56 protein-coding genes, 1 tRNA gene and 2 pseudogenes (1 of these 59 cut by a window edge) are annotated in these 55,747 nt (G+C 58.3%); 30 read left to right on the forward strand and 29 right to left on the reverse strand.

Annotation, left to right across the window (positions count from 1 at the left end; genetic code table 11):
• Nucleotides 1-122 precede the first annotated feature (122 nt).
• The 4 genes from pcaG to IV01_RS15760 form a co-directional block, all read right to left on the reverse strand.
• Nucleotides 123-725, reverse strand: coding sequence for a protocatechuate 3,4-dioxygenase subunit alpha (pcaG, locus tag IV01_RS15775; RefSeq protein ID WP_032627777.1), 603 nt, complete (start codon nt 723-725; stop codon nt 123-125).
• A 43-nt stretch (nt 726-768) separates the two neighbouring features.
• Nucleotides 769-1,488, reverse strand: coding sequence for a protocatechuate 3,4-dioxygenase subunit beta (pcaH, locus tag IV01_RS15770; protein WP_032627778.1), 720 nt, complete (start codon nt 1,486-1,488; stop codon nt 769-771).
• A gap of 115 nt (nt 1,489-1,603) precedes the next feature.
• Nucleotides 1,604-2,533 (reverse strand): pca operon transcription factor PcaQ, encoded by a 930-nt coding sequence (gene pcaQ / locus IV01_RS15765; RefSeq protein ID WP_032627779.1) that lies wholly within the window; start codon nt 2,531-2,533, stop codon nt 1,604-1,606.
• Between the two features lie 178 nt (nt 2,534-2,711).
• Entirely contained in the window at nt 2,712-3,575 is an 864-nt protein-coding gene (locus tag IV01_RS15760; protein ID WP_032627780.1) for a helix-turn-helix domain-containing protein, read from the reverse strand.
• A gap of 119 nt (nt 3,576-3,694) precedes the next feature.
• Between IV01_RS15760 and pobA the strand changes: the two genes are divergently transcribed.
• Nucleotides 3,695-4,879 carry a 4-hydroxybenzoate 3-monooxygenase gene (pobA, locus tag IV01_RS15755; RefSeq protein WP_032627781.1) on the forward strand — a complete coding sequence of 395 codons (1,185 nt, stop codon included), beginning with the start codon at nt 3,695-3,697 and terminating at the stop codon, nt 4,877-4,879.
• Between the two features lie 290 nt (nt 4,880-5,169).
• On the opposite strand, the gene IV01_RS15750 is transcribed toward pobA, so the two are convergent.
• The 4 genes and pseudogenes from IV01_RS15750 to IV01_RS15740 all read right to left on the reverse strand — a co-directional run bounded on the left by IV01_RS15750 (nt 5,170) and on the right by IV01_RS15740 (nt 8,710).
• The gene (locus IV01_RS15750; RefSeq protein WP_032627782.1) at nt 5,170-5,859 is read right to left on the reverse strand and encodes a dihydrofolate reductase family protein; all 690 of its coding nucleotides are present in this window, start codon (nt 5,857-5,859) and stop codon (nt 5,170-5,172) included.
• A 205-nt stretch (nt 5,860-6,064) separates the two neighbouring features.
• Complete coding sequence (locus tag IV01_RS27415; RefSeq protein WP_418903521.1) at nt 6,065-6,937, reverse strand: methyl-accepting chemotaxis protein; 873 nt, start codon at nt 6,935-6,937, stop codon at nt 6,065-6,067.
• Nucleotides 6,920-7,963: pseudogene (locus IV01_RS27420) on the reverse strand (methyl-accepting chemotaxis protein); the annotation flags it as partial. The pseudogene IV01_RS27420 and the gene IV01_RS27415, both read right to left, overlap by 18 nt.
• 258 nt (nt 7,964-8,221) lie before the next feature.
• Nucleotides 8,222-8,710, reverse strand: a complete 489-nt coding sequence (locus IV01_RS15740) for a GAF domain-containing protein (protein ID WP_032627879.1) — start codon at nt 8,708-8,710, stop codon at nt 8,222-8,224.
• Between the two features lie 302 nt (nt 8,711-9,012).
• Between IV01_RS15740 and IV01_RS15735 the strand changes: the two genes are divergently transcribed.
• Together IV01_RS15735 and IV01_RS15730 are read left to right on the forward strand one after the other, a co-directional pair.
• Entirely contained in the window at nt 9,013-10,260 is a 1,248-nt protein-coding gene (locus IV01_RS15735; protein WP_032627785.1) for an OprD family porin, read from the forward strand.
• Between the two features lie 64 nt (nt 10,261-10,324).
• Nucleotides 10,325-11,923 carry an argininosuccinate lyase gene (locus IV01_RS15730; RefSeq protein ID WP_032627786.1) on the forward strand — a complete coding sequence of 533 codons (1,599 nt, stop codon included), beginning with the start codon at nt 10,325-10,327 and terminating at the stop codon, nt 11,921-11,923.
• Nucleotides 11,924-12,067: 144 nt separating this feature from the next.
• On the opposite strand, the gene IV01_RS15725 is transcribed toward IV01_RS15730, so the two are convergent.
• Nucleotides 12,068-13,273 (reverse strand): cation:dicarboxylate symporter family transporter, encoded by a 1,206-nt coding sequence (locus IV01_RS15725; protein ID WP_032627787.1) that lies wholly within the window; start codon nt 13,271-13,273, stop codon nt 12,068-12,070.
• Nucleotides 13,274-13,412: 139 nt separating this feature from the next.
• On the opposite strand from IV01_RS15725, the gene IV01_RS15720 reads away from it, so the two are divergent.
• Nucleotides 13,413-14,345 carry a LysR family transcriptional regulator gene (locus IV01_RS15720; protein ID WP_032627788.1) on the forward strand — a complete coding sequence of 311 codons (933 nt, stop codon included), beginning with the start codon at nt 13,413-13,415 and terminating at the stop codon, nt 14,343-14,345.
• A 142-nt stretch (nt 14,346-14,487) separates the two neighbouring features.
• Here the strand turns inward: IV01_RS15720 and IV01_RS15715 are convergent, their stop codons facing one another.
• The 7 genes from IV01_RS15715 to rutR form a co-directional block, all read right to left on the reverse strand.
• Complete coding sequence (locus IV01_RS15715; RefSeq protein WP_032627789.1) at nt 14,488-15,426, reverse strand: ABC transporter permease; 939 nt, start codon at nt 15,424-15,426, stop codon at nt 14,488-14,490.
• Nucleotides 15,426-16,547 carry an ABC transporter permease gene (locus tag IV01_RS15710; RefSeq protein ID WP_050507428.1) on the reverse strand — a complete coding sequence of 374 codons (1,122 nt, stop codon included), beginning with the start codon at nt 16,545-16,547 and terminating at the stop codon, nt 15,426-15,428. Before IV01_RS15710 ends, IV01_RS15715 begins: the two co-directional genes overlap by 1 nt.
• Nucleotides 16,540-18,054, reverse strand: coding sequence for an ABC transporter ATP-binding protein (locus tag IV01_RS15705; protein WP_032627791.1), 1,515 nt, complete (start codon nt 18,052-18,054; stop codon nt 16,540-16,542). The genes IV01_RS15710 and IV01_RS15705 overlap by 8 nt, the downstream gene beginning before the upstream one ends.
• A complete protein-coding gene (locus IV01_RS15700; RefSeq protein WP_032627792.1) occupies nt 18,051-19,142 on the reverse strand; it encodes a BMP family ABC transporter substrate-binding protein in 1,092 nt (363 codons plus the stop codon). The genes IV01_RS15705 and IV01_RS15700 overlap by 4 nt, the downstream gene beginning before the upstream one ends.
• Nucleotides 19,143-19,187: 45 nt before the next feature.
• Complete coding sequence (locus IV01_RS15695) at nt 19,188-19,574, reverse strand: VOC family protein (RefSeq protein WP_032627793.1); 387 nt, start codon at nt 19,572-19,574, stop codon at nt 19,188-19,190.
• On the reverse strand, nt 19,574-20,587 hold the full coding sequence (locus IV01_RS15690; RefSeq protein WP_032627794.1) for an isopenicillin N synthase family dioxygenase: 1,014 nt from the start codon (nt 20,585-20,587) through the stop codon (nt 19,574-19,576). Before IV01_RS15690 ends, IV01_RS15695 begins: the two co-directional genes overlap by 1 nt.
• 344 nt (nt 20,588-20,931) lie before the next feature.
• The gene (rutR, locus tag IV01_RS0124925; RefSeq protein ID WP_154232208.1) at nt 20,932-21,669 is read right to left on the reverse strand and encodes an HTH-type transcriptional regulator RutR; all 738 of its coding nucleotides are present in this window, start codon (nt 21,667-21,669) and stop codon (nt 20,932-20,934) included.
• A gap of 386 nt (nt 21,670-22,055) precedes the next feature.
• Here rutR and rutA point away from each other — a divergent pair, with 386 nt between their 5' ends.
• From rutA to rutF, 5 genes are read left to right on the forward strand one after another with little or no spacing between them, the layout of a single operon-like run.
• Entirely contained in the window at nt 22,056-23,138 is a 1,083-nt protein-coding gene (gene rutA / locus IV01_RS15685) for a pyrimidine utilization protein A (protein ID WP_032627796.1), read from the forward strand.
• Nucleotides 23,138-23,866, forward strand: coding sequence for a pyrimidine utilization protein B (rutB, locus tag IV01_RS15680; protein ID WP_032627797.1), 729 nt, complete (start codon nt 23,138-23,140; stop codon nt 23,864-23,866). The genes rutA and rutB overlap by 1 nt, the downstream gene beginning before the upstream one ends.
• Before the next feature lie 24 nt (nt 23,867-23,890).
• A complete protein-coding gene (gene rutC / locus IV01_RS15675; RefSeq protein ID WP_032627798.1) occupies nt 23,891-24,274 on the forward strand; it encodes a pyrimidine utilization protein C in 384 nt (127 codons plus the stop codon).
• A gap of 55 nt (nt 24,275-24,329) precedes the next feature.
• Nucleotides 24,330-25,109, forward strand: a complete 780-nt coding sequence (rutD, locus tag IV01_RS15670) for a pyrimidine utilization protein D (protein ID WP_032627799.1) — start codon at nt 24,330-24,332, stop codon at nt 25,107-25,109.
• A 14-nt stretch (nt 25,110-25,123) separates the two neighbouring features.
• The gene (rutF, locus tag IV01_RS15665; protein ID WP_032627800.1) at nt 25,124-25,645 is read left to right on the forward strand and encodes an NADH-dependent FMN reductase RutF; all 522 of its coding nucleotides are present in this window, start codon (nt 25,124-25,126) and stop codon (nt 25,643-25,645) included.
• Between the two features lie 127 nt (nt 25,646-25,772).
• Here the strand turns inward: rutF and IV01_RS15660 are convergent, their stop codons facing one another.
• Entirely contained in the window at nt 25,773-26,141 is a 369-nt protein-coding gene (locus IV01_RS15660; RefSeq protein ID WP_032627801.1) for a hypothetical protein, read from the reverse strand.
• 221 nt (nt 26,142-26,362) lie between these two features.
• On the opposite strand from IV01_RS15660, the gene IV01_RS15655 reads away from it, so the two are divergent.
• Complete coding sequence (locus IV01_RS15655; RefSeq protein ID WP_032627804.1) at nt 26,363-27,055, forward strand: hypothetical protein; 693 nt, start codon at nt 26,363-26,365, stop codon at nt 27,053-27,055.
• Between the two features lie 126 nt (nt 27,056-27,181).
• Here the strand turns inward: IV01_RS15655 and IV01_RS15650 are convergent, their stop codons facing one another.
• On the reverse strand, nt 27,182-27,691 hold the full coding sequence (locus tag IV01_RS15650) for a ferritin-like domain-containing protein (protein WP_032627805.1): 510 nt from the start codon (nt 27,689-27,691) through the stop codon (nt 27,182-27,184).
• 389 nt (nt 27,692-28,080) lie between these two features.
• Between IV01_RS15650 and IV01_RS15645 the strand changes: the two genes are divergently transcribed.
• A complete protein-coding gene (locus tag IV01_RS15645) occupies nt 28,081-30,195 on the forward strand; it encodes a TonB-dependent siderophore receptor (protein WP_032627806.1) in 2,115 nt (704 codons plus the stop codon).
• Nucleotides 30,196-30,211: 16 nt separating this feature from the next.
• Nucleotides 30,212-30,934: a DUF4198 domain-containing protein gene (locus tag IV01_RS15640; protein WP_032627807.1), complete on the forward strand. Its 723-nt coding sequence runs from the start codon at nt 30,212-30,214 to the stop codon at nt 30,932-30,934.
• Between the two features lie 170 nt (nt 30,935-31,104).
• On the opposite strand, the gene IV01_RS15635 is transcribed toward IV01_RS15640, so the two are convergent.
• Both IV01_RS15635 and IV01_RS15630 read right to left on the reverse strand, forming a co-directional pair.
• On the reverse strand, nt 31,105-32,265 hold the full coding sequence (locus IV01_RS15635) for a DUF1624 domain-containing protein (protein ID WP_032627808.1): 1,161 nt from the start codon (nt 32,263-32,265) through the stop codon (nt 31,105-31,107).
• A gap of 258 nt (nt 32,266-32,523) precedes the next feature.
• On the reverse strand, nt 32,524-33,279 hold the full coding sequence (locus tag IV01_RS15630; protein ID WP_032627809.1) for an IclR family transcriptional regulator: 756 nt from the start codon (nt 33,277-33,279) through the stop codon (nt 32,524-32,526).
• 85 nt (nt 33,280-33,364) lie between these two features.
• On the opposite strand from IV01_RS15630, the gene IV01_RS15625 reads away from it, so the two are divergent.
• The 7 genes from IV01_RS15625 to IV01_RS15600 all read left to right on the forward strand — a co-directional run bounded on the left by IV01_RS15625 (nt 33,365) and on the right by IV01_RS15600 (nt 42,074).
• Complete coding sequence (locus IV01_RS15625) at nt 33,365-34,894, forward strand: MFS transporter (RefSeq protein ID WP_032627810.1); 1,530 nt, start codon at nt 33,365-33,367, stop codon at nt 34,892-34,894.
• A complete protein-coding gene (locus tag IV01_RS0124930; RefSeq protein WP_032627811.1) occupies nt 34,891-35,964 on the forward strand; it encodes an HlyD family secretion protein in 1,074 nt (357 codons plus the stop codon). The genes IV01_RS15625 and IV01_RS0124930 overlap by 4 nt, the downstream gene beginning before the upstream one ends.
• A gap of 1 nt (nt 35,965) precedes the next feature.
• Nucleotides 35,966-37,375: an efflux transporter outer membrane subunit gene (locus tag IV01_RS15620; RefSeq protein ID WP_032627812.1), complete on the forward strand. Its 1,410-nt coding sequence runs from the start codon at nt 35,966-35,968 to the stop codon at nt 37,373-37,375.
• Nucleotides 37,376-37,566: 191 nt separating this feature from the next.
• Nucleotides 37,567-38,604: an L-glyceraldehyde 3-phosphate reductase gene (gene mgrA / locus IV01_RS15615; protein WP_032627813.1), complete on the forward strand. Its 1,038-nt coding sequence runs from the start codon at nt 37,567-37,569 to the stop codon at nt 38,602-38,604.
• Between the two features lie 313 nt (nt 38,605-38,917).
• Nucleotides 38,918-40,006, forward strand: a complete 1,089-nt coding sequence (locus tag IV01_RS15610; protein WP_032627815.1) for an LLM class flavin-dependent oxidoreductase — start codon at nt 38,918-38,920, stop codon at nt 40,004-40,006.
• 62 nt (nt 40,007-40,068) lie between these two features.
• Nucleotides 40,069-41,037, forward strand: coding sequence for an aliphatic sulfonate ABC transporter substrate-binding protein (locus tag IV01_RS15605; protein WP_032627817.1), 969 nt, complete (start codon nt 40,069-40,071; stop codon nt 41,035-41,037).
• Between the two features lie 137 nt (nt 41,038-41,174).
• Nucleotides 41,175-42,074: an AEC family transporter gene (locus IV01_RS15600; RefSeq protein WP_032627818.1), complete on the forward strand. Its 900-nt coding sequence runs from the start codon at nt 41,175-41,177 to the stop codon at nt 42,072-42,074.
• A gap of 89 nt (nt 42,075-42,163) precedes the next feature.
• Here IV01_RS15600 and IV01_RS15595 read toward each other — a convergent pair whose 3' ends face one another.
• The 3 genes and pseudogenes from IV01_RS15595 to IV01_RS15590 all read right to left on the reverse strand — a co-directional run bounded on the left by IV01_RS15595 (nt 42,164) and on the right by IV01_RS15590 (nt 43,580).
• The gene (locus tag IV01_RS15595) at nt 42,164-42,565 is read right to left on the reverse strand and encodes a type II toxin-antitoxin system MqsA family antitoxin (RefSeq protein ID WP_032627819.1); all 402 of its coding nucleotides are present in this window, start codon (nt 42,563-42,565) and stop codon (nt 42,164-42,166) included.
• A 2-nt stretch (nt 42,566-42,567) separates the two neighbouring features.
• Nucleotides 42,568-42,865: pseudogene (locus IV01_RS27035) on the reverse strand (type II toxin-antitoxin system MqsR family toxin).
• A gap of 130 nt (nt 42,866-42,995) precedes the next feature.
• Nucleotides 42,996-43,580 (reverse strand): TetR/AcrR family transcriptional regulator, encoded by a 585-nt coding sequence (locus IV01_RS15590; protein WP_032627820.1) that lies wholly within the window; start codon nt 43,578-43,580, stop codon nt 42,996-42,998.
• 207 nt (nt 43,581-43,787) lie between these two features.
• Between IV01_RS15590 and IV01_RS15585 the strand changes: the two genes are divergently transcribed.
• Nucleotides 43,788-44,465, forward strand: a complete 678-nt coding sequence (locus IV01_RS15585; protein ID WP_032627821.1) for a type 1 glutamine amidotransferase domain-containing protein — start codon at nt 43,788-43,790, stop codon at nt 44,463-44,465.
• A gap of 114 nt (nt 44,466-44,579) precedes the next feature.
• Nucleotides 44,580-45,704 (forward strand): alkene reductase, encoded by a 1,125-nt coding sequence (locus tag IV01_RS15580; RefSeq protein ID WP_032627822.1) that lies wholly within the window; start codon nt 44,580-44,582, stop codon nt 45,702-45,704.
• A gap of 17 nt (nt 45,705-45,721) precedes the next feature.
• Here IV01_RS15580 and IV01_RS15575 read toward each other — a convergent pair whose 3' ends face one another.
• Nucleotides 45,722-46,120 (reverse strand): carboxymuconolactone decarboxylase family protein, encoded by a 399-nt coding sequence (locus IV01_RS15575; RefSeq protein ID WP_032627823.1) that lies wholly within the window; start codon nt 46,118-46,120, stop codon nt 45,722-45,724.
• Nucleotides 46,071-46,484 carry a MerR family transcriptional regulator gene (locus tag IV01_RS26270; RefSeq protein ID WP_080290272.1) on the reverse strand — a complete coding sequence of 138 codons (414 nt, stop codon included), beginning with the start codon at nt 46,482-46,484 and terminating at the stop codon, nt 46,071-46,073. The genes IV01_RS15575 and IV01_RS26270 overlap by 50 nt, the downstream gene beginning before the upstream one ends.
• A 232-nt stretch (nt 46,485-46,716) precedes the next feature.
• Between IV01_RS26270 and ycaC the strand changes: the two genes are divergently transcribed.
• Nucleotides 46,717-47,343 (forward strand): isochorismate family cysteine hydrolase YcaC, encoded by a 627-nt coding sequence (gene ycaC / locus IV01_RS15565; RefSeq protein WP_032627825.1) that lies wholly within the window; start codon nt 46,717-46,719, stop codon nt 47,341-47,343.
• A gap of 202 nt (nt 47,344-47,545) precedes the next feature.
• Complete coding sequence (gene tspO, locus IV01_RS15560) at nt 47,546-47,986, forward strand: tryptophan-rich sensory protein TspO (RefSeq protein WP_032627826.1); 441 nt, start codon at nt 47,546-47,548, stop codon at nt 47,984-47,986.
• Nucleotides 47,987-48,198: 212 nt separating this feature from the next.
• On the opposite strand, the gene IV01_RS15555 is transcribed toward tspO, so the two are convergent.
• A tRNA-Ser gene (locus tag IV01_RS15555) sits at nt 48,199-48,286 on the reverse strand.
• A 122-nt stretch (nt 48,287-48,408) separates the two neighbouring features.
• On the opposite strand from IV01_RS15555, the gene IV01_RS15550 reads away from it, so the two are divergent.
• The 7 genes from IV01_RS15550 (at nt 48,409) to IV01_RS15520 (ending at nt 52,671) form a co-directional block, all read left to right on the forward strand.
• Entirely contained in the window at nt 48,409-49,080 is a 672-nt protein-coding gene (locus IV01_RS15550; RefSeq protein ID WP_032627827.1) for a Bax inhibitor-1/YccA family protein, read from the forward strand.
• A gap of 101 nt (nt 49,081-49,181) precedes the next feature.
• On the forward strand, nt 49,182-49,574 hold the full coding sequence (tusD, locus tag IV01_RS15545) for a sulfurtransferase complex subunit TusD (protein WP_032627828.1): 393 nt from the start codon (nt 49,182-49,184) through the stop codon (nt 49,572-49,574).
• Between the two features lies 1 nt (nt 49,575).
• Nucleotides 49,576-49,938 (forward strand): sulfurtransferase complex subunit TusC, encoded by a 363-nt coding sequence (gene tusC, locus IV01_RS15540; RefSeq protein WP_032627829.1) that lies wholly within the window; start codon nt 49,576-49,578, stop codon nt 49,936-49,938.
• Nucleotides 49,938-50,237, forward strand: a complete 300-nt coding sequence (tusB, locus tag IV01_RS15535) for a sulfurtransferase complex subunit TusB (RefSeq protein WP_032627830.1) — start codon at nt 49,938-49,940, stop codon at nt 50,235-50,237. Before tusC ends, tusB begins: the two co-directional genes overlap by 1 nt.
• Entirely contained in the window at nt 50,234-50,569 is a 336-nt protein-coding gene (locus tag IV01_RS15530) for a TusE/DsrC/DsvC family sulfur relay protein (RefSeq protein WP_032627832.1), read from the forward strand. The genes tusB and IV01_RS15530 overlap by 4 nt, the downstream gene beginning before the upstream one ends.
• Nucleotides 50,566-51,567: a glycosyl transferase family protein gene (locus IV01_RS15525; RefSeq protein ID WP_032627833.1), complete on the forward strand. Its 1,002-nt coding sequence runs from the start codon at nt 50,566-50,568 to the stop codon at nt 51,565-51,567. The genes IV01_RS15530 and IV01_RS15525 overlap by 4 nt, the downstream gene beginning before the upstream one ends.
• 96 nt (nt 51,568-51,663) lie before the next feature.
• Entirely contained in the window at nt 51,664-52,671 is a 1,008-nt protein-coding gene (locus IV01_RS15520; RefSeq protein ID WP_032627834.1) for a glutathione S-transferase family protein, read from the forward strand.
• Nucleotides 52,672-52,919: 248 nt separating this feature from the next.
• On the opposite strand, the gene cysG is transcribed toward IV01_RS15520, so the two are convergent.
• The 3 genes in view from cysG to crcB are tightly spaced (at most 16 nt apart) and all read right to left on the reverse strand, a layout consistent with a single transcriptional unit that may run on beyond the window.
• Nucleotides 52,920-54,314, reverse strand: a complete 1,395-nt coding sequence (gene cysG / locus IV01_RS15515) for a siroheme synthase CysG (protein WP_032627835.1) — start codon at nt 54,312-54,314, stop codon at nt 52,920-52,922.
• On the reverse strand, nt 54,315-55,595 hold the full coding sequence (serS, locus tag IV01_RS15510; protein ID WP_032627836.1) for a serine--tRNA ligase: 1,281 nt from the start codon (nt 55,593-55,595) through the stop codon (nt 54,315-54,317).
• Between the two features lie 16 nt (nt 55,596-55,611).
• A protein-coding gene (crcB, locus tag IV01_RS15505) for a fluoride efflux transporter CrcB (protein WP_032627837.1) crosses the window boundary here: on the reverse strand, nt 55,612-55,747 show its 3' portion. The gene runs 239 nt beyond the window's last position; 136 of the gene's 375 nt are visible here — the last part of the coding sequence; its start codon lies beyond the right edge, outside the window — the gene reads right to left on this strand; the stop codon is at nt 55,612-55,614.

Genomic DNA, 55,747 nt, shown 5'->3' on the forward strand with positions numbered 1-55,747 from the left:
GCCCGCGATAGCGTCGGGTCAGGCAGCACATCTTTTGCAGACATACCGCATCGCGGGCAAGCGCGCTCCTACAGGTTCATCGCTGTCCGCACGAAAGCGAGAAGTAGGCCAAATGATATTTCTTAAAAATCAAAAAAGACCGTCTCACCCTCGCCCTGCACGCGGATGTCAAACCGATAAGCCAGCTTGCCGTCGACACTGCAACGTTTGGCGACCAGGGTTTCCCGGCGAACTGGCTGTTCAATCAGATTGAGCACCGGATCCTGGGCATTCGCCTGCGCCTCGTCGTCGAAATACAGGCGGGTCTGCAGGTGGATGTTGATGCCCCGGGCGAACAGCGAAACGTTTATATGCGCCGCCATGGGCACGCCCGCCGAGTTGTGCACGGTGCCGGGCTTGATGGTATTGAGCAACCACTGGCCGTCTTCGCCTGTGGCCGTGCGACCGAAACCGTTGAACGGTTTTTTCGGGTCGTAGATCGGGTCGTAAACCCCTTCATGATCGGCTTGCCAGAACTCCAGAAACGCGTCGCGAATCAAATGGCCGTTGCCGTCATAGACATTGCCCAGCAGCACGATATGTTCGCCCGGCGCATTGGCCATGACCATCTCGTGGCTGATTTCCAGATCACGGGGCGGATTGCCCGCAGCTTCCAGCGCCAGGCCGATGTGCACATAGGGGCCAGCGGTTTGCGATGGGGTTTCAGGCAGCAATTGAACAGGCATGTTCGCGGCTCCTCTCGTTGTTTTTTTAAATCAGCTTTTGGAATCAGCGGTTTTCAAAATGCGTGGCACGCTGACCGCGCAACACGATGTCAAAGCGATACGCCAGGCAATCCATAGGATTGGCCATGCCCATGTCGAGCCGTGCGATCAGGCTCTGGACGGCGTCCGGATTGGCGATGGATTTGACGATCGGACACAGCGGGATCAGCGGATCGCCTTCGAAATACAGCTGAGTGATCAGGCGTGTGGCAATCGACGGGCCGCTAACGGAGACGTGGATATGCGCCGGACGCCAGTCGTTGGGGCCGTTGCGCCACGGGTAAGGGCCAGGCTTGACGGTGCGAAAACTGTAATTGCCGTCACGGTCGGTCAAAGCCCGGCCGACGCCGCCAAAGTTCGGATCAATCGGCGCCAGATAGGCATCGCGCTTGTGCCGATAGCGCCCGCCTGCGTTGGCTTGCCAAATCTCTACCAGCGTGTGCGGGATCGGCTTGCCGTATTGGTCGCAGACCCGTCCGGCGACAATGATGCGCTCGCCAATGGGCAAGCCGCCGTTGTTGAAATTCAGCAGCAGGTCGTTGTCATGCTCGCCGAACTGGAGATGGGAGAAGTCCGGGCCAGTGGCCTCGGAGGCCGATTGCGGAATGCTGACCAGCGCCTGGCGCGGTGAGCGCAGAATCGAGGTCTTGTAATCGGGGGTCAGGGCTTTGGGGTGCCAGTTTCGGTCACGGATGACGAAACGGCTGCTATTCACATCAGGCATGTGAGTCTCCGCACGCTTTTATTATTAGGAGTGGTTCTTATTGCATGTCGCGCAGTCTCCCCCGCCTCAGCCAAAACCTGAAATGAATAAACAAACATCATCCATATCCAAATGGTTATGGATGCTCAACATGTCCGTAAGCCTCACCCACTTCCCGCAGTACGTCGACACACCATTGCGCCGCTCTGGAGAGCGGTAGCGCCGGATTGCTGCAAATGCCCACCGAACCACCCGGTTCGCGGATGCCCAGCTCCAGCTCGCGCAGTTCGCCGCTGTGCAGATCCTGCTGGACGGCGTCGAAGGGCGCGATCCAGATGGCATCGCTGCACTGCACATAACGACGGCTGAGGGTCAGCGACAGGGTTTCCAGACGCTGACGTGGCGGGCTGATGCCGCATTGCACGAACAGGCTGTCGGCAAACTTGCGAATGGTAGTCCCGGCCAATGGCAGGACCATGGGGTAGTTCTCCAGGCTTTCGCGCTGCAACTTCACTTGCAGCAGCGGATGGTCACGGCGCACCACCAGGGTCATGGATTCGCTGTACAGGTGCTCGAAGGTCAGGCCTTGAATCTGCGGGCTGTCGGTCATGCGCCCGACCACCAGATCCAGTTCGCCGACTCGCAATTGCGAGAGCAGATAAGCGCTAGGACCAGTGGTAACGCTGACGATCAACGCCGGATGACGCTCATGCAGACGGCGCACCACTTCCGGCACCAGCAGGCTTTCCACCGTCGACAGCACGCCGAGCCTGGCGGTCACCGGCTCATGCTCGCCGGAACGCAGGCTGTTCACCCCCTCACGCAGCGACTGCACGCTGGGCCCGGCAAAGCGCAAAAATGCCACGCCCGCTTCCGTCAGCGCCGCGCCACTTTTACTGCGCAGGAACAACTGGGTTTCCAGCAGGGTTTCCAGTTCCTTGAGAGTCTTGGACAAGGCTGGCTGACTGATTGCCAACTGATCCGAGGCACGGGCCAGACTGCCTTGGCGCGCGACTTCGAGGAAACACACCAGGTGGCGGAATTTGATTCGGGTGTCGATGTTCAATGAGCAGTTTCCTCACACGGGAATTCGATTGGACTCACCTGTGGGAGCGGTGCTTGGTCTGGGCCGCATCCGGACGATAAGGTTTAGGTAATTTCCCTCCAGAATCGCGTCCAGCCTTATCGTCCGGATGCGGCCCAGACCAAGCACCGCTCCCACAGGTTATGGGTTCTTCAATTGTTCATCGCGCCCCACGAAACTGCCGGGGCGACTGTCCAGTGCAGCGCTTGAAGAACCGGGAAAAATACGCCGGCTCCGAAAACCCCAGCCGATCCGACACCTGGTTAATGGTCAGGGTCGTATAGACCAGGTCCCGCTTGGCTTCCAGCAGCAGACGCTGATTAATGATCTGCAACGCCGACTGATCAGAAAGCCGTCGACACAGGCTGTTCAGATGCGCAGCACTGATGCTCAGTCCAGCCGCGTACTGCTCGATGGACCAATGCTCACGAAAATGTGCGCCCACCAGCCGTGTGAATGCCTGCAAGTGTTCACGTCCCCGCTCCTGCACCGCAACTTCGGCACCCGAGAGCGCAATGCTGCGGCGGCTCAGCCAGATCGACAGCATGCTGACCAGCGCGTGCAGCATCGCATCCCTGCCAGGTTTGTGCTGCGTGTATTCCTCGCTGAGGGCAGCGAACAGCGGGTCCAACTGCTTGCGCTGCTCGTTATCCACAGCATGGCAATGGGCAACGCTCATGGCCGGGGTCGCAAGCACTGCGCTCAACCGATCCGCCAAGGGTTGCGCCAGGCTGAGGATGTAACCCTGAATAGCCGGCGAAAAAATGAAGCGGTGAACGCTGAGTGCCGGGATGACTTGCAACACCGAGGATTGCACCTGTTGCGTGGCACCCTCCACATGCAGAGTCGCCTGCCCGGATTGCACGTAGAGCAACTGCACCAGATCGCTATGGGAGTGGGTTTGAATTTCCCAGCCGTGCAGTTGGCTGCGCTCCGGAATCGACTCGCAATGCAGCAGATCCGGCGTCGGCCACAGGGTGGTCTCGCCGTACAGCTTGAACACAGGCACTGATGCGCCGCTCATGCCACGCCCTCACCTATCCATGAAAAGTCCAGAAAATGCAGCGAATAATGGCTTCTTATCGCTGCACAGGCCACTAAAAATACAGGACAGATAAAAACAATAATCAAAAGGCTCTACTCATGAAAACCCAGATTGCCATTATTGGCTGCGGGCCGTCCGGTCTGTTGCTTGGCCAATTGCTCCAGCGGGCCGGTATCGACAACGTCATCGTCGAACGCAAAAACCCTGAACACATTCTTTCCCGAATCCGCGCTGGGGTGCTGGAACAAGGCACCGTCGACTTGCTGCGCGAGGCTGGGGTCAGCGACCGACTGGACAGCGAAGGCCTGATCCACGACGGTTTCGAGCTGGCCTTCGACGGACGCACCGAACGCATTGATCTGGCTGGGTTGGCCGGCGGCAAGCGGGTCACGGTCTATGGCCAGACCGAAGTTACCCGCGACCTGTTACAGGCCCGGGCTGAAGCTGGCGGGAGGAGCTTCTTCAACGCCGGTCAAGTTCAGCCCCACGACCTGAAAAGCACCGCGCCCTACCTGACGTTCGAACATGAAGGGCAAAGTATTCGCCTGGACTGCGATTACATTGCCGGTTGCGACGGCTTCCATGGCGTATCCCGCCAGTCGATCCCGGCCGATGCCCTGAAAATATTCGAACGTGTCTACCCGTTTGGTTGGCTCGGGGTTCTGGCAGACACCCCGCCCGTCAACGAAGAGCTGATCTACGCCCGGCATGAGCGCGGTTTCGCCTTATGCAGCATGCGCTCGGCTACCCGCACCCGTTACTACGTGCAGGTGGATGCAGGGGAAAAGGTTGAAGACTGGTCGGACGAGCGCTTCTGGGATGAGCTCAAGCAACGCCTGCCCGCCCCGGTTGCGGAGCGCCTGATCATCGGGCCGTCGATTGAAAAAAGCATCGCCCCGATACGCAGTTTCGTGGTTGAACCGATGCAATACGGGCGTTTGTTCTTGCTCGGCGATGCAGCGCACATCGTCCCGCCCACCGGGGCAAAGGGCTTGAACCTTGCGGCCAGCGACGTCAACACCCTGTATCGCATCCTGCTCAAGGTTTACCACGAGGGTCGCAGTGAGCTGACCGAGCGCTATTCAGAGATCTGCCTGCGCCGGGTCTGGAAAGCCGAGCGATTCTCCTGGTGGATGACGTCGATGCTGCACCGCTTTGGCGACAGCGATCCGTTCAGCGAGCGGCTACAACAGACTGAACTGGATTACTTTGTCAGTTCCGAGGCTGGACGCCGCACCATTGCGGAAAATTACGTCGGGTTACCGTTTGAGGGGGTCGAATAACGACATCAATATGACATCACCAGCGTAGGTGCTGCACCGCAAAGCGACTGAAAATCAAGGGAAATTCCGTGTTTTTGTCGCTGTTCATTTCCTGATCATTGGCTCAAAAGCGCAGCCCATAAGGCGTTCCCGAAGTTATCCACAGACATACCCCCACTTTCCGTGGACAACTTTTGTCTAAAGCCTCGCCCTCCTTCCGTTGGAGCGAGGCTTGCCCGCGAAGAAAGATAACGGGGTTTACCTGACAGACCGAGTCGCTCCATTAGCGGGCAAGCCTCGCTCCAACAATGTCACCGAGCCAGCTTATACCGCAACCAAACCCCACCACCGTCCTGAACCTCGGCAGAGGTCAGCTTCAGATAGGCGGGTTGCTTCCAGGCCTCAGCCGACACTTCAAAAGATGCGGGATGCTCGCCCCGGCCATCGATCAAGGGCAGCAGCAACACACTGACTTCGTCCACCAGCCCCGCGTTGAGGAATGACCCGCTGACATGGGGGCCGCCTTCGACGATCAGGCGTTTACGACCCAGCTCGCTGGCCAGTACCTTGATGACCTGAGCCAGATCGATCTCGGTCTTGCCACCGAAAATGTAGGACACATTGATCGATTGCAGGTACGCCAGGTAATCGTCTTCCACCGCTTCGCTGACCACCTCGACCACATGGGAACCCAGCGCCTGATTGCTTTTCCAGGCGACTTTGCCGTGGGGGTCGATGGAGATGGCGTAGCTGTCGGCGTTGCGATCAGCAAAATGATGAGTGCGCGGCAGCGGCGCTTTGGCCAACCCACGAGGATAGTCATCGCCATGGGCGATTTCCTGCATGGTCACGCGGCCGCAAATCCATGCATCAAAGTTGAAGGTTTTGGCCAGCTCTTCGTAAAGCTCGCCTGCGGCATTTTTGAATGGCCGCTCCCAGCCATCGGTCAGGGCATGACCATCAAGGGACGACATCATGTGGCAGATGACATAAGGCTTCATGCAGGGCTCCGGATCGGTTCACGTTGTAGTTACCGACCCGCTGCGCTTGCTGATAGTTCGATTTTTGACGGCCCCTGCTTTGAACTTCCCCACTCATCCGTGGGAGCGAGCTTGCTCGCGAAGAGGCAGGAACATCTGCCACACCTCGCAGCTTCGTACATTGCCTTCGCGAGCAAGCTCGCTCCCACGATTCGGACCAGACGCATCAAACCTTGAACTTACCCACCATGGCCTGCAAATGGACACCCAGCCGTGCCAGTTCAACGCTCGAGGCGGCCGTTTCGTCGCTGGCGGCGGAGGTCTGTTCGGAGATATCGCGCACATTAAGCACGCTGCGGTTGATCTCTTCAGCTACGGCGCTCTGTTGCTCGGCAGCGGCGGCGATCTGGTGGTTCATCGACTCGATGGACGCCACCGAACGGGTGATGCTTTCCAGTGACGTACCGGCACGACGGGTCAGCTCGACGCTGCTGTCAGTCAGGGTCCGGCTGTTTTCCAGAATCGTCGCCACTCGCTTGGTGCCAGTCTGCAAGCCGCTGATCAGGCCTTCGATTTCCTCAGTGGAGGTGTGGGTGCGCTGAGCCAGACTGCGCACTTCGTCGGCGACCACCGCAAAACCACGTCCGGCTTCACCAGCGCGGGCGGCTTCGATGGCGGCGTTCAGCGCCAGCAGGTTGGTCTGCTGCGCCACAGCCTTGATCACATCCAGTACGCTGCCAATCTTGTCGCTTTCGGTTTGCAAATCGCTCATGGCCTCAGTGGAGTGACCGACTTCATCAGCCAGACGGGCAATCTGCTGCATCGCCTGGGTCACCACTTCATCGCCCTGCTTAGCTTCCCGGCTGGCGTTGACTGCCGCTTCGGACGCCTCTTCAGCATTGCGCGCCACTTCCTGAACCGTGGCGGTCATCTCGTTCATCGCGGTGGCCACCTGATCAGTCTCGACCTTCTGGCTGTTGACCCCGGCGCTGGTCTGTTCAGTCACTGCCGACAATTGCTCAGCGGCACTGGCAATCTGCACCACACCATCACGGATACCACCAATCAATTCGCGAAGGTTGACCGTCATATGTTGCATGCTGGTTTGCAGCTGGCCCAGCTCATCGCGACGGGTGACCACCATGTCGTGGCTCAGGTCACCGGCGGCAACGTGTTCAGCATTGCGCAGGGTTTGCATCAAAGGCGTGACGATCAGACGGGTGATAACCCACGCGGCCAGGAAGCCGAACAGCAGCGCGGCAATGGTTGCGCTGCCCAGCAACAGATCGGCCTGATGAACATCCTTGGTCCGCTGGGCAATCTGGTTGACCGTAATTTGTTTACTGGCAGCCAGCAATCGAGTGACGTCATCGGCTAGCGCCAACTCCGCCTGCTGGGCCTTGGCCAGACTGTCGCTGAACTGACCGAGCGTGGCACGGAAAACGACCAGCGATTGTTCAATCCCCTGGATTGATTGAGGCGAGACCTGATTGAGGTTCTCCAGGTGATCGCGGGCTGCATCAATGGCCGACAGCGCAGGCGACAGGTACTCAGCCTTGGCGCTGTAGGTGTATGTCTGAGCCTGAGAACGTGCCTGCTGAATGAGACGATGCTGCGCGGTCATGGCGCGAGCCTGGGGGTCGCCCTCGCCAGCCTGATCCTGGATTTTTTCAAGCTCGGAGACCATGGTCTCGACCTGTGTCGCAATCGAAGCCCGTGCCGACTCACGGCTCTGGGTGGCCTGGACGAACTCGTTGAAATGGGTTTTGTAGACAGTCACAGCACCACTGACGTCGCCAATCAGGCTCAGGCTAGCGCCGGTGGTAAACAGTGCCTTCATTTTCTGGGTCTGGACTTCCAGCTTGCCCAGGTTGCTGGTTACCGCAGCGGCATGTTCGGCATCAGGGGTGAGCATGTAACTCATACGGGATATGCGCAGATCACGGGCCTGCTCGTTGAGCAGCGAAATTTCCGCCACCTTGTCGCCCCGCTCGGCCAGTGACTGCAACCCGGACCAGCCGGTGAAGGCGATCAGACAGGTCAATATCAGTATCAGGGCAAAACCCAGTGACAGTTTGGCTTTGACACTGATATTCGCCAGGGCCTTGTTAACCGTTGTGAGCATAGAAAAACCGTCCAGAAATAATTCAAGTGTGTGTGTGAGGGCGGCCTTGCTCTCGTGTCAGCTCATCCGTTTTCGCGACATCAAAATGACATCACCGCATCTCAGACGTTTCACACACACAAAAATCCAACGGCGAAGGAAAACATGCGGTTGCGGGCAGAACAGGCTAAACCGCCCGATTTGCGGGGGTGGCGGGGGGCAAAAGCGAGGTGAAGGCAATTCGTTGCAGAACGTTTCCTGTAATCATCCAGGACGTTGTCAGGACGCCGCAGCGATCCGGGCATGCAAGTCCAGAGTGGTACCGATCAAGCGGGCGAAGATTTCCAGGGTCTGAATCAGATCAGGGTCATCCAGCTTGGCAGGCAACGGATCGAGCCCGCAGAGCGTGCCAAAAAAAGACCCGTCACACAGCACGATCGGCAGCGACAGGTAACTTTCAAAACCGTACAGCTTGGGTAGCGGATGATCCTTGAACCGTGGGTCATCGCTGACGCAGGAAATAACGATGGCTGAATGCTCCTGGCGCACCTCGTTACAGATGGTCAATTCAACTGCCAGCTCGTCACCAGGGCCGACACCAAAATGAATTTCATCGTCGACTGCACAAGCGACCCAGCGCTGATCCGTGACCTTGGCAATCGCCGCGAAGCGCAAACGGGTCAACCGCGTCATTAGCTGCAAAATATGGGAGGTCGTCTCGACCTCGGCGATTGCTGCGCTTTCCGCAGCACTCAGTTGGATTGACATCAGTTCACTTACCACTCAGATGGCCTACTGCCAGAAAATTATGAGGATCCTGTCACAACGTGTGGGGAGGATCGCGCATCCTACGCTGATCCTCTTGAGCCACTCAACTGCCGTCCGCCGCCTACATCTGCCTGCACTTCGAGCATGGCTTACCTCCATACTCAAAACCTATTCAATCGACACTTTCTATATATTTTTAATTCCCTCCATCAAGCATTAGCCTCTGCGCACCGGTTCATCTGCTGCCAGGTGAAGACGGCCAATAATTCTAAAAACAGCTGATGCAGCAAATGGGAATAACAATGAACACATCCCCCAACGCTTCAGGTTTTGGTTTCGCCCTGCTCGGATTAACCCTGGCTCTGCCGTCCATGGCGCAGGCCGACTTTTTTGAAGACAGCAAGGCTGAACTGGAACTGCGCAACTACTACTTCAACAGCGATTTCCGACAAGACAACGCAAGCCAGTCCAAACGTGACGAGTGGGCGCAAGGCCTGATCCTCAGTTATCAATCCGGCTTCACCGAAGGCCCGGTGGGCTTTGGCGTCGACGCACTTGGCTTGTTCGGCCTCAAGCTGGATTCCGGCCCTGATCGGCAAAACTCCGGGCTGCTGCCAGTTGGTGACGACAAGGCACCGGACGATTACAGCCGTATGGGCGCCACGGCCAAGGCGCGAATTTCCAAAAGCGTGCTCAAGGTCGGCACCCTCATCCCGAAACTGCCCACTGTGCTGCCCAGCGATGGTCGTCTGCTGCCCCAGACATTCAGAGGCACGCAGCTGACTTCAACCGATATCGACAACATGACGCTCAATGCCGGGCGGCTGACCAGCAACACCTTGCGCAACGTCAGCGGCCACGACGATATCGAAGTGGCTGGCAAAGGCATCAGGGGTGGCAGCCCAAGCGATCAGTTCGACTTCGCCAGCGCCAGCTACAACTGGAGCAAAAACTTCGTCACCAGCTATCACTACGGCGGTCTGGAGAAAAACTACAAGCAGCACATCGTCAATCTGGTGCACACCTTGCCGATCGGTCAGGGCCAGTCGATCAAGACGGACCTGCGCTACGCCGACTCCAGCAAGGACGGCAATACCAACGTCGATAACCAGGCGCTGGGTGCGCGCTTCACCTATCGCATCGGCGGTCATTCATTCGGCGCCGCCTGGCAAAGCATGAAAGGCGAAACCGGCTTTCCGCACCTGGATGGCACCGATTCGTTCCTGGTCAACTACGTGATGATTTCCGCTGACTTTGCCAGCCCGGAAGAAAAATCCTGGCAGGCGCGTTATGACTTCGATTTCGCCAGCGTGGGCATTCCCGGTCTGACGTTCATGACCCGCTACCTCAAGGGTGACAACTTCCAGCGCAGCCCTGGCGTAGAAGGCACCGAGTGGGAGCGCAACACCGACATCCGCTATGCGTTCCAGAGTCAGGCGCTGAAAAACCTGGATGTGGCGTGGCGCAATGGCAGCTATCGGAGCAACGGCAGTGGCAACGACATCGACCAGAACCGCCTGATCGTCAGCTACACCCTGCCCCTGCTTTAACCAGCCATTTCTATTAGAAGCAGTCTGCACGACCTCCCGCTTGAAGCCGGGAATGGAGCCCTGAATGAACCTGAAGAACAATCTACTGTACCTGGCCGTGGCCTGCGCCCTGAGCAGCAGCTTTGCGGCAGTCGCCGCCAACACCGCCGACGCCCCCTGTGCGACCACCGAGCAATGCGCCGCCCAGGCAGCCAAGATCGGCGCGACGGTCGATAAGTCGAAAAGCAAAGTCGACCAGACCGAAAGCCAGTTTTCCTGGCTGAACCGGATCAACAAAGCGTCCATCGTCATGCTCACCGAGGAAGGCATCGTCAAACCGGAAATGGGCAGCAAGATCGCTGGCGGCGTCCGCTTTGCCATCGACCAGGCAGACAAACCAGACGGCAAGAAGCCCAGCGATGTCCTGCAGCTGGAGCAGATCATGACCGACAAGATCGGTCCGGAAGCCTCGTTGATCCACTCCGGCCGCAGCCGTCAGGACATGCTCGCGACGTACCGTCTGGCACGTCTGCGCTCACAGGTACTGGCCTATGCCGACGCGCTGAACTCGACCCGCCAACGGGTGCTTGATCTCGCCGCGAAAAACGTCGACACACTGGTGCCCGCCTACACCAATGGCGTGCAGGCCATGCCGATCAGCTACGCCCATTACCTGCTGGCATTTGAAGCAGCGTTTGACCGTGACGGCCAGCGCATTCGCGAACTGTACAGCCGCCTCAACCTGAGCCCGATGGGCACGGCGGTGCTGGCAAACTCGGCTTATCCGCTGAACCGTGAACGGCTTGCCAGTCTGTTGGGCTTTGACGGAGTGCGGGAAAACTCTCTGGATTCCAGCCAGATTTCCACCTATGACATCCCCATCGAAGCGGCCAATATCGCCTCGTCTTCAGCCATTCGGGTCGGTGCGCTGATCGGCGATATCCACACTCAATATCATCAGATTCGCCCATGGCTGTTGCTGGACGAAGGCTCGACTTACACCAGCAGTGCCATGCCGCAAAAACGTAATCCGGGCCTGCTGATGCGCGCCCGGGAAGCCTCCTCTGATGTGGTCGGTCTCGCCCAGGCAGTAACTCTGCGGGCGCATAACGTCACTACCGGGATGACCGACTACAAGTTCGCCTTCGACTCCCTGGGGCTGTTTGCCTCCACCAGTGAGATGTTTACCGGCATGAACCGTGTGCTGGACGCATTGGAGGTCAATCCGCAAAGGGCGCTTGAAGAGCTTGAGTCGGAATGGACCACGTCGATGGAGCTTGCTGACACCCTGGAGCGTCAGCACAAGGTGCCGTTCCGCATTGGCCACAGCTTCGCCTCATTGATCGTCACCGAAGCGCGGGACAACGGCACCACACCCAAGACCTTCCCTTATGCCGACGCACAAAAGCTGTACGCCAAGGCAGCGGACAAATACAAATGGACGCCGAACACGCTGCCTCTGGACGAAGCAGCCTTCCGGGCGACGCTGTCACCGCAGAACATGGTCAAGACCCGCAAAGGCACCGGCGGGCCGCAACCGGAGGAAGTCCAGCGCATGCTAGTCGAAGCGCGTAAGGCGCTGAATGCCGACCAGAGCTGGCTGCGCGAACGCCGCCAGAAACTGACCAGTGCCGAAGGCGAGCTGGACAAGGCATTCGAGAAGTTGCTGAACGCCAAGGGCTGAGTTTCTATGGAACATAAAATCAGCTGAATGTAGCTGATGACCTGTAGCTCACGAGCACCGCGAGGCAGCGATGGCGATTTTCCTGATACATCGCCATCGCTGCCTCGCGGTGCTCGTGAGCTCCTACAGGTCCGCAACCGGACACTACCGCGCCAATTGCTGACGCAGCACCACTCGATCAACTGCCCCATGCCAGCGACAAATGGCGATGCAGGCCACGCAGTTGCCCAGCACATTGGTTAGCGAGCGACACTTCATCAGCCGCTCAACCCCCAATAGCAGGCCAACACCTTCCAACGGTATGGCTTGCAGGACGGTCAACGTGGCAATCAGGGTAAAGAATGCCGAACCGGCGACGCTGGTTGAACCCAGCGAAGTCAGCATGCAGATCAACAACACGCTCGCCAATTGCAACCCGGTCAGATCCACACCTGACATATTCGCCATGAACATGATGGCCGTGGTCAGATAAATACTGGAGCCGCTCAAATTGAATGTGTAACCGGTCGTCAATATCAGATGCACCAGTTTCCTGTCACACCCGAGCTGTTCGAGTTTACCCACTAATCCAGGTATTGCCGCCACGGAAGAACCTGTAAACGCCACCAGTAGAAGTTCTTCCTTCACATACAACACAATACTCAGCAGCTTCTCGCCGACCAACCGTGCAACACCGGCCATTACCACAAGAATGAAAACTGCGCAGGCAAGATAAATAACAGCTACAAACTTGATCAGTGGCATCACTGAAACCATTCCGTACTTGCCAACGGTAAATGCCATCGCCCCAAATGCTGCCAACGGGGCGAACTTCAAAATGACATGCAACACTCTAAACAACATGACTCGCACTTGTTCAAGGCGATGATGCAAGCGTTGGCCAACTCCGTCAGACCTGCCGATCAGTAACCCACAGATCAACGCAACGACCATGACCTGCAGCACCAGGTTGTGAAAAGCACCGATAATCGTCGCCCCCATGGACGCCATGGATATATCCAATGCCGCGTGATGGAGCTGCGAAACCGGTAGCGAGACGTCTTGACCCGCTTCAAACAATATCAACGTCGCCATACCCAATAGCAGCGAGATAACCGACATCAATTGAAAGTAAATAACGATCTTACCCACCAGCCGCGAGCGCTTTTCCTGACGTTGAATACCAGCAACGCCCGAACACACCAGCACAAACATGATAAAGGGCATTAACAACCCGACAACTCTGATGAAGTAATCACTAAGCGGGCGCATGCTGACCGCCAGTTCAGGGCGAACAAGACCAAGCACAAAGCCACAAGTAATCGCCAGCAGAATATGCAAGGTTCCGTTATTCAGCAGCTTGCTCGACATCAAGGCTCCGCCAACACCATTTTTTATTATCGCGACGTGGCGAACAAGGCCATCAGTCACCTGTATGATTGGCCGTATCATAGTCTTAAACTTTCTGTTCTGACCACGAATAATAAAGCCAGCCACAGGATAGCCCCTCATGGAACTCAGGCATTTACGCTATTTCGTAATGGTCGCCGAAGAACTGCACTTCACCCGGGCGGCGGCACGTCTGAATATGCAGCAGCCGCCATTGAGCCAACAGATCAGGGCGCTGGAGCAGGAGCTGGGATTCGAGCTGTTCAAGCGCCATCCAAAAGGTGTCGACCTGACCGCTGGCGGCGTGGTTTTTCTCGAAGAAGCAAGAGACATCCTGACCCGTGTCGAGCAGGGTTCGCGCAAGGCCGCGCGGGCTGCGAATGGCATCGAAGGGACGCTGATCATCGGCTTCACCAGTTCAGCGGCCACTCACCCGCTGATCCCGAAAATCATCCGCTCTTATCGCGAGCGCTACCCCGGCGTAGAAGTCGCCATGAAGGAAGGCAGCGCCAGGGAGCTGACCGAAGAAGCCATCGAGAACCGCCTGGATGTGGGCATTCTGCGCGCGCCCGTGGGTCAGCACCAAAGCATCCATTTCCATCGCCTGCTCAACGAAGAAATGCTCCTGGCGCTGCCTGTGCGGCATCCGTTGCTTGAGCAAGCCGGTGAGTCGCAGCAAGAGGTGGAAATATCCCTGAATGACCTGAAGCAGGAACGATTCATTCTGGTTCGCCGTCCCGGCGCGCCCGGCATGTATGCCAATCTGGTCAAGGCCTGCCAGAACGCAGGATTCAATCCGCAGATCGCGTTTGAAGTAGAGCGCATGCTGACCAACGTCAGCCTGGTCGCTGCAGGCGCGGGGATTTCAATCGTGCCGGCTTCAATGAAAGACATCCATCGCGACAGCGTTGTGTACTGCCGAATCCGCGACGCCCGACCTCGCCTGCTGGCGCCTGTGACACTGGTGTGCCGCAGCTTCAACCCGCCAGCGCCGCTGCAGAATTTCATCCTGCTGGCGCGGGAGCTAAGCAAGAATCACCGCCGGCGTCAGTGATGTCGGCTCACCTCTCTGTAGGAGCGAACTTGTTCGCGAGAGCTGCTTTGCAGACAACGAAAATCCACCGGATGTAATGGCCTCCTCGCGAACAAGTTCGCTCCTACAGACTTTGTATTTCTTCAGTCAGACCACACCACCCTCAGCGCCGCTCTTCCCTGATAAACGGCTCACCCAGCGCGCCGGGTTGGCTGCCGGAGGCCGGGTTTGATCCTCGGGTGCCCATGGCAACCCAGATCATCACCAGCAGCGTGACCGCGTAAGGCGTCATCAGGACGAAGTATTGCGGCAGGCGTATGCCGGTGGAGGCCAGTTGCGGGATCAGTGCTTCGATGCAGCCAAACAGCACAGCCCCGGCCAGCGCTCGCCAGGGTGACCAGCGCGCGAAGATCACCAGAGAGACGGCGATCCAGCCGCGGCCGCCGGTCATGTCAGCGATCCACATTTTAGTGCTGAGGACCGAAATGTAGCCCCCCGCCAGACCAATCAGCGCGGCACCGGCCAGAATCGCTGCCAGTCGATAACCGATCACCGAGATACCCGCCGCATCGGCCGCTTGCGGGTTTTCGCCCACCGCTCGCAAACGCAGGCCGGCGTTACTGCGATAGAGAAACCATACGACGCCGACGAAGATCAGTGGCGTCAGGTAAACCAGCGGGTTCTGCACGAACACTTTGCCTATCAACGGCAATTCCGAGAGAGGCCACAGCGCCACCGTCGAAAGCCCGGTGACCGGATGGTTGGTCCACTCCAGCAAGGTGCCGAGTAATCCGGTCAGCCCCTGGCAAAAGAACACCAGCGCCAGCCCGGCAATGACCTGGTTGATGCGCATCACCAGCACCATCAAGGCAAACAGCAACGACACGACGCTGGCGGCGAGCATCGCGAGGATCAGGGAAATCATCGGCGTACTGAAGCTCAGCTGCGCACCGATGGCGGCCAACGCCCCCACCAGCATCAAGCCTTCGGCACCCAACGCCAGCACCCCGGCCCGCTCGGTGAGGATCAGCCCCAGGGCAGCGAGTGCGAACGGCACGGCGAAATCCGGGGAGTTGCCCAGCCAGTTGGCGATCATGTCCATTACTGCTCACCCTTTTGAATTACGCGCATGCGATGGCGAATGAAGAAATCTGACGATGCCACGCAAATCACCAGAATGGCCTGGATCAGTTGCACCATGGAAAACGGTATCTGATAGAACACCTGCAAGCTGCGCCCGGCGACGAACAACAATGCAACCAGCAGCGCGACGATGGTGGCGGCCAATGGATTATTACGGGCAAGAAAGGCGATCAGAATTCCGGAAAAACCGTAGCCCTGATAGAACGACTGAGTCAGCCGCCCTTCCTGCCCGGCAGTCACAATGAACCCGGCAATCCCGGCCAGCGCGCCGGACAGCAGCACGGTGCCGATGATTATCTTGCGCACTGGAACCCCCACCGCACCGGCCACTCGTGGGTTGGCATCGACAAACCGCAGGTACAAACCAGCCCGGGAAATGCCGATGAACCACAAGGCAAACAGAGTCACGATCACAGCCAGAACAATCGCTGCGTTATAGCCATCAAACAGATCCGGCAATCGTTCGAAACTGCGAAAGGCCGGTGAATAGGGAAAGTTGTCGCGCGGGTCCTTCCAGCTGCCGTACAACAGGTGCAGCAGGAAGTTGGCGGCAATGTAATTGAGCATCAGCGTGGAGATGATCTCGTTAACCTTCAGGCGCAGCTTGAGCAGCACCGGCGCGATGGTCCACAGCATGGCGCAGAGCATTGCAGTCGCCAGCATCAACGGCAGGCGAATGGATTCTGGGCCGACTTCGAACAGGGAGATGGCAGTCGCGCCGATGCCGCCCCAGATCATCTGGCCTTCCAGTCCCAGGTTCCAGAAGCGCGCCCGGAATGCCAAGCACCCGGCCAGGCCGACCAGAATCATCGGCGCGGCCTGAAACAGCACGGCCTTGAAGTTCTGCGGGTCGAGTACCGTGAGCACCACGAACTCGTTGAGCAGCTCTTCGGCGGGAACCCCGGCGCCCACTAGAATCGCCGCCGAGATAGCCAGCCCCACCAGCAAGGCCAGGGCGATGATCAATGCCTGCCAGTACCAAGCCAGCTGCTGGCGGATTTCCAGGGTGTAGCGACGAGCCAGTAGCGGTTGACGCCGTGATGGCTTATTCGTCGTCGTTTGCAACATAACGTCAGTCATGACTCACCATGGCCTTGCCGATGGCCTGGCGATCCGCCGGGCGTTCGAATTCTGCGACGATGCGGCCGCTGTTCATGACCCCGATGCGGTCAGCCAGCATCAGCACTTCATCAAGGTCTTCGCTGATCACCAATACGGCCGCGCCAGCATCCCGAGCAGCTCGCAACCGGGCATGTACCGCAGCAGTCGCCTTGGCATCCAGGCCACGACTGGGGCTGTGCACCAGCACCAGTTGCGGGTCCCGGCTGAATTCCCGGGCGATCACCAATTTCTGGGCATTGCCGCCCGACAGCAGCGCGGCTTTCTGTTGCAGGGAACGCACGCCCTGCACGTCGAACGAGCTGATGGCTTCGGTGGCGTCCTGCTCCATGCGCTTGCTGCGCAGGCGCATGAACGAACCGTAACGGCCGCTGTGAATCTGGCCGATGCCGAAATTCTCGGCCACCGATAACGACCCCGCCAGCGCAGCGCCATAACGGTCAGCAGGAATGGCGGCGATGCGCAGATCACGTCGCCGCTCGGCAGACGCGCCGTGCAAATCGCCGAAGCCTTGCAGCAGCATTTCCCCTTGCACCGCTTGCGGCAATCCCATGAGCGCGTTGGCCAATTCGCTCTGGCCATTGCCGCCCACACCAGCAATGCCGTAGATCTGCCCGGCGTGCAGGGTCATATCGATACCGGCCAACGGGCCCTGGCCCGGTAACGAGCGCAGGTTGCGTACGGTCAGCCGCGCATCGCCCGCCGTCGCCTTGGCATGCTCGCCCACAGCTTGAGATTCACCCACCGTGAGCCGCACCAATTGCTCGACCGAGACCGTCTGGGGGTCGAGGGTTTCTACGGTGCGGCCGCCGCGCATGACCGTGACCCGATCCGCGTAACGCTTCACGTCGGACATTTTGTGGGTGACCAGAATCACCGCCGCGCCTTGCCGAGCAAAGGACTGCACCGTCGCCAGCAGCCGTTCGGCCTCCTGATCGGTGAGTACTGCGGTGGGTTCGTCGAGAATCAGAATCCGCGCCCCGGCCAACAGCACTTTGAGGATTTCCACCCGTTGCTGTTCGGCAATCGACAGGTTGTCGATGGTCTGCCGGGGATCAATGGCAAAGCCCAGCGCCTGAGCCTTGACGCTGATCTGTTGTTCAAGGGCTTGCAGCCGTTTGTTGTAACTGCCCTGCCCCGGTGCATCAGGCAGGCCCAGCAAAATGTTCTGAGCGACGGTGAACGGCCGCACCAGTTTGAAATGTTGATGCACCATGCCGATGTGGTAACGGCTGGCGTCTTTCGGACCGCTCAGCCGTACCGGATTGTCATCTATGAACAGCGACCCGCTCTCCGGGGCATACAGCCCGGCGGCGATATTCATCAGCGAAGATTTCCCGGCCCCGTTCTCCCCCAGCAACGCATGCACTTCACCCCATTTGCCGGTGAAATGCGCGTCAGTCAGGGCCTGGAAACCGTCGAACGATTTGCTGATGCCGGTGAGTTGGATCGCGTTCGCCTGACTCATTGCTGGGAGGCCACGCCTTTGACGAACCAGTCCATTTTCCACAAATCGCCATCGGACATATGGCTGCCGGCCGGGATGCGTTCCTTGCCATCGCGATCGCTCATCGGGCCGCTGTAAATGATCTTTTCGCCATTCATCAGCTCTTCACGGGCCAGATCGATTTTCTTTCTGTTCTCGGCAGAAATTCGCTCGCCAGCAGTCAGGGTAATGTCGGTCCCGCCCTGCTCCATGGATAACAAGGCGCCATTGGGATTCGGCACCCAGTTACCGGCGATGATTTTCTTCAGCTCTGGGGCGAGAAAACGGTCCCAGACCCAGGCCGATGAACAGATGGTCGCCTTGGGTGCGAATTCACTGAGATCACGATGGTGGCCAGTGCCCAATACGCCGCGCTCCTGAGCGACGATCTGTGGGGTCGGGCTGTCTACGTGTTGGCCGATCACGTCGGCGCCGTTGTCGATCAGGGCCATGGCGGCGGCGCGCTCTTTGACCGGGTCGTTCCAGGCACCGGTGTAGATCACGTTGACGGTGGCATTGGGGTTGATCTGTTGTGCGCCCAACTCGAAGGCGTTGACGGTCCAGTTGACCTGGCCGAACGGGTTAGCCGCGACGAAGCCCAGCTTGCCGGTTTTCGACGCGGCACCGGCCGCCATGCCACACAGGTATTGGCTTTCGTAAGTGCGACCGTAGAAGGATTCCAGGTTCGGCGCGTTAGTGGTGCCGGAGCCATTGAGGAAGGCAATCTTCGGATATTTTTTCGCCAGATCCAGGAAGGTGTCGGAATAGCCAAATGCCGTGCCGATGATCACGTTGGCGCCCCGGGCGATGAGTCGGTCAACCACGGGGGTAATGGCGGCGGCGTTCTCCGGCACGCTTTCAACGTACTGGATCTTGGTGCCCAGCTCTTTTTCCAGCTTGACCCGTGACTCATCGAAGGCTTGCGTCCAGCCACCGTCATTGCGCGGACTGATGTAGACCATGGCGATCTTGGCCGGTTTTTCCAGGGTCAAACCTTCTGCCGAAGCGCCGTTCGCCAGCCCGAGCAATACCGCCGCACCCAAGGTTCGCTTTAGAAATCTGTTGAGCATTGTTGATCATCCTGATGGTTGGCTAGCAAGAAACAGAGAGGGAACTCAAAGCATGAAATTGATGCGGAACACATTGCGTTCGGGGTCCAGCAGCACCGCCTGGTACCAGTTGTAGTAAGTCAGGTAAGGCGCCTTGATCAGCGTCGCGCCCTTTGCCTGCGCCAAGGGTACGAGGCGCTCGACCTCGGCCTGGGAATCCACGTCGATATTCAGCAAAAACTTCACGCCGCTGCTGTCGGCGTACTCCCCAAGCCCGAGCAGTTCGTAAGCTTCAGGGGCGTTGAAGCCGATGCATGACTTGCCAGTGTCCAGGCCACGAAAGATCGGCGAGCGGATCGCATCGATCTCCGTGAAACCAAACAGCTGCGCATAGAAATCACTCAAGGCGACGATGTCGCGAGCGAACACATTGACGTAGGAAAGGTTGTTCATCAGGCCACCTTGCTGCCACCAAAGGTGGTCTGCTTGACGAATTTCGACAGCAGATGATCGCCGGACGTAACCGGCGCATGACGCGGTTGCTCGCCCTCGGCCAGGCAACCCGGCAGGCAGGTAATGAGCGCGTCGTAATTGGGTTGATGGAAGAACACCAGAGACTGACGGCGGTTGTCGGACTCGCTTTCCAGCGGCGGATTGACCACCCGGTGCAAGGTGGAAATCCAACGATCGTTGGTCCAGAGCATCATCAGATCGCCGATGTTCACCACGAAACCGTCTTCGACATAGGGCACCTCCACCCACTCGCCCGACTGGTTGCGCACCTGCAACCCCCCCAGCGCGCTGTCCGGGCGAACGATGGTCATGCTGCCGTAATCGGTGTGGGCGCTGGCACGCATCTGCCCGGCTTCGACTTGCGACTTGATGTCCGGATAACTCAGGCTGCGGAACATGCTGATGTGACGGTCGATGGTCTTGTCGAAATAGTCTTCGTCCAGTCCAAGGGCCAGGGCGAAGATGCGCATCATCGTGGCCGCCAGTTCGCTCATGGCATTGAAGTACTCGCGGTAGGCCTCCTGAAAACCCGGCAACAGGGTTTCCGGTGGCCAGACGTTGGGCGCGAAATGGGAACCGGCGATGGCGTTGTGGTAGTAGTCCTCCTGCGGCACATCGCTGGGCCCGATGGAGAAAGACTCTTTCAGGTCTCCCGGGGCACTTTCTTCCAGGGAATAGGACAGACTTTCTTCAGCAATGGCGCTGTAACCTCGCACCATCTCAGGGCTGGGCCGGTCGACCTTGCGTTTCTCGGCCAGGGGCAAATCGAAGAAAGTACGGGTCAGCGTGGAGACCCGCTGGATCAGCTCGGCAGGGATCTGGTGATGGGTGATCACCAGAAAGCCAATGTCTTTGCAGGCCTGACTTACCTTGCGCGCCACGGCGGCCTTGCCCTCAGGCTGGCCAGAAAAAAACGGTGCCAGATCAATGATGGGCACGGATTGCAGGGTCATACGACTCACTCCTCTCTCGACACGACATGGAAGATGCACCGGTGACCCGGCCTGATGTGCGAGGGAGAAAAGCAGTAACTGTGCCAGTATCTGAATTGCCTTGGCTTTCAATGAGTTAAATATTTAGCAGGCTAGAAACAGATCAAATGGTCCGAAGCAGAGCGCTTGGTTTGGGCGCGGTAGCACGAAAAGCGGGCATGGGGATTGAGGTGGGTCAATGGTTGGAGTTGGTCGCACAGCGAACGATGAACCTGTGGGAGCGAATTCATTCGCGAAAGCGTTATTTCAGACACAGATGCGTATCAGGTCCGGCACTTCGCGATTGAATTCGCTCCCACAGGAAATCATTTACCTTCATAGCTGTGGTCTGCAGCCAGAATCCTGGGGCGGATACCGTTGAGGATCAACGCCTGAATGTTGTCCAGGGTCTGGGCAAAGAACGCTGGATCGGCGAGGCTCTTGCCGGTCACCGCATTGATCTGGCTGGCGAAGTCGGCGTAATGCTGGGTCGTGGCCCATAGAGAAAAAATCAGATGGTGCGGTTCGACCGGCGCCAGCTTGCCCGCTTCTATCCAGCCTTGAATCACGCTGACCTTGGCTTCAACGATGTCCCGCAGCGGTTGCTCCAGTTCAGCCAGCATCAGCGGCGCGCCCTGAACAATCTCCAGACAGAACAGCCGGGATTCCGCTGGATGGTCGCGGGAAAGCTCCAGCTTGACCCGAATGTATTCGCTGATCGCCTCGATCGGATCCTGCTCGGCACTGAACCCGCGCAATGGCTTGAGCCAGACATCCAGTAATTGGCGCAGCACGCTGGTGTACAGCTCTTCTTTGCTGGCGAAGTAATAGAGCAGATTGGTCTTGGACACATCCGCCATGCTCGCCACCTGATCGAGACTGGTGCCGTGCAAACCGAACCGGGAAAAGATTTCCAGCGCCGCATCAAGAATGACCGTGCGCTTGCCTTCGATCAGACGCAGACGCCGATTGACCGTCGAAGCACTGGCGGCTCGGGTGCTTTTGCCTTTCGCTGCGGGCTTGGCTTTGATGGGTTTGGCGGGTGGTTTGTTGTTCACGTTCACGACCGGATCTATCTGGAATACCGGGGCACTTTACCTTGTGTGGTGGGGGTGGGGTAAATAGTTGGCGGTGCAGGGAGTTGCATGTTGGAGCGAGGCTTGCCCGCGAATCAGGCGACTCGGTCCGTCAGCATCACCGAGTAATCATTCTTCGCGGGCAAGCCTCGCTCCAACAGAACCCCACCCTGCCCCGTCTGCGTGCACCACGCACAAACCAAGTGCTCTAACGTAGACCAAATGGTCTGAAACAATCACACCTCTTACACCAACTCGTTGTTTTAAAAAGACAATCAAAAACTGGCCTGCTTCATGCAAAACGGCTTGTGTCGCGTGCTGCCGGGGTGCTCCGGGCGCACTGTTCATCGCAACCGAGTGCAAGAGGCCTTCTCATGGATATTGGAATCTTCATCCCCATCGGCAACAACGGCTGGCTGATTTCCAGCAATGCGCCGCAGTACATGCCGACCTTCGAACTGAACAAGCAGATCGTGCAGAAGGCCGAGCATTACGGCTTCGAGTTCGCGCTGTCGATGATCAAACTGCGTGGCTTCGGCGGCAAGACTGAGTTCTGGGAACACAACATGGAGTCGTTCACGCTGATGGCTGGCCTTGCCGCCGTCACCAGCCGCATCCATCTGTTCGCCACCGTGGCGACGCTGACCATTCCACCGGCCATCGTCGCGCGCATGGCGTCGACCATCGATTCGATTTCCAACGGCCGCTTCGGCGTCAATCTGGTCACCGGTTGGCAGAAACCGGAATACGAGCAAATGGGCATGTGGCCGGGGGATGAGTTTTTCTCGACACGCTACGAATACCTCGCCGAATACGCCCAGGTGCTGCGTGATCTGTGGAGCACCGGGCACTGCGACCTCAAAGGCAAATACTTCACCATGAACGACTGCCGGGTCAGCCCAAAACCCCAGGCCGAGATGAAAATTATCTGTGCCGGGCAGAGCGATGCCGGCATGGCGTTCTCTTCGCAATACGCCGATTACAACTTCTGCTTCGGCAAGGGCGTGAATACCCCCATGGCCTACGCGCCGACGGCGGCAAAACTGATCGAAGCCAACGAAAAAACCGGACGTAACGTCACCTCCTGCCCGCTGTTCATGATCATTGCCGACGACACCGACGAAGCCGCCCGCGCCCGCTGGGAACACATCAAAGAAGGCGCCGACGAAGAAGCCATCGCCTGGCTCAGCGACAAAGGCGCGGCGGACAAGAGCCCCGGCTCGAACATGCGCCAGATGGCCGACCCCACTTCAGCGGTGAACATCAACATGGGCACGCTGGTTGGCTCCTGGGCTTCGGTAGCAAAAATGCTCGATGAGGTGGCAACCGTTCCAGGCACTCAGGGCGTGATGCTGACCTTCGATGACTTCGTCAAGGGCGTGGAAGATTTCGGCCAGAAGATCCAGCCGCTGATGACCTGCCGCCAACACATCAATCTGCTCAAGGAATCCGCCTGATGAATGCGCCTGCATCACTTTCCGGCTATCTGTTGCCGGAGTCCTCCACCCCGGCCCGGGAGCTGCCAGCCCGCCCGGAAGCTTTGAGCCTCAAAGCCAGCGAAACGGCGCTTATCGTCATCGACATGCAGAACGCCTACTCCACCCCTGGCGGCTATCTGGACCTGGCCGGTTTTGATGTGAGCACCACCGGGCCGGTCATCGCCAGCATCCAGAAAGCGCTGACGGCGGCGAGAGCGGCGGGCATTCAGGTGATCTTTTTCCAGAATGGCTGGGACTCGGATTATGTGGAAGCCGGCGGCCCGGGCTCGCCTAACTGGCATAAGTCCAATGCCTTGAAAACCATGCGCAAGCGTCCCGAACTGCAAGGCACGCTGCTGGCCAAGGGCGGCTGGGATTATCAATTGGTGGATGAACTGCAACCCCAGCCCGGCGATATCGTGCTGCCGAAAACCCGTTACAGCGGCTTCTTCAATACCAACTTCGATAGCGTCCTGCGCAGCCGCGGGATTCGTAACCTGGTGTTCACTGGCATCGCTACCAACGTCTGCGTGGAATCCACCCTGCGGGACGGTTTCTTCCTTGAATACTTCGGCGTGGTGCTGGCCGATGCCACCCACCAGGCGGGACCTGCGTTCGCGCAACAGGCGGCGCTGTTCAATATCGAGACTTTCTTCGGCTGGGTCTCCAGCGTCGATGAGTTCTGCACCACCTTCCAGACTGCGTAACCCGAATCAATCCGAGGAAACTTCATGACCAAGAAAGCGATCATGCCGGCCGGTACCAGCAAACCCATCGCCCCCTTCGTCCCAGGCTCCATGGCCGATGGCGTGCTGTATGTGTCCGGCACCCTGCCCTTCGACAAGGACAACAACGTGGTCCACGTCGGCGATGCCACGGCCCAGACCCGACACGTGCTGGAGACCATCAAAAACGTGATCGAGACCGCGGGCGGCACGATGGATGACGTCACGTTCAACATGATCATGATCAAGGACTGGGCCGACTACGCCAAGGTCAACGAGGTGTATGCCGAATACTTCGCCGGGGAAAAACCTGCCCGCTATTGCACCCAGTGCGGCCTGGTGAAACCCGAGGCGCTGATCGAAATCGCCAGCATCGCCCACATCGGCTGAGTCACAAGCTCATCCCAAAAAAGCAGACGCATGAACGCCTGCATTGGAGTCTTGCATGCATTACGAAATCCTCGGCAATCAGGCAACCGCTGCGCCGACGCTGGTGTTGAGTTCCGGGCTTGGCGGTTCGGCCCGTTTCTGGGCGCCGCAATTGCCGGTTCTGGAAGAACAGTATCGGGTGGTGGTTTACGATCAGGCAGGCACCGGTCGCAGCCCGGCGAACCTGGCCGAGGACTATTCGATTGCGAGCATGGCTCACGAGCTGCTTGACCTGCTCGACAGCATTGGCGTTGAACGCTGCCATTTCATCGGCCATGCCCTGGGCGGGCTGGTGGGGCTGGAATTGGCCCTGCAACGGCCGCAACTATTGCAAAGCATGGTGCTGATCAACGCCTGGAGCAGCCCCAACCCGCACAGTGCCCGTTGCTTTGCGGTGCGCAAGAACTTACTGCGAGATAGCGGGCCAGCGGCTTATGTGCAGGCCCAGGCCCTGTTTTTGTACCCTGCCGACTGGATCGCCGAACACAGTGCACAACTGGCCGAGGACGAAGCTCACGCCCTGGCGCACTTTCCCGAAACCGACAATCTGCTTCGGCGCATTGCCGCGTTGCAGGCCTTCGATATTGAAGATCGACTGGCGCAGATCCAGACCCCGACCCTGTTGATCGCCAACCGCGATGACATGCTGGTGCCCTGGCAACGCTCACAACATCTGGCTGACAACCTGTCGGCCGGGCAATTGCTGCTTCTCGAATACGGCGGCCACGCCTCCAGCGTCAGCGATGTGCAGCCCTTCAATCGGGTGTTGCTCGACTATCTGGCCAGTCAGGTCTGAACGGAGATATACCCATGCAAGCTTGCGAACTTCTCGCCGTGGCCCAGACGCTGGTGCCTATCCCGCAGCAGGACTACCGCGACGCCATGGCCGGCCTGGCAGCAGCGGTGAATGTGATCACCACCGACGGGCCTCATGGGCGCTGTGGCTTTACCGCCACGGCGGTGTGCAGCGTTACCGATTCACCGCCGACCCTGCTGGTCTGCCTGAATCGATCCGCGTCTGTGCACGCCGCGCTGACCGCCAATGCAACACTCTGCGTCAACACCCTGAGTTGCGACCAACAGGCGCTGTCCAGTCTGTTCGGCGGCAAGACGCCCATGGCCGAGCGTTTTGCGGCGGGGCAATGGCAAACCTGGGTGACCGGCTCGCCGGTGCTGGAGGGTGCTGCGGCTTCGTTCGATTGTCGGGTCAGCCAGACCGTCAGCGTCGGCACCCATGACATTCTGTTCTGCGAAGTGCTGGCGCTCAGTCGCCAGAAGGATGCGGCGGGGCTGGTGTATTTCGACCGGGCTTATCATGGGGTTGGAGGGTAGCGTGCGCCTGACCTGTTGACCCATAAAATGTGGGAGCGGTGCTTGCCCGCGATAAGGACACCGAAGATATCAGGTCTATCGTATCCAGCCTTATCGCGGGCAAGCACCGCTCCCACAGGTGGCGGAATCACTCAACCCGCTTGATCGACACCACTTCAAAATACTTGTACTTCTCTTTGGCAGCCGCTTTACGCGCTTCCTGCTCAGCGTCGAAGGTGCTCAAGGTTTTCGCTTCGTGCACAAACAGCGTTTCCTCGCCTTCGAACTCCTTGGTGACCCGCAACGTGACGACCAGAGCAGGAGACAGGCGCTTGGCCTTGGGCTTTGGCTTGGGTGCCGGCGCGACTTCCACTACCAGCTCTGGCTCAGGCTCGGCCACTTTTTCAGGGGCAGGTTCAAATATGGGCTCTGGCTCTGCGGAGGCTGGCGTTGCCGATGAAGGAACATCCAGACCCAACGCTCGGCGCATATCGTCTTCGGTCAACCCTGTGCTCATGTGCAGCGTTCTCTCTAACAGTGATCAATGGGCGCGATGATCAACAGGCGCGACGGAAAAAACAAGTCCGCAATGGTGCAGGGCTCGATATCCGCTCGCAAAGCCGCCATCCAGACCTCTCGGCCATTGGTTCGTGACAACCGGGTCCGGGTCCACTAGATTAGGCGCCCCGAAAAGACCCGTGGTCTTTTCGCGCCTCAAACCTGAAATAGTGAAATTCAATGCTCGATTCCCAGACAAACGAATCCGTGACCTCTTCCAAGCTGGAGTATGAAAATTCCATCGGTCTGTCCCAGCACGTGCCTCAGGCCAAGACCATCAGCGAGATGGTCCTCGATGCATTCCAGACCGCCAAGGAAAGCGAAGAAATTCGCCAGTTGCGCGCCGCCATCCGCCAGGCGCAAGACGACCTGGATGACGACCAGGCTTACGAGCTGATGGGCGAACTCAAGCGCCTCAAGGATGCTGAAGCGGCCGACAGCGCGGCCCTGGCTGATTTGAGCACGCAGTTCCCGATCAGCCGGATTCTGTCCAGCTACAAAGACGACCCCGCCTTTCAAGAGCTGGTCTACAGCCTGGCCCTCAAGGTGCTGAACCACACGCATCAGGCGATCAGCAACCCGAGCACCGGCAAAAGCAAAACCGCCCGCGCCAAGAAAGAAGCAGAGGTCTACACCATCAGCAAGGACGGCCAAAGCGTCACCCTGCCCCTGCGCACCCCACGCTCGAAGCTCAACGTTGACCGCGAAGCTCTGGAGTTCCTCGGTTTTGTGTTTGTTGGCGAAGGTGACGAGGCTGAGCTGCAAAGCGAGACGTTCACCGACAGCGAAGGCACCGAGCTGCCAGTGACCCGTAAAAACATCGTGACCGCCCTGCAACAGGGCAAGGCGTTTGAGGGTTATAGCATCGGTTAAGGGGATGCCCGCCGGATTGAATGGAACCCTGTGGGAGCGGTGCTTGCCCGCGATGAGGCTGGACCCGATTCACACTAGAATTGCGGTGACCTTATCGCGGGCTAGCCACGCTCCCACAGTTTGGCGCTAACGCGCTATGGTCGCTGCCTGATTACCCCCCTGTTCAGCAATAGCCGACAACTTCTCATCGGCGCCCTTCTCTTCCGCAAGGGTATCGCCCAACAGCCTTGCGGCGTCTTTCATGCCCAGCTGTTTAGCCATGGCGATCAACGTGCCATAAGCCGCGATCTCGTAGTGTTCGACTTTCTGGCAGGCGCCGACCAGGGCTGCGTCCAGCACCTCACCCTTTTCAATCTCATCAAGCAACTCCTTGCTCTCTTCGACCAGCCCCTCCATGGCTGCGCATTTCATGCGCTTTAGCTTGAGCTCGCCCTGCTCCACCAACTGATCGATACGCTCGATCTGCCCGTAGGTTTCTTCCAGATGGGACTCGAACGCTTCCTTGAGCAAAGGATTGGTGGACGCCCGCGCCAGCCGGGGCAAGGCTTTGGTGATCTGTTTTTCAGCGCTGTACATATCTGAAAGCTCATGGATGAACAGATCGGCAACCGTGGTTCTTGTGCTTGTCTTGGCCATGTCGGCACCTCATTGAAAAATGATGGTAGATGGACGCGAAACCGGTGCGAAAACTCACTTGCATGACGCAACTGTCAAGGGTGCGGAGTGACGCCGGAAAAAGGCGTTCAGCGAAGCGGATGAAGAGGCCGACGAAATGCATGCCGCCTCGCTGAACGCTCCTCCGATTCGCGACATGGGCGCCCTCGCTAACGGACTAGTCCGCCAGCAGCTTGGCCGCGCGCTGAACCGGAGGATTGGCGAGATCGTCGACCCCGATACTCGGCACAGAAGACACAAAAAGCCCGATGACCTTTTTTGCAACATCCTGAAACATCCACCTCAACACAAATGGAAATAATTCCTGATGGGGACGTTATACTATAACGAATTCCTAAGGAAAAACCGAAATGCCCCCTCGCAAAATGGCCTCATTCGCAGGTCTCGCTTTTGGTCTTCTGACCGATGCCAGCTTCGCCGAACAATCCGCACAGACCTACGAACTCGACGCTATCACGGTCAATGCAGACACCGGTTATGAATCGGCAAGCGGGCCCGTCAGCGGCTATCGGGCCATCCGTTCTGCCAGTGCCACCAAGACCGACACCGCGATCAAGGACATTCCACAGGCGATCAGTGTGATCCCCGCCAGCGTATTGAACGATCTGGGCAGCCATAACGTGGAGCGTGCGCTGGAGTATGCGGGCGGTGTGTCTAAACAGAACAATTTCGGCGGCCTGACTCTTTACGAATACAGCATTCGCGGCTTCACCACTTCGGAGTTCTACAAGGACGGTTTCAGCGCCAACCGCGGCTACCCGAGCACCCCGGACGCCGCCAATGTCGAGCGCATCGAAGTGCTCAAAGGCCCCGCCGCCAGCCTCTATGGCCGGGGAGATCCGGGCGGTACGGTGAACATCGTAACCAAGAAACCTCAGGCTGACGCTTTCACCACCCTGCAAACCAGCGCTGGCAGTTGGGATCGCTACCGCACGGCACTGGACGTCAACGCCCCGCTCAACGACGAGAAGAGCTTGCTGTCACGGGTCAATCTGGCGGTCGAGGACAATCACAGTTTTCGTGACCATGTTCAAAGCAAGCGGGTCTTCGTCGCGCCGACCCTGAGCTGGCAATTGAATCCCGACACCCATTTGTCGGTGGAAACCGAGTTCGTGCGCCACAGCTCGACCTTTGATCGCGGCATCGTTGCACCCAATAACAAGTGGAGTGGCATGTCCCGCCGTACTTTCCTGGGCGAGCCGAACGACGGAGACATCGATAACGACAACAACATGATCCAGGCAGCGCTGGAACATCACTTGAATGACTTCTGGTCGCTGCGCCTGGCCAGTCATTACAAGGAAGGCGAACTATCCGGGGCGGCCTCGGAAAGTCGCGCCCTGAATGCCGATGGCCATACCGTCAACCGCCGTTATCGCGAGCGGGACACGAACTGGCATGACAGCATTACCCAACTGGAACTGCGAGGGCTGGTGGACATTGGTAGCTGGGAACATCAGCTGTTGTTCGGTACTGAATACGAGAACTACCGCAAGAACGAGCGCGTTACCAACACCGCCGGCAGCCCTTACGCCATCGACATCTACCAGCCGGTTTATGGTCAGGCAAAACCCAATGGTCTGCGCTCCGGGACTGACTTCTTCGAGCACGTCGAAAGCCAAGCGCTGAATCTGCAAGACCAGATCATGTTCACCGATAAACTGCGGGGCATGATCGGCGCGCGTTTCGAACACTTCGAGCAGAGCACCGACGACTTCACCCGCAACGCCACCAGTAAGCAGCGGCATGACGAGGTGACCTATCGAACCGGCCTGCTCTACCAGTTCATTCCGGAAATTGGCGTCTTTGCCAACGCGTCCACCTCTTTCAAACCGAATAACGGGCTGGACGCCGCTGGCAACAGCTTCAAGCCGGAAGAAGGCGTGGGTTATGAAGCCGGGATCAAGACTGAGCTGTTTGACGAGCGCCTGAGCGCCACCCTCGCCGCCTTCCATATCGAGAAGGAAAACGTGTTGGCGCTGGACCCGGGCACTGATTTCAGCCGCGCCATGGGCAAGGCCCGCAGTCAGGGTTTCGACCTGCAATTCAACGGTCAGGTCACCGACGCCGTGCGGGTGATTGGCGCCTACGCCTGGATTGACGCAGAAGTGACCAAGGGTGATACGGCCATCCCCTCAGGCAGCCGCATTCTCGGCGTAGCCAAACACAGCGGCAGCCTGCTGGGGGTTTACGAGTTCCAGAACGGCGCATTCAAAGGCTCGGATCTGGGCGCGGCCTTCACTTATGTCGGCGACCGCTCTGGGGAAGCTGGCGGCAGTTTCGAGCTGCCGGCTTACCACACCGTTGACCTGCTGGCCCATTACAAAGCCAGCGAAAACATCACCGTGGGCCTGAACCTGAACAACCTGTTCGACGAGAAATATTACGAGCGTTCCTACAGCAATTACTGGGTCAACCCCGGCGAACCGCGCAACTTCACTGTCAGCCTTACCCTTAGCCTCTGATCAACAAGGACTTACCATGCACTTTGCAAAAACCATTCTGGCTCTAAGCCTGCTCGGCACCCTCCACCAGGCCAGCGCCCATGGCCTGTGGACTGAAGAACGTCGCGGCAACATCGAGGTGGTCTATGGCCACGGCGCGGAAGACAGCAAGTTCAAGGCAGAAAAAGTCAGCGGCGCCTGGGCCTATGACCGGGGTGGCAAGATGATCCCGGTGACCGTTGAACGCCTGAGCGACCATGCCCGGCTGGTGCCTTTGAGCAAGCCAGCGGTGATGGCAGTAGCACTGAACAACGGCATGTGGTCGCAGACCGCTGACAAGAAATGGACCAACGAAGGCCGCAGCAAGGTTCCCGGTGCCGTCACCGCGCTGCAGACGTTCAAATACAGCCTGGCGATCTATGAGCCAGGTGTGAAATTGCCCAATCTAAAAGGTTTGAAACTGGTGATTGTGCCGCAAGCCGATCCGTTGAGCGTCGGGCCGGGCAAACCGTTGCCGGTGAAGGTGCTGATGGATGGCAAACCGTTGGCGGGAATCAAGTTGATTGGCGACTACCGCAGTCAACCAGACGAGGTTAGCGCGACCACTGACGCTGAAGGCCGGGCCACTGTAGTGGTGCGCAACGAAGGCTTGAACATTATTGCTGCCGAGACTGTTGTGAAAGTCAGCGGCAACCCGGACATCGACGAGCAAGGGCTGTTTACTTCGCTGACATTCCTGGGTGAAGCGCATCACGAGTAACAAGCGAAAAACCGGCCTCCCTGTGAAAGCGGAGGCCGGCTCTGTCTACATTTGTGGGAGCGGTGCTTGCCCGCGATGAACGATAACTCGGTCTGTCTGCCAGACCGAGGTGCCTGCATCGCGGGCAAGCACCGCTCCCACAGGACCCCGCGTCTATTCCTTGCCACTGGTTAGAAATACTTCAACCAGGCAATATCCTTGCGCCGCGCTTTGAAACTGGCGAAAGCCTTGACTGCCGGGAACAGACCGACGGCCAGTAGCGCCGAACAGAGCCACACGGCACCCACCGAATCGAAGCCGAAATAATCCCCCTTGTTTGCACCCCAGATCGCAGTGGCAATCAGGTACAGAATTTTCAGTACGTACAAATGCAGCAAGTAGAAAAACATCGGCGCCGCCCCGAATACCAATAGCGGTTTGAGCCAGCCCCGCCCTGCCGCCCGCTCGAACCAGACCAGCAACAGCAGGCCGATGCCGAGTGTCAGGCACACGAACATCAGCGACGGCGGATACTTGGTGATGTTGAAAAAGCTCATCACGGTTTGCACCGCGGTTTCGCCAGATGCCCAGGGCTTCTCGCCATAGCCATTGAGCAGCCGCAAGCTGAAGAACAAGCCCAGAAGCCCCAGACCGGAGGCAATCAGACGGTTCTGACGCTTGCGCGCATCAGCACCCGACGCAAACCAGGGACCCGCCGCATAGCCCAGCGCGATCACACCAATCCATGGCAACACCGGGTAAGACGTGCGCAAACGCAGCCCTTCCCACGGCATCAGCCAGCTGCGGTCATGCAGGATGGCCCAGGGTACGTACATGGCCGAATCCTTGGCAAAGTGCACACCATCAAGCAGGTTGTGCCCGGCAATGATCACCACGCCCAGGCCCACCAGCGCAGGTCTGGGCAGCTTCACCAGAATCGCCAGCGCCACCATGCTCAAACCAATCGCCCAGATCACCTGCAGATAGACCGAGGTCGCCGGAAACTGGAAGGTCCAGGCGAAATTGACCAGGGTGAATTCAAGGACGATCAGGAACAAGCCACGCTTGAACAGAAAGCCCGACACCTCGCCTTTGCCATAGCGCTCGCCATAGAGAAAGGCTGAGAGACCGGTGAGAAAGATGAATAGCGGCGCACACAAATGCGCCAGGGTCCGGCTCAGAAACAGGTCTGGCGGCGTGGTGGCGACGTCCATGGGGTCCGAGACCTGTAAATGCAGCAGGAAGGTTTCGCGAACATGATCAAGCAGCATGAAAAGAATGATCAGGCCGCGCAACGCGTCGATCGATTGCAATCGCGTGGAAGCCAGCGGCTTCAGAAGTTGGGTCGTCATCGAGAAACTCATGGTGAGGGATTGGTGCAGAAACGGCTGGTATGAATAGAACGAAGCACTGCGAGTGATCTTAAGAAATACGCGCAAATGTTATGTTATACCAAATCAAACAGCAACCCGCCGAGCATGCACGTTTGCGATGCCAACCCCAGACGCCCCTCCCCCTTTGTGCGAGCGAATTGATTCGCGAAAGCGGTGTGTCAGACCTTGGTATTTTTCAGGTCCCGTTTCGCGACTGAATTCGCCCACAGTGAGAAATCATTCACGCCCCCGCAACCCGCTCGTCAATTCATCCCGACACTTGAGCAAGGCTGTTTCGATGCTGTCCCTGGCCTCAGCGATGCGCCAGGCTGGACCCGCGACGTCGATGGAGTAAAAGCCCTGCGGGGTCTGCAGACTCACCGCTACTGAGGCCACACCCGGAGTGTGTTCTTCATTGCCGAAGGCGATGCCCGTCTGCCTGATCTCTTCGAGCTGCTCAAGCAACCGGGGCAAGGTCAAGGTATTGGGGGTCAGCGCCTTGATTTTCCGGCCGATCAGCTTGATTACCGCCTCGTTGTCCATCCGGGCCAGCAGCGCTTTGCCGCCGCCAATGCCATAGATATTCAGAAAGCCCCCGGGGCCGGAAGATACCCGTAGCGCGTGGCTGGAAATCACCGTGTGCAGGATCAGCAATTCGGCACCTGCCGCACTGGCGAGCACAACGGTTTCGCCAGTTTCGGCTCCCAGGCTTTCCAGATACGGCCGCGCCTTCTGCACGATGTCCACATGACTACGTGACGCCAGCCGCATCAAGGCCGGGCCCAGGCATATCCCGCCACGACCATGAACTTCCAGCAGTTCTTCAAGGGCCAACGCGTCGACCAGACGCTGCACTGTGGAACGCGGCAAACCGCAGCGCTTGGCAATTTCCCCCAGGCTCAAACCCGCCGGCTCGCCTTCAAGGCTACGCAGGATAGCCGCAGCCCTTGAAATCACCTGAACGCCACCGCGATCCGAATCTGTAGCTGTCATGACACACCTTGATATATGTATTACTGATTGATACAGTGTACCGCCTAATAGGCCGTACCTGAACTGCCGTAACAGGATTTTTCACGTGTCATCCCTTCCCTCGCCGCCCGCCCCCGCTCCCTTCACCTCCCGCCTGGCACTAGGCCTGATTGGCGTGCTGATTGCGGCGCTGACTTCCGGCATCAATGATCGGGTCACGGACATCACCCTGGCAGACATTCTGGGCGTGTATGGCCTGGAGCATGATCAGGGCACCTGGATCAGTTCTGTGTATGCCGCTGCGGAAGTGTCGGCAATGCTGGTGGCGCCATGGTTCGCGGTGACTTTTTCCCTGCGCCGTTTCGCCATCGTCGCGACCTTCGCCTTTACCTTGTTTGGCGCAATTATCCCGTTCGCCCCCAACGTGGAAAGCCTGATCACGCTTCGTGTGCTGCAAGGCCTGGCAGGTGGTGCGTTACCGCCATTGCTGATGACGGCGGCGCTACGTTTCTTGCCCTGGCACATCAAGCTGTATGGCTTGTCGGCCTACGCGCTGACTGCCACGTTCGGCCCGAATCTGGCGATGCCCCTGGCCGCACTCTGGACAGAAGGCGTCGACTGGCGAATGGTGTTCTGGCAGATCATCCCGTCGGGTCTGATCGCTGCCGCACTCATCGCCTATGGACTGCCGCAGGATCCCTTGCGCCTGGAACGTTTCAAGCAGGCAGACTGGCGCGGTGCCTTGCTGGGGGTCAGCGGCGTCACCATGCTGGTGATCGCCCTCACCCAGGGTGAGCGCATGGACTGGCTGAATTCACCGCTGATTACGTTTCTGCTGTTGGGTGCCGCCTTGTGTATCCCGGCATTCCTGATCAACGAATGGTTTCACCCGTTGCCGTTGTTCAAACTGCAACTGCTCAAAAGACGCAACTTCAGTTATGGCCTGATCACCCTGTGCTTGTTCATGTTTGTGGGCCTGGCAGGCAGCGCGATACCGGCAGGATACCTGACCAACATCCAGGGCTATCGCCCGCTGCAAACCATGCCCACCGCATTGATCATTGCCTTGCCGCAATTGCTGATCGCGCCGCTGGTGGCCCTGCTGATCAACCGCAACTGGGTCGACTCACGCTACGTGATCGCCTTCGGCCTGGGCCTGTTGACCCTCGCCTGCCTCGGTGGTTCGTTGATCACCAGTGAATGGATCCGCGACGACTTTTACCTGCTGCAACTGCTGCATACCTTCGGCCAACCCATGGTGGTCGTGCCGCTGTTGATGAATGCGACCGGCGTCATTCAGCCGCTGGAAGGCCTCTTCGCCTCGTCCATGGTCAACACCCTGCGCGGTCTGTTCTCGGTGATTGCCGGGGCGGCGCTGGAAAACTTTGTCACCCATCGTGAGCGCTTTCATTCCAACGTGTTGCTCGACGGGGTTGGCTCAAGGCTGCAAGGGCTGGACCCGCTACACACCGCGCAGGGCACGGCCGCTCTGGCCCATCAGGTCAAAGAACAAGCCTATGTATTGAGTTACAGCGACGCGTTCCTGGCGTTGCTGGTCGTCATCGCCGTTTTGCTGGTCATCCTCGTGACCCTGCCCAAGCGCGCCTATCCACCGCAACTTCCGGTACCGTCATGAAACAGCATAGAACCGCCCTCTCTCTGGCTGGCATCGCCATCGTTGTCTGCGCCGTTTACATCGGCTACCGCCTGATCAGTGGCGGCAGCGTGCAACAGACCGACGACGCCTACATTCGGGCCGATTCGGTACTGGTGTCATCGCGGCTGTCCGGGCAAGTGATCAAGGTTGCGGTGGAGGACAACCAACGGGTCAAGGCCGGTGATCTGCTGGCGGAAATCGACAGCGCCGACTTTCAGGTAGCACGCCTGTCGGCCAAGGCCAACGTCGAAGCCGCGTCGGCGCAGATCCAGAACCTGCAAGCCAGCATCCAACGTCAGGCAGCGGTGATTGACCAGGCGTCGGCCGTCACCCGCGCCACTGCAGCCTCCTTGAAATTTGCCCAGGAAAACGCCAGGCGTTATCTGAACCTGTCCAATGCTGGAGCCGGTACCCAACAGGAACGGCAGAAAACTGATGCCGAATTGCTGGGCTGGCAAGCCGCCCGAGACCGCGACGAAGCGTCCCGGGTCGCTGCGTCGAAAAGCCTCGACGTGTTCAAAGCGCAACTGGAAGTTGCCAAGGCCGCACTGGCCAAGGACCAAGCCGCGCTGCAACAGACCGAGCTGAATATTTCCTATACCCGTATCACCGCGCCTCAGGACGGTATGGTCGGCCAGCGCTCGGTGCGGGTCGGCGCTTATGTGTCGCAAGGTCAGGCGTTGATGGCGGTGGTGCCGTTGCAGGAGGCCTTCGTGGTCGCCAATTTCCGTGAGACTCAATTGGCGAAAATGCATCGTCAGCAGAAAGTCGAACTTAGCGTCGACAGCTTTCCCGACCACAGTTTCAGCGGCTATATCGACAGCATCGCCCCGGCCACCGGTGTGTCGTTCTCGCCCATTGCCCCGGATAACGCCACCGGCAACTTCACCAAAGTGACCCAGCGCATCCCGGTCAAGATTCGCTTCGACGCCGATCAGCCGGATCTGGACAAGCTGCGCATTGGCATGTCGGTGGTGGCACGGATCGACACTGCCCAGACTCAGGGGCAGCAATCACAAGTGCAACAGTCACAGGCAAAGGCGCATTGAGATGAAATATTGTCTGTTGTTCGCCGCAATGCTCAGCCTGGGTGCCTGCTCGGTCGGCCCCGACTTTCAGCGACCGCAGGCGCAGCTGCCGCAAACCTGGCAGACCTCGCCACATGCGGGCAGCGCACCGGGTAGCCCGGCCGACAGCCAATGGTGGCAGCAGTTGGGCGATCCGCAGTTGACCGATCTGGTAGAGCGCGCCGCCAAGGCCAACCTCGACGTGCGGGCGGCCAGTAACCGCCTGGAACAAAGCCGGGTAATGCGTCAGGTCACCGGCAGCCAGCAGTTGCCCGGCGTCGCGGGCAACGGCAGTTATCGCCGGGCCCGCAACAGCGCCGAGGGTCTGAACGATCCATCCGGCGAGTCCGGCCAGGCGCCTTTCGAGCTGTGGAGCGGCACTCTGGACGCCAGTTGGGAAATCGATCTCTGGGGCCACGTGGCGCGTAACGTCGAAGCCGCCGATGCACAAATCCAGCTGACCCAGGCGCAGCACGATGGCGTGCTGCTGAGCATCGCCGCAGAAACCGCCACTGACTACATTCGCTTGCGGGGAGTTCAGGCCAAGCTTGGCGTAGCGCGGCAGAACCTTGAAATCGCCCGGCAGAGCCGCCAGTTGACCCAGACGCGTTTCGAAAATGGCGTGACCACGAATCTCGACACCTCCAACGCTGCGGCCCAGGTGGCGAGCATCGAGGCCGTGCTTCCCGAACTGAGCGCCGAGCAGGATCGACTGATCAATGCCCTGAGCTACTTGCTCGCCGCACCGCCCCAGGCATTGAACGCTGAGCTGATTGAACCCAAAAGCATCCCTCATCCAGCACCGGATGTACCCTTGGGTGTGCCGTCGGAACTGGCGCAACGCCGTCCCGATATTCAGCAAAGTGAAGCGGCGCTGCATCAGGCGACGGCAGAAATCGGCGTTGCCCAGGCTGACTTTTATCCCCGAATCAGCCTCGGAGCCAGCTTTGGTACTCAGGCAAAGGACGGTGCGGATGTGGGCAGCTGGAGCTCACGGCAATGGTCGTACGGGCCAAGCCTGTATTTGCCGATTTTTCAAGGTGGACGTCTGACCGGCACGCTGGAATTGCGCAAAAAGCAGCAACAGCAAGCAGCCCTGAGCTACCAGCGCGTGGTGCTTGGTGCCTGGCATGAAGTGGATAACGCCATGACGGACTATGCCGCGCAGAAACAACGGCACAGCGCGCTGATGGAAGCTGTCAGCCAGAACAACATCGCCTTGAGCACCGCCAGGGATCGCTACACCCAGGGCGCTGCAGACTTCATCAACGTGCTGGGTGTGCAACGTGCCTTGCTAGAGACTCAGAGTGCTCTGGTGGACAGCGCGACGGCGGCGGCGATTGATCGGGTTCGGTTGTATCGGGCGTTGGGCGGGGGTTGGCCGAAGGGCTGAAGACAACATCTGCCCGGCGCCCTGGAGGATATTGCCTATCATGTACTGCCAGCGTTGCAGCGCCGGGGTCTGTTGCGCACCGAATAAAAGGGCAACCCACATCGGGACAATCTGGGCCTGCAACGTTCCGCGCATCGCCGTCAGCACGAGCCGGTCTGACCTGCGCGCCATTACAAAAAGTGAGAACCACCATGACGTATACCGCTGCCGAAAACCGCTACGAGCAAATCCCCTACCGCCGCACTGGCCGCAGCGGGCTGGTATTACCTGCCCTGTCCCTCGGCCTGTGGCACAACTTTGGCGACAGCACGCCCATCGACACCCAGCGGGCCATGCTGCGCACCGCGTTCGACCTTGGCATCAACCACTTCGATCTGGCCAACAATTACGGCCCTCCGTATGGCAGCGCTGAAGTCAATTTCGGTCGGCTTTTTCGTGAGGACTTCAAGCAGTATCGCGACGAGCTGATCATTTCCACCAAGGCCGGTTGGGACATGTGGCCAGGGCCTTATGGTCAGGGCGGTGGGTCGCGCAAATACGTGCTGGCCAGCCTCGATCAAAGCCTGCAGCGGTTGGGCCTGGACTACGTGGACATTTTCTATTCCCACCGTTTCGATCCGGACACACCACTGGAAGAAACCGCCAGCGCCCTGGCCACCGCTGTGCAACAGGGCAAGGCGTTGTACATCGGTATCTCGTCTTATTCAGGGGCCAAGACCCGGGAAATTGCCGAGCTGCTCAAAGGCTGGAAAGTGCCACTGCTGATTCACCAACCGGCGTACAACCTGCTCAATCGCTGGGTCGAGAAAGACCTGCTGCAAACCACAGAACAACTCGGCGCCGGGGTAATTGCGTTTACCGCCCTGGCTCAAGGGCTGCTCACCGACAAATACCTCAATGGCGTGCCGCAGGATGCCCGGGTTAATCGCCCCGGTGGCGGCTCATTGCAGGCCTCGCATTTATCCGAAGCCAACATCGCCCACGTTCGGGCGCTGAACGAAATCGCCAAACGCCGCGGCCAGAGCCTGGCGCAAATGGCCCTGGCCTGGACCTTGCGCGACTCGCGAGTCACTTCGGCACTGATCGGCGCCAGCCGCCCGGAGCAAATCATCGAAAACGTCGCCGCCCTGAAAAACCTCGAATTCAGTCAGCAAGAGCTGGCCGAAATCGACCGCTTCGCCCAGGAAGGCGGAATCAACCTGTGGGAAAAGCCGTCGTTGGCGGAGTGAAATCAAAGCCTGCTGCAGCTCCCCGGTGAAAGCGGTTCGGTCGCAAGACCACTGACTTTTGCCGGGGATGTTGGTTAGCGCAGTCGGTCGACTTTCGGTGGGACGCAACAGGTCTTACGGCCGTTTGACTCGACTCGTGAACTTATCAAGCTGATATGAGAGGGCTCAATACATGCAATATTTTTATAATAACCTTAGCTCGAAATAGAATTTCACAGGCCGCTCTTATAGCCATATGTTGCAGGTACGGACCGGGGACACCTCCCCGAGCGCGTCCAACCCCATGCGGTATGACTACAAGAAGGAGCGGTTCATGAGCATCGAATTCATCGGTTACATCGCCACCCAGCCGGGCTCGGAAATCCACCCACGCAGCGGCCCGACCATCCAGCCGGAGTACGTCGCAAAGGTCGCCAGGGCCCATGAGGACGCTGGCTTTGATCGCGCTCTGGTGGCCTACCATTCCAATAGCCCGGACAGCGCCTTCGTTGCAGCCCACGCCTCAAGCGTGACCACAAAACTGAAGTTCCTTATCGCCCATCGGCCTGGCTTCATTTCGCCTACCGTGGCTGCCCGGCAGTTCGCGACCCTTGATGTATTCAATGGCGGGCGCACTGCGATCCACATCATTACCGGTGGCGATGATAAGGAACTGCGTGCCGACGGCAGCCATATCGGCAAGGACCAGCGTTACGCACGCACCGATGAATATCTGGGCATCGTGCGTCAGGAATGGACCAGCGAAACACCCTTCGATCACCAGGGCGAGTATTACCAGTTTGAAGGCGCGCACTCGCTGGTGAAATCTCCCCAGCTGCCGCACATACCGGTGTATTTCGGCGGGTCTTCCCCAGCTGCAATCGCCGTGGCGGGCAAGCATGCCGATGTCTATGCGCTATGGGGCGAGACGTACGATCAGGTCCGAGCGGTAGTCAAAGAGGTGCGTGCCGAAGCCGCCAAACACGGCCGGACCGTACGTTTCAGCCTGTCGCTGCGGCCGATTCTGGCGGAAACGGAAGAGAAAGCCTGGGCCCGTGCCGACAGCATTCTGGAACGCGCCAAAGCCATCGCCGAAGGCAACGGTTTCGTGCGCCGTGAACCACCCAACGAAGGCTCGCGCCGCCTGCTGGCCGCTGCCGCACAAGGTTCCCGGCTGGACAAGCGCCTGTGGACCGGCATCGCAGGGTTGCTGGGCGCGCAAGGCAATTCCACCTCGCTGGTCGGTACCCCGGAGCAAGTGGCCGAAGCGCTGCTCGACTACTACGACCTGGGGATCACCACTTTCTTGATTCGCGGCTTCGACCCGCTGGACGACGCCATTGACTACGGCAAAAAACTCATTCCGTTGACCCGCGAACTGGTAGCCAAGCGTGGACGTGAGGCGCAGGAGCAAGTCGCCTGAAATATCAGCTCTTGCGTTTCCGACCCGCTACCCGTCTTTGACTGTCTGTTTTCGAGAGCGCCATGCCAAAACCCTTAGTGAGTATTCGCCTGCGTCGTCCGTTGCTTGCAGCTCTTGCCATCGCTGCTGTGTGGTCATTGATGCTACCCGCCCACGCCCGTGAAACGGTGCGCATCGGTTATCAGAAATCCTCAACCCTGATCACCGTTCTTAAAAACCAAGGCACCCTTGAGAAAGCCCTGAACGCTGCAAACGTCGACGTCAGCTGGCATGAATTCCCCAGCGGCTTGCCCCTGCTGGAATCGCTGAACATCGGCAACGTCGACATCAGTGCCGATGTTGCCGACACCGTACCGATCTTCGCCCAGGCTGCTCAGGCAAGGCTGACTTACTTTGCCGAAGAAACCCCGTCGCCCGCAGCCCAGGCCATCGTGGTGCCGAAGGACTCACCGATCCAGAGTCTGGCCGATCTGAAAGGCAAAAAGGTCGCAGTCACCAAGGCGGCGGGCACTCACTATCTGCTGATCGCGGCACTGACCAAGGGTGGTCTGAAGTTCTCGGATATTCAGCCTGCTTACCTGACCCCGGCTGATGGCCGCGCCGCCTTTGAAAACAACAAGGTGGATGCCTGGGTAACATGGGAGCCCTTTCTCACCAGCGTGCAACGCCAACTGCCAACTCGCACCCTGGCCGACGGCACTGGCCTGGCCAGCTATAAGCGCTATTACCTGACCAGCACGCTCTACGCCAAGGCTCACCCTGAAGTGCTCAAGCTGGTGTTTGATCAACTGCAGAAGGCCGGCCAGTGGGTTAAAGGCAACCCGAAAGAAGCTGCCGCCGTGCTCGGCCCGCTGTGGGGCAACCTGGATACCGCCACGGTGGAAATCGCCAATAGTCACCGTAGCTATGAGGTGCGACCGGTGAAGGTCGATCAACTCGGCGAACAACAGAAAATCGCCGACGCATTCTTTGCCGCCGGGCTGCTACCCAAAGCGGTGGATGCCAAGGATGTGGAGATCTGGCAGCCGTAAGCTCGACCTGTGGAGACACTGGATCTGTAGGCGCTGCCGAAGGCTGCGAATAGCGGTGTGCCAGGCTCATCGCCTTCGACAGCCAGGATCAACCACGGTAATAATGCGTGCACATTTTCCAGCCGGAGCCTTCAGCCGTGGCCGTCCCGCACGCTATTTTGCCGATCTTTCTCTTGATTGTTCTGGGCTACTTCCTTCGCCAGCGAGGCACGCTCACGGCGGAAAGCAACAAAGCCTTCGGCGAAATAGCGTTCAAGATCTTTATGCCCATGGTGTTGTTCACCGGCATGGCCAAGGCCCCGCTGCATGACGGCTTGAACATGACGATTCTGGCGGCTTATTTCATCCCGGCCCTGATCATTTTCGCCGGGGTGAACCTGGTAGCGCACCTGCGTATCGGCCATCCAACCCCTTTCGGACTGACCGCCGCGTTTGGCAACAATGGGTTGATCGGCATCGCGCTGATTGCCAGCTTGTTCGGCAATCCAGGTTTGGTGCTGCTGTTCACGATCCTGGCAGTGCACAGCTTGCTACTGTTCAGCTTCCAGAGCCTTTACAACAGCTTTGCCAGCGGCGAGCCATTCAGCTTCAAGACCCTGATCGCCAGCCTGGCCAATCCGATGATCATCGGCCTGTTGCTGGGCGTACTGCTTAATCTGTCGGGCTTGAGCCTGCCCTTGTGGGCCGACCACCTGACGACGTGGCTGGCTCAAGCAGCCCTGCCCAGTGCCCTGATCGTCCTGGGCGCCAACCTCGCTGGTTTCCGCTTGCGCCCCAGCGTCGAAGCCATCGGCATCACGGTCGCCAAACTGCTGATCATGCCGCTGCTGGTGTTGCTGACCTGCAAGGTCTTGGGCGTCAGCGGCACACCCCGGGCCGTGCTCATGCTGATGGCAGCCAATCCCTGCGGCGTGAACGTGCTGGGCTTCGCTCGCACCCAGGAGGATGTGCAAAAAACCAGCTCGGCGATTTGCCTGTCGACACTTTTTTCCGCGGCGACCTTGCCGATGTGGATGTGGATCAATGGCTGGGTGTGAGCTGTTGGGAAAGGTCTGGACTGCCCGGATATGTGGGCCTGTGCAGTCACACAGGCTTCAGCTGGATTGAAGCTTTTGGTGTTGCAGAATCACGCCGTTCGCACTTCGCTCAATAGCTCAGGATGGCGATCAAGCAACATGAGCAGCTTGATCAGCGCCACGGGCGGCTTGGTCTTTCCGTTCTCGTAGCGAGAGAAGGCATTGATACCGCCACCAAAAATTTCCGCCGCCTCCCGCTGATCCAGAGCGAGTTTTTTGCGTACTGTGGTGATGAATGCCGGGTCAACAATCGAGGCATTCACTTGCTTGTTGAATACCAGCATTGCAGCACTCACTCGGGCGGATTCCCATGCCTCCAGAATCGCTTCGCCACAAGCAGCGCAATAGACACCGGTTACCGAATGGATGACCGTGGACTCGGTTTTGTAGGTGTACGGCATGTCGCGAGTATCATGCACCGCCTCGGCTGCACCACAAGATGGACATTTCATGTTCATAGCTCCTTGAAGGACACGATGAGCACGTCATCAATGACCGTGAGTTTCAGGTAAACCTCGCCGCCAGCTGTTGATGGCCGGTAAACGTCCTGCCAGATTTTGTGATCCGCATGAGTGGTCATGCTCTTGTAGAAATCCGCAGGAATCAGCGACATTGACAACCTGGACAATTGCTTCGAAGTCGAAACCTAACGCTGCACCGCCAACAAGTGCTGACGAAGTCCCGCTTACCCTTCCTTGTGCAACTAACTTTTTGATGATCGCAAGCTTGCAATGAGGTGCTGATTTCACCATGGCCGGAAACTAACCTACTAGGTTTAATTTGGCAAGTAGGTTAAATCAGCATCCACCTGGAAGATCCATAAATAGTTACCGCAGGCCCATCACAGAAGCGAGGGTCGATTCCATCTGGGGCTTGCTCTCTTCAAACCCCCAAAAGCCGCTTCGTCGTCGTCATCGCATTGTTCAATGACTGGCCGGTACGTTGCAGCTTGTTGAGCAAACTGGCGCCCAGCCAAAGCTGGTAGAGGGTTTCAGCCAGTTGACGGGCGTCGCCGTCAGGCAGGGTTTTATCGGCTTGGCCTTGCTCAATGCTGGTGGTAATGCGCGATACCACTTGCTCCGCTCCGTCACGCAAGGTGACTCGCATGGCTTCGGACAAATCCGAAACCTCGGCGCTGAGCTTCACCACCAGGCATTCATCGCCGTACTCGCCCAGCACGCAGCGGTCCTGCCAACCCTGCCAATAGCCCATCAGCCGCTCGCGGGCAGACAGACCGGGTAGCGTCAGACGTCGCTCCATGTCGGCGAGGTAGCCGACAAAGTAGTCCTCCAGTAAAGCCTGGCCGTACAGCTCTTTGGATTTGAAGTAGTGATAGAACGAGCCCTTGGGCACGCCAGCGGTTTGCAGGATCTCGTTCAGCCCGACACTGGTGAAGCCTTTCTCAGCCATCATTCGATGGCCGGTGTCGATCACATGTTGGCGGGTATCGTCGTAGGTCGGTTTCATGAGGCTCGCAGTAGCAAACAATAGACCAGTCGTATATTTCAGTGAGCAGGAGTTTGCCACATCTCCCCGCAAAAAACCCTAGACGAAAAAAATCATAGACGACTGGTCTATTTTGAACTTAAGCTGAGCCCCGACGACAAATTCTTCGGATGCCGACGACGAGCCAATCAATGGCCGCCGGTAACATCCACCAATCCAGGGTGCGCTATGAAAATATTGATGGTTCTGACTTCACACGATCAACTCGGCAATACCGGCAAGAAAACCGGCTTCTGGCTCGAAGAGTTCGCAGCTCCCTATTACGCCTTCAAGGACGCCGGCGCGGACGTGACGCTGGTCTCGCCAGCAGGTGGCCAGCCACCGCTGGACCCTAAAAGTGACGAGCCCGATGCACAGACGGCCGAAACCGATCGCTTCCGTAACGACCCATCCGCGCAGCAGGCACTGGCCCACACCGGCCTCTTGTCGGACGTCCGCGCTGATGATTTCGACGCCGTGTTTTATCCAGGTGGCCATGGTCCACTCTGGGACCTGGCCGAAGACAAGCACTCAATCGCGCTGATCGAAGCCTTTGATCGCAGCAACAAGCCACACGGTTTTGTCTGCCACGCACCGGGCGTATTGCGTCACGTGATGGCCGAGAATGGCAAACCATTGATCCAGAATCGTGACGTGACTGGCTTCACCAACGCCGAAGAGGCTGCGGTTGGCCTGACTGACGTGGTGCCGTTCCTGATCGAAGACGAGTTCCAGAGCCTCGGCGGGCGCTACTCCAAAGTGGCCGACTGGCAGGTTCACGTCGTGGCTGACGGGCAACTTGTCACCGGCCAGAACCCTGCCAGCTCCGCTGCCGTCGCAGAGAAACTGTTGAAGATGCTCGGCTGAGTCCTTCGCTGACGCGTTTGCACTTCCCTGCATGAAAACCGTGCACTCATCTGCACGGTTTTTTATACATGAAAAATAGTTGACTGGTCTAATAAGCCCCAACAAGGTATCCCCATGAGTAAAAGCAGCTTCTTCAAACCCGCGACATTAGGTTTGCACACCCTGAAAAACCGTATCGTTCTGCCGCCCCTGACCCGCCAGCGCAGCACCCAGCCCGGCAACATCGCCAATGAATTGATGGCTGAGTATTACGAGCAACGCGCGGGCGCCGGTTTGCTTGTTACCGAAGGCACTCAAATCGAACCTCGTGGTCAGGGCTATGCCTGGACACCGGGTATTCATACCGCTGAGCAAATCGCTGGATGGCGCAAGGTCACCGAGGCGGTGCACGCCGTTGATGGCGTGATCTTCGCACAGCTCTGGCACGTGGGCCGCGTGTCGCATACCGCATTGCAACCTGAAGGCGGCGCCCCGGTATCCGCGTCCGCCGTAGCCACAGACCGGGTCAGCGTATTTATCGAAACCGCGCCCGGTGCAGGTGCCCTGGTGCCGCCGTCCGCCCCGCGCGCACTGACCACGGATGAAGTACAGGAGCTGATTCAGCTTTATATACAAGCCGCGCGCAATGCCATGGACGCAGGCTTCGATGGCATCGAACTGCATTGCGCCAACGGTTATCTGGTGAATCAGTTCATTTCCGCTCACAGCAATCTGCGCACTGATCAGTACGGCGGCTCACTGGACAACCGCTTGCGCTTCCTTCGTGAGGTGGTTGCGGGTGTCGCTGAGTGCATTGGCAAAGAGAAAGTCGGCGTACGTTTTGCCCCGCTTTTCACCACCACCGACGAAGCGCGGACTTATCTGGGCATGGTTGAGGAAGACCCGCACACCACCTACATCCAGGCTATCAAGGTGCTTGAGGACGTGGGCATTGCCTACCTGTCGATCGCGGAAGCCGACTGGGACAATGCGCCGGAGATGCCGGAGACGTTTCGCAGGGCGGTGCGCAGCACCTTCAGCGGCGCGATTATTTATGCGGGCCGCTATAACGCAGAATCCGGTGCCAGGCTGCTCGACTCCGGGCTGGCCGACTTTGTTGCTTTCGGCCGCCCGTTCATGGCCAATCCCGATCTGCCTGCACGGATCGCCAACAACTGGCCTCTCAACACGCTGAACCCGGCGACGGTGTATGGCGGCACGGGTGAGGGTTATGTTGATTACCCGGCTTACGGCGGGTAACCATTCACCTCTCAACATCATTGCGACCGACTAGCGAAAACCTCTTTGGCAGCAAAAAGGCCATTAAGCGCGGCAGGAAAACCCGCATAAACCGCCATCTGCATCAGGATCTCTGTGATTTCCTCCTGCGACAGCCCAACATTCAGAGCGGCCTCGATATGCACCTTCAGTTGAGGGGTGGCGGTGCCCATCGCGGTTAACGCCGCAACCGTCGCAATCTCACGGTCCCTCAGACTCAAACCAGGCCGCGAGTAAATGTCTCCGAAGGGAAACTCGAACAGGTAAGTCGCAAAATCTGGGGCGATGTTGGCGAGCGCGGCAACGACCTTGTGTCCGGCTTCGCCATCAATTTCAGCGAGTGCGCGCTTACCTCGTTCCAGTCGACTTTCGCCTTCGTGGGGTAGGTGTCGTGTCATAACTATTTATCCTCTGTGCTTGATCAATGTAACCAGCGATCTTCTTGTCGAGGACGAGCAGGCAGGCGGCGAGCTCGGACGCACGGATGCGTACCGACTCGCGATGTTGTTCGAGCATCGCGCAGCGCTCGGCTTCAGTTTCCACACCACGCTCGCGCAAAGTCGCATAGCGCAGCATGTCTCGGATTGGCATCCCGGTCGTTTTGAGGCGGCCCAGAAACTCAATCCAGATCAAGATCGAGGCGTCATAGTCACGCTGGTTCGAACTGTCACGTTCAGCATAGGGAAGTAGCCCGATCCGTTCGTAATAGCGGATCGTGTGAGCTGAAAGTCCCGAACGCTGTGCCAATTCACCTATCTTCATAAGCACCTTCTCATCCAGACACACAACACGTTACGACTTAGAGCGCACTCTAAGTCAAGCGCATTCAAATCACCGCTTCCTATGCAGACGGACTAACCCGCGGACGGTGACAATTGTCTCCCTCAAGTGGACAGTCAAACCTTTTTCAGGCGCTTTTTCATCTCGAGGCTGAACATTAATCTGAGCCCATGTTGAACGACAGCCACTAACCACTTCGAAAAAGGATTCCACCATGACTAACGCCACCTACAACCGCCTGAACAAAGACGACGCCGTAGTCCTGATGATCGACCACCAGACAGGTCTGATTTCCCTGGTGCAAGACTTCAGCCCCAACGAGTTCAAGAACAACGTCCTGGCGCTGGCTGACGTGGCTAAATTCTTCGATCTACCGACCATCCTCACCACCAGTTTCGAACAAGGCCCGAATGGCCCGCTGGTTCCAGAGCTCAAAGAGATGTTCCCGGACGCGCCGTACATCGCCCGCCCCGGTCAGATCAATGCCTGGGACAACGAAGATTTCGTCAAAGCGATCAAGGCCACTGGCCGCAAGCAACTGATCATTGCCGGTGTGGTGACGGATGTGTGCGTAGCGTTCCCGACCTTGTCGGCGCTGGCGGAAGGGTTTGATGTGTTTGTGGTGACCGACTCGTCCGGCACTTTTAACACTGCGGTACAACAAGCAGCCTGGAACCGCATGACCCAAGCTGGCGCGCAGATGATGAACTGGTTCTCGGTGGCCTGTGAGTTGCAACGCGACTGGCGCAACGATATCGAAGGCCTGGGCAACTTGCTGTCCCAGCGGATTCCGAATTACCGCAATCTGATGAACAGCTATTCTGCGTTGACCGCTCGCTGAGAACGGTAACAAGCATCAGTCTAAAGGCCCGCATTGCGGGCCTTTTGCTTTTGTATGAACCCGCCCATACAGGACATCCGCCGACGGCATTTGGGCTACCTCACCTCTGAAAAACCGGAAAGGGACTTTTCCATCGCATCGACGTCCAACCCTGAAATAGCCTCTGCCTTCAATATCTCGCTGCTTCGGCCAAGGACACCTTATGACCTTTTACATCTTTCTTCTTGCGTGCTGTGCTGCCGCCGCAACGGGCATCATCTTCAAACCAGGCGCCTGGTACGAATCACTTCAGAAACCAAGCTTCACTCCACCGAATTGGGCATTTCCGGTAGCCTGGACAACGATCTATCTACTGCTCGCGTGGGCAGGATATCGTTTGACCCTCCTCCCTGGCAGCGAGACTGTCCTCGCTCTATGGGCGGCGCAAATTGCGCTCAATACCTTGTGGACGCCGGTTTTTTTTGGAGCGAACAACATCGTCGCTGCGATGGTGATCCTCGCCCTGCTCTGGATAGTTGTGGCCGCAATGGTCGTGATGGCTTTGCAGCTGGACATCGTGACAGGGCTTATCTTATTCCCGTACCTGCTGTGGCTCTGCGTGGCGGCTGCGCTGAACTTCTCGATCCTGCGTCACAATAAATAACCTTCGGGGAGAAGGTAGCCTTGCGTCAGCCTTCTAGCCACGTGCACGGAGAGCGCAGGAGGCAGTGAAGAGAGAGGGAGATATGAACCTGGGTCGGTAGCCACCAAAAACAAGGAGAGTTGCGGACTTTTTGTCTCAAGTTCGTAGCTGGTTGCCACCAAACCCCAAAAACGACAAAGCCCTGAAAAATCAGGGCTTTGTCGTATCTAAGATGGCGGAAGCATAGAGATTCGAACTCTAGGACCTGTTACAGTCGGCAGTTTTCAAGACTGCTGCCTTAAACCACTCGGCCATACTTCCGTTTGCATTGCGGGCGCCATAATACCGGAATGAAACACGCTGTCAAACTCTCTGGGTGGCTGATTGCAGAGCGTCTGTTATGATCTTTGCAACTCAACATTTCAACCACTAGGAGTTTCGCCATGCGCGAACAGGATTACGCAGTTAATAACGGCGTGCAGGCCGATCAGCTAGAGGTTAGCCGCGTCCTGCGCAACACTTACGGTCTTCTGGCCCTGACCCTGGCGTTCAGCGGCGTGATGGCTTACGTCTCTCAGCAAATGCGCGTCGGCTACCCGAACATTTTCGTCGTGCTGATCGGTTTCTACGGTCTGTTCTTCCTCACCAACAAACTGCGCGATTCGGCGTGGGGTCTGGTGTCGGCTTTTGCACTGACCGGTTTCATGGGCTTTTTGCTCGGCCCGATCCTCAATCGCTACCTGGGCATGCAAGGCGGCGCTGAAGTTGTAAGCTCGGCCTTCGCGATGACTGCGCTGGTGTTCGGTGGCCTGTCGGCCTACGTGCTGATTACCCGCAAGGACATGAGTTTCCTCGGCGGCTTCATCACCGCAGGTTTCTTCGTCCTGCTGGCCGCTGTTCTGGCGAGCATGTTCTTCCAGATCAGCGGTCTACAATTGGCCATCAGCGCAGGTTTCGTGCTGTTCTCGTCGGTCTGCATTCTGTTCCAGACCAGCGCGATCATTCACGGTGGTGAGCGCAACTACATCATGGCAACCATCAGCCTGTATGTGTCGATCTATAACCTGTTCATCAGCCTGTTGCAGATCTTTGGCATCATGAGCCGTGACGACTGATCATCAGCTACGTTTCAACAAAAAGCCCGCTAAGCGGGCTTTTTGCTGTCTATAGCTTTTGAATTCTTTATCATTGCCAGAGTTTTTCTGAAGAGCAGCCCATGAAGTTTGCCATTGCCGTGTTTTCCGCTGCCCATGCTCCCTCCTCGCGTCGGGCGCTCCTGTTCGCTCAGGCGGTTCTGGCTGGCGGTCATGAAATCGTGCGTCTTTTTTTCTATCAGGATGGCGTGCATAGCGCTTCGGCCAATGTGGTTGTGCCTCAGGATGAACAGGACATTGCCGCTCAATGGCAGGACTTGGTCAGCACTCATCAGCTCGATGGAGTCGTCTGCATTGCCGCAGCCTTGCGCCGTGGTGTGCTGAACGAAGAAGAAGCGCTGCGTTATCAAAAGCCAGCCGCCAACCTTTCAGGCTCCTGGGAGCTGTCCGGGCTGGGCCAGCTGCACGACGCCGCACAGTCGGCCGACCGTCTTATCTGCTTTGGGGGGCAATGAAATGGCCAAATCACTGCTCGTGATCAGTCGCCAGGCGCCCTGGTCCGGTTTGAGCGCGAGGGAAGCACTGGACATCGTACTGGCCGGCGGCGCTTTCGATCTGCCGATCGGCCTGCTGTTCATGGATGATGGCGTGTTTCAGCTCTCGCAATCGCAAGTCCCTGCGGCGCTGCTTCAGAAAGACCTGACCGCGAATCTCAAGGCTCTGGAGATGTTTGGTGTTGAGGATGTCTACGCTTGCGGAAAAAGCCTCGCGGAGCGTGGGATGTTTCCTGACAACCTGAATATCGATATCAAACAGCTCCCCCAGGAGCAGGATATTTCTGAACTCATTGACCGTTACGACCACGTGATCACACTCTAATGGCGACCTTGCACGTTCTCTCCCACTCCCCTTTTGCTGACAGCCGCCTGACCAGCTGCCTGCGCCTCCTCGGCAGCAAAGATGCCCTGTTGCTATGTGGCGACGCTACCTACGCACTGACTCAAGCGACAGCGCCTTTGCAGGCATTGCAAAGCCGCGTCGGTGCGTTTGAGCTATTTGCGATGCAAGAGGATGTCCTGGCCCGTAACCTGACCATCCCCGCTTGGGTCAAATGCGTGGGTTACCCGGAGTTCGTCGAGCTCTCGATTCGTTATGACAGGGTCAATACGTGGTTATGAAACACCTGAACGTCGAAGGACGCAGCATTGCTTTGGATAAAGAAGGCTTCCTCAAGGATCTTCAAGACTGGTCCTTGCCTGTTGCTTATGCGCTTTCAGCTGAAGAAGGCATCGAATTGACACCGGATCACGTCGAGATCCTGCACACATTGCGCGACTTCTACACTGAGTTTCAGCTGTCCCCCGCTACCCGGCCGCTGATCAAATACACGGCACTGAAGCTCGGCCCGGACAAGGGCAACAGCATGCACCTCAACCGCCTGTTCAACGGCACTCCCGCCAAACTCGCCGCCAAGCTGGCGGGCCTGCCCAAGCCGACCAATTGCATATGAACGAATACGCCCCTCTTGTCACTGAAACGCCCGCTGAGCATCCGTTTGCGCAGTTCGTCCGCATTCTGGGCAAAGGCAAACGAGGCGCCCGCAATCTGACCCGTGACGAAGCTCGGGAAGCTATGGGCATGCTCATCGACGAGAAGGTCGAAGACACTCAACTGGGCGCGTTCCTGATGTTGTTGCGCCACAAGGAAGAAAGCGCCGAGGAGCTGGCGGGCTTCGCTGAAGCGGTGCGCGAGCGTTTGAATGCACCGCGACTGAAGGTCGATATTGACTGGCCGACCTATGCCGGCAAGAAGCGGCATCTGCCGTGGTATCTGCTGGCCGCTAAATGCCTCGCGCAAAACGGCGTGAAAGTGTTGATGCATGGCGGTGGTGCGCACACCGCCGGGCGTCTGTACAGCGAGCAGTTGCTTGGACTGCTGGGCATCCCGCTATGCCGCGACTGGCAGGCAGTAGAGGAAGCTCTGGACCAGCAAAACCTGGCGTTCATTCCACTGGGGGACTGGGCCCCCCAGTTGCAGCGCATGATCGACCTGCGCAACACCTTGGGCCTGCGCTCGCCGATCCATTCCCTGGCGAGGATTCTCAACCCTTTGAATGCCCGCTGCGGATTGCAGAGCATCTTCCACCCTGGCTATCAGGGCGTGCACCGTGACGCCAGCGGCTTGCTGGGCAACCACACCATAGTGATCAAGGGTGACGGTGGCGAAGTCGAGATCAATCCGGACACCATCAGCCATCTTTATGGCACCACAGACGGCCTGCCCTGGGATGAAGAATGGCCAGCCCTGTCTGATCGTCGCCATGTGAAACCGGCGACCCTCGATCCTCAGCAGCTCATCGGCTTGTGGAAAGGTGAAATCGAAGACAGTTATCCGCAGTTGGCGTTGATTTCTACCATGGCGCTTGCCTTACGAGGCCTTGGAATGCCCCGAGCAGAGGCGTTCGAGCAAGCCGAGCAGTTCTGGAAAAATCGAAACACATCGATTTAATTGATTGTTACCCCTCAACCTTTGCGCTATTTGTTCGAACGAATCGGCTTAGACTCTTCTCCAAAGCACGTATACACATACTTTCTGGAGTCGAATATGGGCCTTTTGGTCGAAGGGCGCTGGCATGACCAGTGGTACGAAAGCAGCAAGGATGGGGCGTTTCAGCGCGAGCAGGCACAGCGCCGCAACTGGATCACCGCTGACGGAAAGCCAGGCCCTTCGGGTGAAGGCGGTTTCAAAGCCGAAGCGGGCCGTTACCACTTGTATGTTTCCCTGGCCTGCCCATGGGCCCACCGCACACTTATCTACCGCAAACTCAAAGGCCTCGAAAGCCTGATTGATGTGTCCGTGGTCAGTTGGCTGATGCGCGAGAACGGCTGGACCTTCGATGCCGAAAAAGGCTCAAGTGGCGATCCGCTGGATAACCATCAGTTTCTGTATCAGCGCTATCTGGCTGACACTGCCGACTACACCGGTCGTGTAACCGTGCCCCTGCTGTGGGACAAGAAACTGCAACGCATCGTCAGCAATGAATCAGCGGAGATTATCCGCATGTTCAACAGTGCCTTTGACGGGCTGACTGGCAATACTCTGGACCTCTATCCGGAGGCCCAACAGTCAGCCATCAATGAACTCAATGATCGTATCTATCCTGCGGTGAACAACGGCGTTTACCGCGCCGGTTTCGCGACCTCTCAGGGCGCGTACGAGCAAGCGTTCGACGATGTCTTTGCCGAATTGGACGCGCTGGAAAAACGGCTGGGCGAGAATCGCTACCTGACTGGCGAATACCTGACCGAAGCTGATATTCGGCTGTTCACCACGATCGTGCGCTTTGATCCGGTTTACCACGGGCACTTCAAGTGCAATCTGCGCCGGATCTCGGACTACCCGAACCTGAGCAATTGGATGCTGGAGTTGTATCAGTGGCCCGGCATCACCGAGACGGTGGATTTCGAACACATCAAGCAGCATTACTACGCCAGCCACGCGACCATCAACCCGACGGGCATCGTGCCTAAAGGGCCGCTGCAAGTATTGGACAGAGCTCATGATCGCCAGCGGCTGACTGGCCGGGGCATCTGGATCAAGACCGGAGAGTAAGCGAGCTTTAAAAAACGCCGGACTGACTAGAAGCGCTCTAACGAGAGCTCCAGGCAGTCCGGCGTTATGCCGTCTGAAACAGATACCTGGAGCGAGCTTGCTCGCGATGGGGCTTATCTGCGGAAAAATCATCCACTGACATGCCGCCATCGCGAGCAAGCTCGCTCCTACAGGGTCCCGCGTTTGCGGCGCAACAGCGCAAGGTCTGAACGGGGGCGCGCCTACAAAGGCCCAAGAATACTGGCTGATCAGACCGTTGCCTGAGCGCCTTCGAACCAGGCCAGTTTTTCACGCAACTTCACGACTTCGCCGACAATCACCAGCGTTGGAGCATGAACTTCGTGCTCGGCCACCATCTGCGGCAGATCGGCCAAAGTCCCGGTAAACACCCGCTGACTGGACGTGGTGCCCTGCTGGATCAGCGCCGCTGGGGTGTCCGCGGATCGACCGTGCTTGATCAACTGTTCGCAGATGACCGGTAGTCCGATCAAACCCATGTAAAACACCAGGGTCTGGGCAGGTGCCACCAAGTCATTCCACGGCAGATTAGTGGTGCCGTCTTTCAAGTGCCCGGTGATGAAGCGTACCGATTGGGCATGATCACGATGGGTCAGCGGAATACCCGCGTAAGCGGCGCAACCACTTGCAGCGGTAATCCCGGGTACGACTTGAAACGGAATACCGTGGGCAGCCAGCTCTTCGATCTCTTCACCGCCACGACCAAAGATGAACGGGTCACCGCCCTTGAGTCGTAAAACACGCTTGCCTTGCTTGGCCAGATCAACCAGTTGCTGGTTGATCTGATCCTGAGGCAGCGCGTGTTCAGCCCGTCGCTTGCCCACGTAAATCCGCTCGGCATCACGACGGCAAAGGTCGAGAATCGTTGGCGCAACCAGGCGATCGTATAACACCACGTCGGCTTGCTGCATCAGGCGCAATGCGCGGAAGGTCAGCAGGTCTGGATCACCCGGCCCCGCGCCAACCAGATAAACCTCGCCCGGCGCATGGGGTGCGTTGCCTGCGATCTTGGCAATCAGCAGGCGCTCAGCTTCGCCACCCTGCCCTGCCAACTGACGGTCAGCAATAGGCCCCTGGAAAACCTCCTCCCAGAACGCGCGACGCTGAGTCACGTCGGGGAACAAGTTCTTCACCTGTGTACGAAAGCGCGCCGCCAGGCCAGCTAGCTGGCCGTAAGTCGACGGGATCCAGGTTTCCAGCTTGGCCCGAATCAGCCGCGCCAGAACCGGAGCGTCGCCGCCGCTGGAAACCGCGATCACCAGAGGCGAGCGGTCGACAATGGCCGGGAAGATCACGCTGCACAGCGCTGGCGCGTCCACGACATTGACCGGTACACAGCGCTGCTTGGCATCCTGAGACACTTGAGCGTTGAGCGGCTCGTCATCAGTTGCGGCAATTATCAGCACGCAATCATCCAGATCACTGACGCTGTAACCGCGCAGGATCATCTGGCCACCGCTTTTCTCGATCAACTCGCGCAGCTGTGACTCGATCTCGGGGGCAACCACCCGCAGGATCGCACCAGCTTCAGCGATCAGGCGGGATTTGCGCAACGCGATCTCACCACCGCCCACGACCAGCACTTGGCTGCCCCGCAGGTTATGAAACAGCGGCAGAAATTCCATTTAGCCGATGACCTCAATGCCACCCATGTACGGCTTGAGTACTGCAGGCACACGAATCGAGCCGTCAGCCTGTTGGTAGTTTTCCAGCACTGCGACCAGAGTGCGGCCAACTGCCAGACCGGAACCGTTCAGGGTGTGAACCAGTTCGGGCTTGCCGGTTTCCGGGTTGCGCCAGCGGGCCTGCATACGACGCGCCTGGAAGTCACCACAGTTGGAGCAAGAGGAGATTTCGCGGAATTTATCCTGGCTCGGGACCCATACTTCCAGGTCGTAGGTTTTGACCGCGCTGAAACCCATATCGCCAGTGCAGAGCGCCAGAACGCGGTAAGGCAACTCCAGCAGTTGCAGAACACGCTCGGCGTTGGCCGTCAGGCCTTCCAGGGCTTCCATGGATTTTTCCGGCTCGACGATCTGCACCATCTCGACCTTGTCGAATTGATGCTGACGAATCATGCCGCGCGTGTCGCGACCCGACGCACCGGCTTCGCTGCGGAAGCATGGGGTATGGGCGACGAACTTCAACGGCATCTGTTTGGCGTCGATAATTTCACCGGACACGATATTGGTCAGGGAAACTTCGGCAGTCGGGATCAGGTACAGATCCGCTTCGCCTTCGCGGGAGATCTTGAACAGGTCTTCCTCGAACTTCGGCAGTTGACCAGTGCCTTGCAGGGCAGGAGCCTGGACCAGGTAAGGCGTGTAAGCCTCTTCATAGCCGTGCTCGTTGATGTGCAGGTTGATCATGAACTGCGCCAAAGCACGATGCAGACGGGCAATCGGGCCGCGCAACAGGGCAAAGCGCGCGCCGGATAGCTTGGCGGCGGTTTCGAAATCCAGCCAGCCGAACTTCTCACCCAGCGCAACGTGGTCCTGAACCGGGAAGTCGAATACTTTTGGCGTACCCCAGGTGCGCACTTCGACGTTGCCGTCTTCGTCCGCGCCAACCGGCACTGATTCGTGAGGCAGATTCGGCATGCTCAGCAGCATGGCGTCCAGTTCGGACTGGATGCCGTCCAGTTCTTTCTTGCCGCTGGTGAGCTCTTCAGCCATACGGTCGATATCGGCCATCAACGGCGCGATGTCTTCGCCACGCTGCTTCGCCTGACCAATGGACTTGGAACGGGCATTACGCTCGGCCTGCAATTGCTCGGTACGGGTCTGTACCGTCTTGCGCTGGGTTTCCAGCGCTTCGATGCGCGCTACATCCAGTGTGAAGCCACGGGACGCCAGGCGATCCGCTACGTCTTGAAGTTGAGTACGTAACAGTTTGGAATCGAGCATATCGTTCTCTCGTCTATCAAAGTCTGGTCAGGGACAGGCCAACCCAGGTTGCAAGCAGCCCGCCGAACACGCTGATACCCGCATAGCCCAAGGCCAGTGGCATTTGCCCGCTTTCGAGCAGGCGCAACGTGTCCAGTGAAAAGGATGAAAAG

Origin of the sequence: Pseudomonas syringae, from assembly GCF_000737245.1 — a bacterium.
Taxonomy (GTDB): domain Bacteria; phylum Pseudomonadota; class Gammaproteobacteria; order Pseudomonadales; family Pseudomonadaceae; genus Aquipseudomonas; species Aquipseudomonas syringae_J.

What these genes read in the sequence shown, in the direction of transcription:
- pcaG (WP_032627777.1), bottom strand. Translation starts at nt 725, where the DNA reads ATGCCTGTTCAATTGCTGCCTGAAACCCCATCGCAAACCGCTGGCCCC.
- pcaH (WP_032627778.1), bottom strand. Translation starts at nt 1,488, where the DNA reads ATGCCTGATGTGAATAGCAGCCGTTTCGTCATCCGTGACCGAAACTGG.
- IV01_RS15760 (WP_032627780.1), bottom strand. Translation starts at nt 3,575, where the DNA reads ATGAGCGGCGCATCAGTGCCTGTGTTCAAGCTGTACGGCGAGACCACC.
- pobA (WP_032627781.1), top strand. Translation starts at nt 3,695, where the DNA reads ATGAAAACCCAGATTGCCATTATTGGCTGCGGGCCGTCCGGTCTGTTG.
- IV01_RS15750 (WP_032627782.1), bottom strand. Translation starts at nt 5,859, where the DNA reads ATGAAGCCTTATGTCATCTGCCACATGATGTCGTCCCTTGATGGTCAT.
- IV01_RS27415 (WP_418903521.1), bottom strand. Translation starts at nt 6,937, where the DNA reads ATGCAACATATGACGGTCAACCTTCGCGAATTGATTGGTGGTATCCGT.
- IV01_RS15740 (WP_032627879.1), bottom strand. Translation starts at nt 8,710, where the DNA reads ATGTCAATCCAACTGAGTGCTGCGGAAAGCGCAGCAATCGCCGAGGTC.
- IV01_RS15735 (WP_032627785.1), top strand. Translation starts at nt 9,013, where the DNA reads ATGAACACATCCCCCAACGCTTCAGGTTTTGGTTTCGCCCTGCTCGGA.
- IV01_RS15730 (WP_032627786.1), top strand. Translation starts at nt 10,325, where the DNA reads ATGAACCTGAAGAACAATCTACTGTACCTGGCCGTGGCCTGCGCCCTG.
- IV01_RS15725 (WP_032627787.1), bottom strand. Translation starts at nt 13,273, where the DNA reads ATGTCGAGCAAGCTGCTGAATAACGGAACCTTGCATATTCTGCTGGCG.
- IV01_RS15720 (WP_032627788.1), top strand. Translation starts at nt 13,413, where the DNA reads ATGGAACTCAGGCATTTACGCTATTTCGTAATGGTCGCCGAAGAACTG.
- IV01_RS15715 (WP_032627789.1), bottom strand. Translation starts at nt 15,426, where the DNA reads ATGGACATGATCGCCAACTGGCTGGGCAACTCCCCGGATTTCGCCGTG.
- IV01_RS15710 (WP_050507428.1), bottom strand. Translation starts at nt 16,547, where the DNA reads ATGACTGACGTTATGTTGCAAACGACGACGAATAAGCCATCACGGCGT.
- IV01_RS15705 (WP_032627791.1), bottom strand. Translation starts at nt 18,054, where the DNA reads ATGAGTCAGGCGAACGCGATCCAACTCACCGGCATCAGCAAATCGTTC.
- IV01_RS15700 (WP_032627792.1), bottom strand. Translation starts at nt 19,142, where the DNA reads ATGCTCAACAGATTTCTAAAGCGAACCTTGGGTGCGGCGGTATTGCTC.
- IV01_RS15695 (WP_032627793.1), bottom strand. Translation starts at nt 19,574, where the DNA reads ATGAACAACCTTTCCTACGTCAATGTGTTCGCTCGCGACATCGTCGCC.
- IV01_RS15690 (WP_032627794.1), bottom strand. Translation starts at nt 20,587, where the DNA reads ATGACCCTGCAATCCGTGCCCATCATTGATCTGGCACCGTTTTTTTCT.
- rutA (WP_032627796.1), top strand. Translation starts at nt 22,056, where the DNA reads ATGGATATTGGAATCTTCATCCCCATCGGCAACAACGGCTGGCTGATT.
- rutB (WP_032627797.1), top strand. Translation starts at nt 23,138, where the DNA reads ATGAATGCGCCTGCATCACTTTCCGGCTATCTGTTGCCGGAGTCCTCC.
- rutC (WP_032627798.1), top strand. Translation starts at nt 23,891, where the DNA reads ATGACCAAGAAAGCGATCATGCCGGCCGGTACCAGCAAACCCATCGCC.
- rutD (WP_032627799.1), top strand. Translation starts at nt 24,330, where the DNA reads ATGCATTACGAAATCCTCGGCAATCAGGCAACCGCTGCGCCGACGCTG.
- rutF (WP_032627800.1), top strand. Translation starts at nt 25,124, where the DNA reads ATGCAAGCTTGCGAACTTCTCGCCGTGGCCCAGACGCTGGTGCCTATC.
- IV01_RS15660 (WP_032627801.1), bottom strand. Translation starts at nt 26,141, where the DNA reads ATGAGCACAGGGTTGACCGAAGACGATATGCGCCGAGCGTTGGGTCTG.
- IV01_RS15655 (WP_032627804.1), top strand. Translation starts at nt 26,363, where the DNA reads ATGCTCGATTCCCAGACAAACGAATCCGTGACCTCTTCCAAGCTGGAG.
- IV01_RS15650 (WP_032627805.1), bottom strand. Translation starts at nt 27,691, where the DNA reads ATGGCCAAGACAAGCACAAGAACCACGGTTGCCGATCTGTTCATCCAT.
- IV01_RS15645 (WP_032627806.1), top strand. Translation starts at nt 28,081, where the DNA reads ATGCCCCCTCGCAAAATGGCCTCATTCGCAGGTCTCGCTTTTGGTCTT.
- IV01_RS15640 (WP_032627807.1), top strand. Translation starts at nt 30,212, where the DNA reads ATGCACTTTGCAAAAACCATTCTGGCTCTAAGCCTGCTCGGCACCCTC.
- IV01_RS15635 (WP_032627808.1), bottom strand. Translation starts at nt 32,265, where the DNA reads ATGACGACCCAACTTCTGAAGCCGCTGGCTTCCACGCGATTGCAATCG.
- IV01_RS15630 (WP_032627809.1), bottom strand. Translation starts at nt 33,279, where the DNA reads ATGACAGCTACAGATTCGGATCGCGGTGGCGTTCAGGTGATTTCAAGG.
- IV01_RS0124930 (WP_032627811.1), top strand. Translation starts at nt 34,891, where the DNA reads ATGAAACAGCATAGAACCGCCCTCTCTCTGGCTGGCATCGCCATCGTT.
- IV01_RS15620 (WP_032627812.1), top strand. Translation starts at nt 35,966, where the DNA reads ATGAAATATTGTCTGTTGTTCGCCGCAATGCTCAGCCTGGGTGCCTGC.
- mgrA (WP_032627813.1), top strand. Translation starts at nt 37,567, where the DNA reads ATGACGTATACCGCTGCCGAAAACCGCTACGAGCAAATCCCCTACCGC.
- IV01_RS15610 (WP_032627815.1), top strand. Translation starts at nt 38,918, where the DNA reads ATGAGCATCGAATTCATCGGTTACATCGCCACCCAGCCGGGCTCGGAA.
- IV01_RS15605 (WP_032627817.1), top strand. Translation starts at nt 40,069, where the DNA reads ATGCCAAAACCCTTAGTGAGTATTCGCCTGCGTCGTCCGTTGCTTGCA.
- IV01_RS15595 (WP_032627819.1), bottom strand. Translation starts at nt 42,565, where the DNA reads ATGAAATGTCCATCTTGTGGTGCAGCCGAGGCGGTGCATGATACTCGC.
- IV01_RS15590 (WP_032627820.1), bottom strand. Translation starts at nt 43,580, where the DNA reads ATGAAACCGACCTACGACGATACCCGCCAACATGTGATCGACACCGGC.
- IV01_RS15585 (WP_032627821.1), top strand. Translation starts at nt 43,788, where the DNA reads ATGAAAATATTGATGGTTCTGACTTCACACGATCAACTCGGCAATACC.
- IV01_RS15580 (WP_032627822.1), top strand. Translation starts at nt 44,580, where the DNA reads ATGAGTAAAAGCAGCTTCTTCAAACCCGCGACATTAGGTTTGCACACC.
- IV01_RS15575 (WP_032627823.1), bottom strand. Translation starts at nt 46,120, where the DNA reads ATGACACGACACCTACCCCACGAAGGCGAAAGTCGACTGGAACGAGGT.
- IV01_RS26270 (WP_080290272.1), bottom strand. Translation starts at nt 46,484, where the DNA reads ATGAAGATAGGTGAATTGGCACAGCGTTCGGGACTTTCAGCTCACACG.
- ycaC (WP_032627825.1), top strand. Translation starts at nt 46,717, where the DNA reads ATGACTAACGCCACCTACAACCGCCTGAACAAAGACGACGCCGTAGTC.
- tspO (WP_032627826.1), top strand. Translation starts at nt 47,546, where the DNA reads ATGACCTTTTACATCTTTCTTCTTGCGTGCTGTGCTGCCGCCGCAACG.
- IV01_RS15550 (WP_032627827.1), top strand. Translation starts at nt 48,409, where the DNA reads ATGCGCGAACAGGATTACGCAGTTAATAACGGCGTGCAGGCCGATCAG.
- tusD (WP_032627828.1), top strand. Translation starts at nt 49,182, where the DNA reads ATGAAGTTTGCCATTGCCGTGTTTTCCGCTGCCCATGCTCCCTCCTCG.
- tusC (WP_032627829.1), top strand. Translation starts at nt 49,576, where the DNA reads ATGGCCAAATCACTGCTCGTGATCAGTCGCCAGGCGCCCTGGTCCGGT.
- tusB (WP_032627830.1), top strand. Translation starts at nt 49,938, where the DNA reads ATGGCGACCTTGCACGTTCTCTCCCACTCCCCTTTTGCTGACAGCCGC.
- IV01_RS15530 (WP_032627832.1), top strand. Translation starts at nt 50,234, where the DNA reads ATGAAACACCTGAACGTCGAAGGACGCAGCATTGCTTTGGATAAAGAA.
- IV01_RS15525 (WP_032627833.1), top strand. Translation starts at nt 50,566, where the DNA reads ATGAACGAATACGCCCCTCTTGTCACTGAAACGCCCGCTGAGCATCCG.
- IV01_RS15520 (WP_032627834.1), top strand. Translation starts at nt 51,664, where the DNA reads ATGGGCCTTTTGGTCGAAGGGCGCTGGCATGACCAGTGGTACGAAAGC.
- cysG (WP_032627835.1), bottom strand. Translation starts at nt 54,314, where the DNA reads ATGGAATTTCTGCCGCTGTTTCATAACCTGCGGGGCAGCCAAGTGCTG.
- serS (WP_032627836.1), bottom strand. Translation starts at nt 55,595, where the DNA reads ATGCTCGATTCCAAACTGTTACGTACTCAACTTCAAGACGTAGCGGAT.